Below are 56,512 nucleotides of genomic sequence, written 5' to 3' on the forward strand. Positions count from 1 at the left end.
TTGACGAAGTCGCCTTCCTGAACGTCGATCACGCGGCTCTTGGGGATCAGGTACTCGATCGGATCACCCTCTTCCGGAATGATCGCGATCTTGCGCTTGGCCTTGTAGTCGCGGACGAACTCGATGCGGCCCGAAACCTTGGCGATGATCGAGTTGTCCTTCGGCTTGCGGGCCTCGAACAGCTCGGCCACGCGCGGCAGACCACCGGTGATGTCGCGGGTCTTGGCAGCTTCGCGCGAAGCACGCGCGATGATGTCGCCCGCTTCGATCGTCTGGCCGTCCTCGACCGAGAGCGTGGTGCCCGGTGCCAGCATGTAGCGCGCCGATTCACCCGAAGCGTCGTCGAGAAGGGTGATGCGCGGACGCAGGTCTTCCTTCTTCTTCGAACGGTTCGAACGGTCCTCGGTGACGACACGGCTGGACATGCCGGTAGCATCATCGACATGCTCGGTCAGCGTGCGCTGGTCGATCAGGTCCTGATACTTCACGACACCGGCGGTTTCGGTGATGATCGGCAGGGTGAACGGATCCCACTCTGCCAGGCGTTCGCCTTCCTTCACCTTCGCGCCGTTGGTGTGGAGCAGCACCGTACCGTAAGGCACGCGGCTGATCGCACGCTCGCGACCCTCGACGTCGAACACCACGACTTCGCCGTTGCGGGCGAGCGACAGGCGACGACCGCGCTTGTCGACGATCGTCGGGATGTCGCGGTACTCGACCGTACCGTCGCACAGCGATTCGAGGTGCGAGGTTTCGTTGAGCTGCGCCGCACCACCGATGTGGAAGGTACGCATGGTCAGCTGGGTGCCCGGCTCACCGATCGACTGCGCGGCGATGACGCCGACAGCTTCACCGATGTTCACCGGCGTACCGCGGGCAAGGTCACGGCCGTAGCACTTGCCACAGACGCCCTGGGTCGCTTCGCAGACCAGCGGCGAGCGGATGCGGGCAGCCTGTGCGCCGGTCGCCTCGATCGCGGCCACGGCGGCCTCGTCGAGGAGCTGACCCTTGGCGGCGACGACGCTGCCGTCCTTGGCCAGCATGTCCTCGGCCAGGGTGCGGCCCAGAATACGCTCGCCCAGCGAGGCGATCACCGAACCGCCCTGCACGATCGAGCGCATTTCCAGCGCGCGTTCGGTGCCGCAGTCCTCGATCACGACGACGCAGTCCTGCGACACGTCGACCAGACGGCGGGTCAGGTAACCCGAGTTTGCCGTCTTGAGCGCGGTATCGGCCAGACCCTTACGGGCGCCGTGGGTCGAGTTGAAGTATTCAAGAACGGTCAGACCTTCCTTGAAGTTCGAGATGATCGGCGTCTCGATGATCTCGCCCGAAGGCTTGGCCATCAGGCCGCGCATACCGCCCAGCTGCTTCATCTGCGCCGGAGAACCACGCGCACCCGAGTGGCTCATCATGTAGATCGAGTTGATCTGCGCCATGCGGCCCGTTTCGGGGTCGATCGGCTGCGCCTTCAGCTCTTCCATCATGGCGTTCGCCACCTGGTCGCCGCAACGGCTCCAGGCGTCGATCACCTTGTTGTACTTTTCCTGCTGGGTGATCAGACCGTCCTGGTACTGCTGCTCGTAGTCAGCCACCAGCTCCTTGGTCTCGTTGACGAGAGCCACCTTGCTGTCCGGGATGATCATGTCGTCCTTGCCGAACGAGATGCCGGCACGGAACGCGTGGCGGAAGCCCAGCGACATGATGGCGTCCGCGAACAGCACCGTGTCCTTCTGGCCGGTGTGACGATAGACTTGGTCGATGACCTCGCCGATGTCCTTCTTCGTCAGCAGCTTGTTGACGACGTCGAAGGGCACGGTGTGTGACTTGGGCAGGCATTCGCCCAGCAGCATGCGACCCGGCGTGGTCTCGAAGCGCTTCATGTACTGCTCGCCGTTCTCGTCGGTCTGCGGCACGCGCGCCTCGATCTTCGAGTGCAGCGTCACGGCGCCGACGTGCAGCGCCTGATGGACTTCGGCCATGTCGGCGAACTTCATGCCGTCGCCCGGATCGCCGGTGCGGTCCATGGTCAGGTAGTAGAGACCCAGAACCATGTCCTGCGACGGCACGATGATCGGCTTGCCGTTCGCGGGCGAGAGGATGTTGTTGGTCGACATCATCAGCACGCGCGCTTCCAGCTGGGCTTCCAGCGAGAGCGGGACGTGGACGGCCATCTGGTCACCGTCGAAGTCGGCGTTGAAGGCCGAGCAGACGAGCGGGTGCAGCTGGATCGCCTTACCTTCGATCAGGACCGGCTCGAACGCCTGGATGCCCAGACGGTGAAGCGTGGGCGCGCGGTTCAGCATGACCGGGTGCTCGCGGATCACCTCGTCGAGGATGTCCCAGACTTCCTTGCGCTCCTTCTCGACCCACTTCTTGGCCTGCTTCAGGGTCATCGACAGACCCTTGGCGTCCAGACGGGCGTAGATGAACGGCTTGAACAGTTCGAGCGCCATCTTCTTGGGAAGACCGCACTGGTGCAGCTTCAGCTCAGGGCCGGTCACGATGACCGAACGGCCCGAATAGTCGACGCGCTTGCCCAGAAGGTTCTGGCGGAAGCGGCCCTGCTTGCCCTTGAGCATGTCGGACAGCGACTTGAGCGGACGCTTGTTGGCACCGGTGATCACGCGGCCACGGCGACCGTTGTCGAACAGCGCGTCGACCGCTTCCTGCAGCATGCGCTTTTCGTTGCGCACGATGATGTCGGGCGCGCGCAGCTCCATCAGGCGCTTGAGGCGGTTGTTGCGGTTGATGACGCGGCGGTACAGGTCGTTGAGGTCCGAGGTCGCGAAGCGGCCACCGTCCAGCGGCACCAGCGGGCGCAGCTCGGGCGGGATGACCGGCACGACTTCGAGGATCATCCATTCCGGACGGTTGCCCGAATCGATGAACGATTCGACGACCTTCAGGCGCTTGATGATCTTCTTCGGCTTCAGTTCCGACTTGGTGGTCTCAAGCTCCTGCAGGAGGTCAGCGCGCTCCTGCTCGAGGTCGAGGTTCATCAGCATGTGCTTGACGGCCTCGGCGCCGATCCCGGCGGAGAACGCGTCTTCACCGTACTCGTCCTGCGCGTCGAGAAGCTCGTCCTCGGTCAGCAGCTGGTACTTTTCGAGCGGGGTCAGGCCCGGCTCGGTGACGATGTACGATTCGAAGTACAGCACGCGCTCAAGCAGCTTGAGCTGCATGTCGAGCAGCAGGCCGATGCGCGAAGGCAGCGACTTGAGGAACCAGATGTGTGCAACCGGCGCGGCCAGTTCGATGTGGCCCATGCGCTCGCGGCGCACCTTGGTCACGGTCACTTCTACGCCGCACTTTTCGCAGACGACGCCCTTGTACTTCATGCGCTTGTACTTGCCGCACAGGCACTCGTAGTCCTTCACGGGGCCGAAGATGCGCGCGCAGAACAGGCCGTCACGCTCGGGCTTGAACGTGCGGTAGTTGATGGTTTCCGGCTTCTTGATCTCGCCGAAGGACCAGGAGCGGATACGCTCGGGGCTCGCCAGACCGATCTGGATCTGGTCGAAGGTTTCCGGCTTCGCCATCTGGTTGGTGAACTTGGTCAGGTCGTTCATAGTTCAGTCCCTCTGGGGGTGAATTCTTTCATGCGGCGTGAAGGAGCGCTGTCTTCGGGAGACAGCGCTCCGAAGTTCACTCCGCCGCCAGGGCGACGCCGTCGTCGTCCTCGTTGTCGTCGTGGCTGGTGAGCTCGACGTTGAGGCCCAGCGAGCGCATTTCCTTGACGAGAACGTTGAAGCTCTCGGGAATGCCGGCCTCGAAGGTGTCGTCGCCCTTGACGATCGCTTCGTAGACCTTGGTGCGGCCGACCACGTCGTCCGACTTCACCGTCAGCATTTCCTGCAGGGTATACGCCGCGCCGTAGGCCTGGAGTGCCCAGACCTCCATCTCACCGAAGCGCTGGCCACCGAACTGCGCCTTACCGCCCAGCGGCTGCTGGGTGACGAGCGAGTAGGGCCCGATCGAACGCGCGTGGATCTTGTCGTCGACAAGGTGGTGCAGCTTGAGCACGTACTTCATGCCCACCGTGACCTTGCGGTCGAAGCAGTCACCGGTGCGTCCGTCGTACAGGTTCACCTGGCCCGACTCGTCGAGACCGGCGAGCTTGAGCATGTCGGTCACGTCCTTCTCGATCGCGCCGTCGAACACCGGCGAGCCCATCGGCACGCCCTTGCGGACGGACTCGGCGAACTCGACGATCTGCTCGTCATCGCGCGAGGCGATGTCGGCAGCGTAGTTGTCGCCGTAGATCTCGGTGAGCATCTCGCGCACCGCTTCCGGCGGCTGGCCGGCAACGGGGTTCGGGTTGGCTGCACGCCAGGCGTCCAGCGCGTCACCGATGCGCTTGCCAAGGCCGCGGGCGGCCCAGCCAAGGTGCGTCTCGAAGATCTGACCCACGTTCATGCGCGAAGGCACACCCAGCGGGTTCATCACGAAGTCGACAGGCGTACCGTCTTCCAGGAAGGGCATGTCCTCCAGCGGCAGGATGCGGCTGATGATACCCTTGTTGCCGTGACGGCCGGCCATCTTGTCGCCCGGCTGCAGCTTGCGCTTCACCGCGACGAAGACCTTGACCATCTTGAGCACACCCGGAGCCAGCTCATCGCCGCGCTCCAGCTTCTCCTTGCGATCCTCGAACTTCTCCTGGATCGCCTTGACGGTCGCGTCGTACTGGGTCTTCACCGCTTCGAGCTGCGACTGCATGTGGTCGTCGGCAACGCCGAACTTCCACCACTCGTGACGCTCGGCCTCGGCGAGCACCTCGTCGGTGATCTCCACGCCCTTCTTGACGCCCTTGGGCGCCGCCGTGGCGGTCTGGCCCAGCAGCATGTCGCGCAGGCGGTTGTAGGTGGCGCGGTTGAGGATCGCACGCTCGTCCTCGCGGTCCTTGGCGAGGCGTTCGATTTCCTCGTTCTGGATCGCACGGGTACGGTCGTCGACCTCGATACCGTGACGGTTGAACACGCGCACGTCGACGATCGTGCCCGAAACGCCCGGCGGCAGACGCAGCGAGGTGTCACGCACGTCCGAGGCCTTTTCACCGAAGATGGCGCGCAGGAGCTTTTCTTCCGGCGTCATCGGGCTTTCGCCCTTCGGGGTGATCTTGCCGACCAGGATGTCGCCCGGATGCACTTCGGCACCAACGTAGACGATGCCCGCTTCGTCGAGGTTGCGCAGGGCTTCCTCGCCGACGTTCGGGATGTCGCGGGTGATGTCCTCGGGCCCCAGCTTGGTGTCGCGGGCCATGACCTCGAACTCGTCGATGTGGATCGACGTGAACACGTCGTCCTTTACGATGCGCTCGGAGATCAAGATCGAGTCTTCGTAGTTGTAGCCGTTCCAGGGCATGAACGCGACGAGCACGTTGCGGCCCAGCGCCAGCTCGCCGAACTCGGTCGACGGGCCATCGGCGATGATGGTGCCGGCCTGAACCATCTCGCCCACCTTCACCAGCGGACGCTGGTTGATGCAGGTCGACTGGTTCGAACGCTCGAACTTCTGCAGACGGTAGATGTCGACGCCCGACTTGCCGGCCTCGATGTCACCGCTGACGCGGATGACGATACGGGTGGCGTCGACCTGATCGACCACGCCCGCGCGGGAAGCCGCGATCGCAGCGCCCGAATCGCGCGCCACGGTCTCTTCCATGCCGGTGCCGACGTAAGGCGCATCGGCCTTGACGAGCGGCACGGCCTGACGCTGCATGTTCGAGCCCATGAGCGCGCGGTTGGCGTCGTCGTTTTCCAGGAACGGAATGAGCGAGGCGGCGACCGAGACGAGCTGCTTGGGCGAAACGTCCATCAGCGTGACCTGATCGCGCGGGCTCATCACGAATTCGCCGTTCTGGCGAGCCGAGACGAGTTCCTCGACGAACGAGCCGTCAGCGCTGAGTTCGGCCGAAGCCTGCGCGACGGTGTGCTTCTGCTCTTCCATCGCCGAGAGGTAGACGACATCGCCGCTGACCTTGCCGTCCAGCACCTTGCGGTACGGCGTCTCGATGAAGCCGTACTTGTTGACGCGCGCGAAGGTCGAGAGCGAGTTGATCAGACCGATGTTCGGGCCTTCCGGCGTTTCAATCGGGCAGATACGACCGTAGTGGGTCGGGTGAACGTCGCGGACTTCGAAGCCGGCGCGCTCACGGGTGAGACCACCCGGCCCGAGCGCCGAAACGCGGCGCTTGTGGGTGACTTCCGAGAGCGGGTTGGTCTGGTCCATGAACTGCGAGAGCTGGCTGGAACCGAAGAACTCGCGCACGGCGGCCACGGCGGGCTTGGCGTTGATGAGGTCGTTCGGCATGACCGTCGACACGTCCACCGACGACATGCGCTCCTTCACGGCGCGCTCCATGCGCAGCAGGCCGACGCGGTACTGGTTTTCCAGCAGCTCGCCCACCGAACGCACGCGGCGGTTGCCGAGGTTGTCGATGTCGTCGATCTCGCCCTTGCCGTCCTTCAGGCCGACAAGCTCCTTCACCACGGCCAGGATGTCCTCGACGCGCAGCGTGGTCACGGTGTCCTCGGCATCGAGGCCGAGGCGCATGTTCATCTTGACGCGGCCCACGGCCGAGAGGTCGTAGCGGTCGGCGTCGAAGAACAGGCCGCCGAACAGCGCCTCTGCGGTTTCCTTCGTCGGCGGCTCGCCCGGACGCATGACCTTGTAGATCGCTTCCAGACCCATGTCACGATTCTCGGCCTTGTCGGCCTTCATCGTGTTGCGGATCCAGGGACCGGTATTGACGTCGTCGATGTCGAGCAGGGCGATCTGGTCGATGCCCGCCTGATCCAGCGCTTCGAGGTTCTCGGGCGACACTTCGTCACCGGCCTCGATGTAGATGCGGCCGGTCGACTCGTTGATGAGGTCGACAGCCGAGTAGCGACCGAAGATTTCCTCGGTCGGGATCAGCAGCTCTTCGAGGCCGTCCTTCTGCGCCTTGTTGGCAGCGCGCGGGGAGATCTTGGTGCCGGCGGCGAACACGACTTCGCCCGACTTCGCATCGACGATGTCGAAGGTCGGCTTCGCACCGCGCCAGGCTTCGGGCGAGTAGGGCAGGCGCCAGCCGCCTTCACCGCGCTTCCAGGTGACGGTCTGGTAGAAGTGATCGAGGATCGCTTCGGAATCGAGGCCCAGCGAGTAGAGCAGCGAGGTGACCGGCAGCTTGCGCTTGCGGTCGATACGCACGTTCACGATGTCCTTGGCGTCGAACTCGAAGTCCAGCCACGAACCGCGGTACGGGATCACGCGGGCCGCGAAGAGGTACTTGCCCGAAGCGTGGGTCTTGCCGCGATCGTGGTCGAACAGGACGCCCGGCGAGCGGTGCATCTGCGAGACGATCACGCGCTCGGTGCCGTTGATGAAGAAGGTGCCGTTCTCCGTCATCAGGGGCATGTCGCCCATGTAGACGTCCTGCTCCTTGATATCGAGGACCGAGCGGGTTTCCGTCTCGGCATCGACTTCAAACACGATCAGGCGCAGCGTGACCTTCATCGGTGCTGCATAGGTAATGCCGCGCTGGCGGCACTCGGTCACGTCGAACTTGGGCTCTTCCAGCTCGTAGTGGACGAAGTCCAGCTCGCTGGTGCCGGCGAAGTCGCGGATCGGGAAGACCGAGCGCAGCGTCTTTTCGAGACCCGAGACGTAGCCCGTCTCAGGGTTCGAGCGCAGGAACTGCTCGTAGCTTTCGCGCTGAACCTCGATGAGGTTGGGCATCTGCACGACTTCGTGGATGTCCCCGAAGATCTTGCGGATGCGCTTCTTGGCGGAACGCACCGCAGTATCGATAGGCTTGGTGGCCATGAGAAGGTCTTGCCTCTTCGCTTTTGAGACGCGCGACAGGCTGATTCGCCGGGCACGCGCCATCGTGAATTTCGTCTTGCGAGGACGTCGCTCCACCCGAAGAATGGAACGTCACCGAAACGCCTAAAGGCCGCACGGCACGGCGGTTTTCACGGGTTTCCCCGTGCCGCGGCCTGCAGCCTTTCGCGTCAGATGAATGCCGTGAGATCGCTTCCTTTCGGAGCAGGTCCCCGCGCATGGACCTGCCTTGCTCGAAGCGTCGGGCTCCCGCGATATAGGAAAAGGCGCGGGATCTGTCAAAGGGGTGGCCTGCGGATTTCTGCGGTGCGGGACTCGTTTCGGTGGAGCGTACTTATCGAATTTCGATATTATCGATTGACGATATGGCGACTCGATATTATTGAAATTCGATATGAGCCATATCGGAGAACGGAACATGCGTGTTCGTATCCCTGCTTCTGACATCACGACGCTGCCCCTCTGGGCGGCGGTGCTGCTGCTGGCCGCCGCGCTCGGCGGAACGTTCGTTTCGGCCCACGCTTTCGGGCGCGGGTCGGTCGCGTTGCCCGGCATCGCGGTTCCGCTCTACTGATCCGTGCGAAGGAATTTGACGATGAGAGCCATTCCCCGCGACCCGCTGCTCGCCATTGCGCGAGGGCTGTTGTGGTTCCTGATGGGTGTGTTCGCGCTGGCGGGCGCGGCCTGTCTGATCGCGGTGCCGCCGGTCCTGATCTTTCGCGGTGACATCGCGGCCGGTCTTGCCGTCGATGCGCCGGACGTATCGTCGGGGAACCTGATGATCGCCCTCGTCGGCCTGCTGCTTGTCACCGCGCTGATGATGGGGCTGCTGCTGCGGATGCTCTACCATCTCAAGCGGATCGTCGACACGGTGGGCGAGGGCGATCCCTTTGTGCCTGAGAACGCAAAGCGGCTGACCGGAATGGCCTGGCTTTCGCTCGACGTGCAGCTGCTCGGTATCCCGCTGGCGGGGCTGGGGCAGTGGCTTGCGCATATGGCCAGGGCCAGCGGGGCGATGCATCTAGATTTCAGCGACGGCAATGTGTCGGGTAACGGCCTGCTGCTGATGCTGGTGCTGTTCATCCTCGCGCGGGTGTTCCGCAAGGGCGCGGAAATGCGTGCCGAACTGGCGGAGACGGTGTGATGGCGAACACGGTCTGGAAGCTCCTCACAACCGATCGCCCGTCGAAGGAGAATGCCCGCCGCATCTTCGAGGATCCGCTGCTGGCGGCCGCGACGATCGTGCTGGTCGTGGCATTGGTCGGGGTCACGGTATCGCAGGTGGTGGCGGTCTTGGGGCTGATCTCCACTCTGGTCGCCGGCCACCCCTTCGGGCACGGGTTGCTGGACCCGGTATGGGCTCCTGTCGGCTCGCTGTTGCTGGCGATCGGCGCGCTGTCGGTGATCGGGAGGGCCATCGGCAAGGTGCTGGCGATCATTGCCACCGTGGCGGAAAAGCGCCCGTTCGAGCCCGCCAATGCAGGCCGTATCGAAGGTCTGGCGATGTGCGTGATCGAGCTGGCCGCAATCCAGTTCTTCGCAGGCCTGGTCGGCCTGCCGATCGGCGGGACGGTGGCGGGCTTTGCCGTGTCGGTGGACTTCGGCGGCGGCAACACGCTGGCCTTCGCGCTGGTGCTGTTCGTCCTCGCCCGTGTCTTTCGCCATGGTCATGCGCTGGAGCAGGACGTAGAGGGCACCGTCTGATGCCCCCGCTCACCGACCCTTCCGATGCCGCCCCCTCCGATGCTGCCGCCACCGACGCCACCCGCATCGTCGTTCGCCTCGACGACCTGCTCTATGAGCGGCGAATGACGCTGACCCAGCTGGCCGAGCGGATCGGGATCACGCTGGCGAATCTCTCGATCCTCAAGACCGGCAAGGCCAAAGCGATCCGCTTCTCGACGCTGGAGGCGATCTGTCGCGAACTGGAATGTCAGCCGGGCGATCTGCTAGGCTATGCGCCGGAAGGCGGGGATGGCGAGGGTCGGCCCGGCTGACCTCGGTGTCGGTTTAAGTTGACTCTGCCCCCGCTTTGCGCGAAAGGCGCCGCCGAACCGCATGGGTTTCGACTCATGGTTCATCCGTCCGAGACAGTTGGTGCTCCCGTTTGGGGGCTTAATTTCCAGCCTAGGCGGGGAACAGGATAAATTCCGGCCCTTCGCTCCTTTAAAAGAGTGTGGTGCCCGCTTCGTGATCCAGTCCTCAGGGACAGGCACAGGCACTCCTTCCCCTTCGAAACGGACTCGCCCGGCAGGCCTTGCGCCCGCCGGACAATACGTAGCCGGCTGTCGGGGGCTCGCCCCTTGCAGCCATTGTGAAGGAGTAAGGCATGGATCGTTCGCAGAAAGCCGATTCGGTCGCCCAGCTCAACGCGGCGTTCAACGAAGTTGGTGTGGCAGTCGTCACGCGCAACCTCGGCATGTCGGTGGCGCAGTCCACCGATCTGCGCAACCGGATCCGCGCAGCTGGCGCAACCTATAAGGTCGCGAAGAACAGTCTTGCCAAGATCGCCATCGACGGCACCGACTATGTCGGTCTCGGCGACTTCCTGACCGGCCCGACGGCCATCGCCACTTCGGTGGACCCCGTCGCAGCCGCCAAGGCAGTGGTCGACTTCGCCAAGACGACCGACAAGATCGAGATCGTCGGCGGATCGATGGGGTCGCAGGTTCTGAACGCGGACGGCGTCAAGGCTCTCGCCTCGATGCCCTCGCTCGACGAACTGCGCGCCAAGCTCATCGGCCTCGTCCAGGCTCCCGCGACGAAGATCGCCCAGCTCTCGACCGCTCCGGCGGCCAAGCTGGCCCGCGTCTTCGCAGCGTACGCCGAAAAGGATGCTGCCTGAGTTTCGCCTCGGCAATTCGAATCGAAGAAACGATTTATCCCGGCTGCGGCATGAGGCCCTGCCGGGACCACAGATCAGGAGTGTATTATCATGGCTGACATCGCCAAGCTTGTTGAAGAACTGTCGCAGCTGACCGTCCTCGAGGCCGCTGACCTCGCCAAGGCCCTCGAAGAAGCATGGGGCGTTTCGGCTGCCGCTGCTGTTGCCGTTGCCGCTCCGGCTGCCGGTGGCGACGCTGGCGCCGCTGCTGAAGAGAAGACCGAGTTCGACGTGATCCTCACCGGCGACGGTGGCAAGAAGATCAACGTCATCAAGGAAGTCCGCGCCATCACCGGTCTGGGCCTGGCTGAAGCCAAGGCTCTCGTCGAAGGCGCTCCGAAGGCCCTCAAGGAAGGCGCTTCGAAGGCTGAAGCCGAAGAGATCAAGAAGAAGATCGAAGAAGCCGGCGGCACCGTCGAGCTCAAGTAATCTTCTTTCCGGGGTTTCCCGGACAGGATTTCAGGGAAAGGGCGGTGCCGCAAGGCGCCGCCCTTTTTCTTTGGGCGCGACAGATTGGAATGAAGGGCCTCACTCGACCGGGCGATACGCACCTGTCTCGAAATCGCGCATGAAGTCGCTGCCCACCGGCGCATCGATCAGAGGCAGCCAACTGTCGTCACGATTGAGCACAAGCGCCAGCGCAACATAGGAAAACTTGCGCGCTTCCATTCCCGCATCGTCAAGCGAGCCCTGCCGTCCGCGAAGGCGCCAGCCGCTGTCGGGGTAGGCATCGCCTTCTTGCGCCATGTCTGGTTCCTCGCGATAGAGGTATTCGACAGGTTCATCGCCATCGGTGACGCAATCATCGACAAGGCAGCGTGCCCAGTATTCGCGAACGGCCGAAGCGGGCGGAGCATTTTCCGGCGTTTGCCAACTGACATCGATGATGTGATCGAGCCGCACGACGATAGTGTCGCCGCACGTCACCGGCGCCTTGGGTTCGCTGGGCTCGTTGTCGAGTACGCCGACGATCCCTTCCTGCGTGCGCTCCGTCACGCGGACCCACATCCGTTCGACCCAGTATTTCTCGACATCTTCAACCTGGTACTGGAAGATCGCCTTGACCCAGTCGCCCGGCGCGATGGCAGCGAGCCATGCGGAGGAGGGAAGGAAGAAGGTATAAGGTATAAGGAGCCTGCGCCGCGATCGGGCGCGGGTCTTCGATGTAATAGGCGATGTTTTCGGTCATGGAAGGCAGGCTAGCAGCCATTCCGGGCGGATGCGATGGGGCGTTGTACTCTGTCATCCGGGGTTCAGGTTGCGACAGGCAGCTTTCCTGTCATCGCAACAGAATCTTGAAGGAGTGACATCCCCATGCGTCTGCCTGCCATGCGCCTGCCTCAGCGCAAATATCTGATCGGTGCTGCCGTGCTGGCACTGCTCGCGGCCGGAGCCGCCGAGGCGGCGACTGCCAAGCTCCACACCATGAACGTCAAGACGCCCGACGGGTCGGTGGTCGAGGTCCACTATGCCGGAGACGTGGCGCCCCAGGTGCAGTTCGTCCCGGCCACGCAGATGGACCCGGCGGCTTACGAGCAAGCGGCGATGGACGATCCCTTCGCGCAAATGGACCGCGTCTCGGCGATGATGGACGCCCAGATGCACATGATGATGCAGCGCGCAGCAGTCATGCAGCAGCAGGCCACGCAGATGCAGCAGCACATGGTGGCAGCCTCGGCGAACGGGCAGGACGGTGCTCCGGGCTTCACCGTTGTCGGCGACATGCCCAAGGGCAGTCACTTCAGCTACGTGTCGAGCACGACCGATGCCAACGGCTGCACGCGCACGGTCTCCTATAGCTCCGATGGCCGAAATGCGGATGGCCGGCAGCAGGGGCAGGACGGCAAGCCGCAACTGACGAAGGTGTCGTCCGATTCCTGCGAGGCGGCAGGTTCGGGCGCCGCGGCGAGGGCTGTTCCCGTGAAGGCCGAAGCGCCCGTCCAGCAGGATGCGCCGACGCCCGGCCAGAAGGTCTGAGGGCTACAGGTCTGAACCCGTCCCGCAAGGGTCGCGCCTGGAAGGGCGGTCTGCGTGTCAGACCGCCCTTTCGTCTATTTACTTCAGCGTCTTGAGATACGCGATCACGGCCTTGCGACGTGCCGGGTCGGAGACCGAGATCACCATCTTGGTGCCCGGAACCATCTGCATCGGTCCTTGCAGCCAGGTGTCGAGCGACTTCTCGTCCCAGACGATGCCCGAGTTCGCCAAGGCCGCGCTGAAGCTGTAGCCCGGCACCGCGCCCGCCTTGCTGCCGTAGATCCCGGCAAGCGACGGTCCGACGCTGTTCACCCCTGCCTGCACTGAATGGCAGGACTGGCACACGGCAAACCCGGCAGGCGCACCGGCTGCGGCGACGGACGCGGGAGCGGTACCCTGTGCCGCATCGTCCTCGGCATCCTGCGAAGAGGAGGCGCTTGTGCCGCCGCAACCTGCCAGCAGGGCAAGGGCGGCCAGCGGGGCCAGCGCAGGGCGCAAGAGCTTGAGAGTCATGGCAAAGTGTCCCGTTGGCGGGCACTGGGCATGCCCCGGCGGGGGACTAGCGCAGCGAGGCGGCGATGAAAAGGCGGCATAAGGCCCTATCGCAAGGCTTTGCCGCGCCCTATCGCCGTTGTCATGACTACGCTTGAGAGGACATCGACGTTCCGCGCCGAACTGGTGGCGACGGCCCGGCTGGCAGCGCCGCTGGCGATCGCCAACCTGTTGCAGATGGCGGTCTATGCCAGCGACGTGATGTTCATCTCGCGCCTCGGCGCCAAGCAACTGGCGGCGTCCAGTCTGGCCGTCGCGATCATTGCCCTGTTGATGATGGGGCTCAACGGGCTGACCGGCGCTGTCGCCCCGCTGATCGCCGCCGAACTGGGCCGCCGCCGCCACGCCGTTCGCGAGGTTCGCCGGTCGACCCGCATGGCGATGTGGCTGGCGGTGGGGCTGGGCGTGGTCTGCATGGGGGTATGCCTGATGGGCGGCTCGATCATGCGCGCGACGGGGCAGGATCCGCAGGTGGTCGCGCTGTCCTCGCGCTTTCTGGCGGTGCTGTCGATCTCGGTGATTCCGATGGCGATCGGCAATGTCCTGCGCACGTTCGTGTCGGCGCTGGGGCGACCGGTCTTTGCCACGGTCATCACCGGGCTGGAGATCCTGACCAACGTCATCGGCAACTATGCCCTCGTGTTCGGCCATTTCGGCCTGCCTGCGCTGGGGCTGGACGGGGCTGCTGCCTCCAGCATCTCCACCGCCATCGTCACCGTGTTCGCCTATGCGCTGGCGATCCGTATGGACCGGCGCCTGCACCGCTACCGTATTTTTGGACGCTGGTGGCGGCCCGAATGGGCGCGCGCGCGCCAGATGCTCGCGCTCGGCCTGCCGATTGCTGCGACGCTGATGGCGGAGGGCGGCCTGTTCAGCGCTGCTGCCTTCCTGATGGGCCGCATCGGCGAGATGCAACTTGCCGCGCACGCCATCGCGCTGCAGATCGCCTCGTTCGCCTTCATGGTGCCGTTCGGTGTGGGGCAGGCGGCGACGATTCGCGTCGGTTTCAGCTATGGCGCGGGCGACCGGGCAGGCGTGGCGCGCGCGGGCTGGGCCTCGATTGCGATCGGCATGGTGTTCATGGTCCTGACATCCTCGCTGATGCTGCTGGCGCCCGGTGCGATCGTATCGCTCTATCTCGACCCGCATCAGGCGAAGAATGCCGTGCTGGTGGGCTTTGCGCTCGAATTCCTGTTCGTTGCCGCGATCTTCCAGCTGACCGACGGGTTGCAGGCCGTGGTCGCGGGCGTGCTGCGCGGCATTCAGGATACCCGCGTGCCGTTCCTGATCGCCCTGCTGGGCTACTGGGTGGCAGGATTCGGCACCTCGGCAGCGCTGGCGTTCTGGACGCCGCTGGGCGGGCTGGGGGTGTGGATAGGCCTTGCGGTCGGCCTGACGGTGGCCGCGATCCTGCTGCTGGCGCGCTGGATGCGCCGCGATGCGATCATGGTGGGCCACCCGGACATGACGGAGGCCCCGATGCCCGTGCCCGCGCCGGAGTTCAGTCCTGCGTGACTGTGGCCTGCCTGACCTTGGCCCGCCTGATCTTGGCCTGACGATCTCTGCCGCCCCACGGCCCGTCGCAGCTGACACCACCCGGTCATTTTTTTCTGCCACCTGCCGCTTGACGACCTCTGGGGGCGGGACCATATCCGGCGCCGTTGGCACTCTCGATGGGTGAGTGCCAAGTACAGTTTTACCTGTTTTCAGGATCAAGAGGGAGACACCCCAATGACTTTCCGTCCGCTGCACGACCGTGTTCTCGTGCGCCGCGTCGAGGCCGAGGAAAAGACGGCCGGTGGCATCATCATCCCCGACAGCGCCAAGGAAAAGCCGGCTGAGGGCGAAATCGTCGCGGCCGGCAACGGCGCCGTCGTCGACGGCAAGATCGTCGCGCTCGACGTCAAGGTCGGTGATCGCGTGCTGTTCGGCAAGTGGTCGGGCACCGAAGTCAAGGTTGGCGGCGAAGACCTGCTGATCATGAAGGAATCGGACATCCTGGGCGTGATCGGCTGAGCCGAACCGCCAAGTCTGCTTTCAACTCTTCTGATTTCATAAAAGGAATTCAACATGGCTGCCAAGGACGTCAAGTTCGGCCGCGATGCGCGCGAGCGCATTCTCTCGGGCGTCGACACGCTCGCCAACGCCGTCAAGGTGACGCTAGGCCCCAAGGGCCGCAACGTCGTGATCGACAAGAGCTTCGGTGCGCCCCGTATCACCAAGGACGGTGTATCGGTCGCCAAGGAAATCGAGCTCAAGGACAAGTTCGAGAACATGGGCGCGCAGATGCTGCGCGAAGTGGCCTCGAAGGCCAACGACAAGGCCGGTGACGGCACCACCACCGCGACCGTTCTTGCTCAGGCGATCGTTCGCGAGGGCATGAAGTCGGTTGCCGCCGGCATGAACCCGATGGACCTCAAGCGCGGTATCGACCTCGCTGTCGGTAAGGTCGTCGAGAACCTCGCCGCGCGTTCGACGCCGGTTGCAGGGTCTTCGGAAATCGCTCAGGTCGGCATCATCTCGGCCAACGACGACAAGGAAGTCGGCCAGAAGATCGCCGAGGCGATGGAGAAGGTCGGCAAGGAAGGCGTGATCACCGTCGAGGAGGCCAAGGGTCTCGAATTCGAACTCGACGTCGTCGAGGGCATGCAGTTCGACCGTGGCTACCTCTCGCCCTACTTCGTCACCAACCCCGAGAAGATGACGGTCGAGCTTGAGAACCCGTACATCCTCATCCACGAGAAGAAGCTGTCGTCGCTCCAGGCGCTGCTGCCGATCCTCGAAGCCGTGGTGCAGTCGGGCCGTCCGCTCCTCATCATCGCCGAGGACATCGAGGGTGAGGCATTGGCCACGCTCGTCGTCAACAAGCTGCGTGGCGGCCTGAAGATCGCTGCCGTCAAGGCGCCGGGCTTCGGCGATCGTCGCAAGGCGATGCTGGGTGATATCGCCACGCTGACCGCTGGCGAGATGATCTCGGAAGACCTCGGCATCAAGCTTGAGAGCGTTACGCTCGGCATGCTGGGCCAGGCCAAGAAGGTCACCATCGACAAGGACAACACCACGATCGTCGACGGTTCGGGTTCGGCCGACGACATCAAGGGCCGCGTCGAGCAGATCCGTGCGCAGATCGAAGTCACCACTTCGGACTACGACCGCGAGAAGCTGCAGGAGCGTCTGGCAAAGCTGGCTGGCGGCGTGGCCGTCATCAAGGTCGGCGGCGCTTCGGAAGTCGAAGTGAAGGAGCGCAAGGACCGCGTCGACGACGCTCTCCACGCGACCCGCGCGGCGGTCGAGGAAGGCATCGTTTCGGGCGGCGGTACGGCTCTGCTGTACGCCACCAAGGCTCTCGAAGGCCTGACCGGCCTGAACGACGACCAGACCCGTGGTATCGACATCGTCCGCAAGGCGATTGCCGCACCGATCAAGCAGATCGCCGAGAACGCAGGCATCGACGGTGCCGTCGTCGCCGGCAAGCTGCTCGACCAGTCGGACGAGACGCTGGGCTTCAACGCCGCGACCGAGACCTATGAGAACCTCAAGGCCGCTGGCGTCATTGACCCGACCAAGGTCGTTCGCAGCGCGCTGCAGAATGCGGCATCGGTCGCCGGTCTGCTGATCACCACCGAAGCGGCGATCAGCGAGAAGCCCGACGACAAGCCCGCCCCGGCGATGCCCGACATGGGCGGCATGGGCGGCATGGGCGGCTTCTGATCGGATAATACCGACCGGAGCCGGTTCTACCGGACAAAATGACGAGGCCGGGATGCAACCGCATCCCGGCCTTTTCGTTTATCAGGCTGTTGCGACGCATTCTCGGGCAAAGGGGAAAGCGCCGCGCGACTGTCGGGGACGGAACGACAGGAGCCTGAAAAGGATATGAAGCACGAAGTCATTCGCGTGCCGAACGGCGCAAGTGAGCCTGTTATACCGACCGTTCCGGCCAATGCTGTCGCGGTCCCGACGGTACTCCCTTCCGGCAATGGGCCTGCACACGAGGCGCCCGCCAGCGAAGAGCGGTTCGAGCGCACCAAGCCGACCCGCGCGGTCAAGCTGGGCAAGCGGCTCAGGAAGCCGCTGAACCGTCTGCTGGCGCGCTTTTCGACCATCGCCACCACCCCGATCATCGACCCGACGCAGGTGCCCGGTATCGACCTGCTGCGCGCCAACTGGCAGACGATCGCAGCCGAGGCCCGCGCCGTGCTGGCCGAACGCGATGCCGTTCCCGCCTTTGCCAAGATCAGCCCCGACCATCGCCGCATCGCGCCCAGCGCCAAGTGGAAGAGCTTCTTCTTCAAGGGCTATGGCTACGATTCCCCGGTGAACCGCGCGAAGTGTCCGCAGACCGCTGCCCTTGTCGATCGTATTCCGAACGTCGTCGTCGCGTTCTATTCGGTGTTCGAGCCGGGCACCGATGTTCCTTCGCACCATGGCGTCACCAAGGCGATGCTTAACGTTCACCTCGGCCTTGCCGTGCCGGGTGAGGGCGACGTCTGCGGGATCAAGGTCGATGGTGAGGATCATGGCTGGCGCGAAGGCGAACTTTTCGTATTCGACGAAACCTACGAGCACGAGGCCTGGAACCATACAGACCGGGCACGGGTGATCCTGTTCCTGCAGGTGATGCGGCCCATGCGCTGGCCCGGTCGATTGTTGGGAAAGCTGTTCCTCGCAGGCGTGAAGCGCACCAGTTATGTGCAGGACGCGCGCAAGGCGATTGGCGCATGATTCGCACATATTAGCTGCCGTTTCCGTCGTTCCGGCGACAGAAAGCATCGTCTTTCGGCAATGGCCGCAAGCCAAATGCAGTTCGTCGCGCGTCAGTGGCGGTCTGTCGATGAACTGTTAAGCATCCTGAAACTGGTTTTCACCCAGAATGGGATCGCAATGACATTGGCGGGCAAGACTTGGGTGCGCAGCGCACGGGCTGCAATGACGGCCGTACAGGCCCTGGATGTCGATGCTCTGCACGAGCGTGCTCGGGATCTGCTGAAGCAGGCCTGGATCAAGCGTCGCACGCTTGGACTTGCCGCAGCAGCGCTTGCCGCGCTGGCACCGGTGGGCAGCGGTGTGCAGGCAGGCGAACTGGGTCAGGTCCAGGACGCTTTCGACACCATGTTCGGGACGGAGTTCCGCTCGACCCCGACCTATGACACCGCGTTCGAGAAGCAGCTCGCTTCGGTCGCCAATTCGGCACAGGGGCGCATCGGCGTGGCGGCGATGGATCTCGTCACCGGGCAGAGCGTCAGCGTGCTGGGCGACCAGCGCTTCCCGATGGCCAGCACCAGCAAGGTCGCGATTGCCGCAACCTTCCTGCAGGGGGTGGACGAGGGCAAGTGGAGCCTCGATACTGTCTATCCGATGATGATGCCGGTGCGTTCGGCCCCGTTCTCCAGCGCGGTTGCCCCGGCGCGTCCCGGCCCGCGCATGACTGCCCGCGCGCTGCTCGAAGCCAGCCTCATCCACTCGAACAACATGGCGACCGATGGCATCCTCAAGGTCGTGGGCGGCCCTGCGGCGGTCAACGCCTTCATGCACCGCGCCGGGATCGAGGATTTCCGCCTCGATCGCGATATCCTGACCCTGGTGCGTGACGATGGCGCGATCGATCCGGCCTCGGTGATCGACAAGCGCGACAGCGCGACGCCGCTGGCCATGGTCCGCTTCCTGAGCGGCCTCTACGAAGGCCGCTGGCTGAGCGATAACAGCCGCAAGACGCTGTTCTCGATCATGGATCGCTGCGTCACCGGTCGTCGTCGCATCACCGCGGGCCTGCCAGCAGGTGTCGATCTGGCGCACAAGACCGGCACGCTGCACAACGTGTCGAGCGACATCGGCGTGATCTCCTCGCCGGAAGGTCATCCGATTGCCGTGGCGATCTATGTGACTGGGCATGGTACGCATCAGGGGCGCGACAGCCGGATCGCAGAGATCGCCCGCACGATCTACGAAGGGTATCAGAATCAGGCGCGCAACGGATACCAGAGCGCCTCGCGCTGATCTGATATTTGCTGCCGAGCCAATGAAAAGGGGCGCGCCGGACTGACCGGCGCGCCCCTTTTTCCGTTTCCTGCAGGGACGATCAGTTGCTGCCGTCGGCCTTGCCATCGTCCTTGTGCATGTCGGCATTGAGCGCCGCTTCGGCGTCCTTGGCAGCCTGTGCGGCATCCGAGGCAGTGTCGCTGGTGGCATCGGCTGCGTCGGACGCGGCATCCTTTGTCGCATCGACGGTCTGGTCGGCGGCCTGCGAAACCTTCTGGCCGGCGTCGCTGATGGCATCGCCTGCGGCTGAGGCGTTGTCCGTGATGTCGTCAGCAGCCGAAGAGGCGGCTTCCGAGGCCGTGTCCTGCGTCTTTTGCGAGCAGGCGGCCAGCGAGAGCGCGCCCAGGGCGAGCGTGGCGGCAATGACAGTCTTGCGCATCTTCCAGTTATCCCTCTTTCATACCGATACGATGGCTCTTCGGGAGCATTCTGCGAACCCGCAAAGCCGTATTCCGGCCCCTCAGGTACGCTTCCCCACCCCGAGGTTCAAGCATCGGCGGTAAACGCCCGTCGCATCGCAACGTTCCCTGACGGGGGACAGCGGGGAAGGGAGCGGCATTGGATGGCTGACGGCGCCCGCATGCGCTGCTAGGGCTGTGGCCATGGATTCCAAGCAGCACCTCTACCTCGTCGATGGCTCGGCCTATATCTTCCGCGCCTATCACCGTCTGCCGCCGCTGACGAACCCGGAAGGCACGCCGGTCGGTGCGGTCTACGGCTATACGACGATGCTGTGGAAGCTGGCCGAAGATCTGAACAAGGCTGACGGGCCAACCCATCTGGCGGTTATCCTCGATGCCAGCAGCAAGTCGTTCCGCAACGATATCTACGCCGATTACAAGGCCAACCGCCCGCCGCCGCCCGAGGATCTGGTGCCCCAGTTCCCGCTGATCCGGGAGGCGACGCGCGCCTTCTCGCTGCCGTGCATCGAGGAGATCGGCTATGAGGCGGACGACCTGATCGCCTCCTACGCCCGCGCGGCGACGGCGCAGGGGTGGGACGTGACGATCGTCTCGTCCGACAAGGATCTGATGCAGCTGGTCGGCAAATGCGGGATCGGCGGGGGCTGCGTTGACATGCTCGACACGATGAAGAACCAGCGCATCGACATTCCCGAAGTGGTCGAGAAGTTCGGTGTGCCGCCGGAAAAGGTCGGCGACGTCCTCGCGCTGATGGGCGATGCGGTGGACAATGTGCCGGGCGTTTACGGCGTCGGTCCCAAGACCGCGACCAAGCTGATCCAGGACTACGGCGATCTCGAATCCGCGCTGGCTGCCGCGCCGTCGATGAAGAAGTCCAAGTTGCAGGAACGCCTGATCGAGCAGGCCGATCAGGCACGGCTCTCCAAGGTGCTGGTGACGCTGAAGGAAGACTGCGCGCTGCCGCTGGCGCTCGACGCGCTGAAGCTCGATGCGATCCCGCCCGATCCGCTGGCGGCGTTCCTGGGCTTCCACGGCTTTACCAGTCTGCTGAAGCGCCTCGGTGCCGGATCGGGCAGCCCCGAGCGCGCGACCCAGTTGCACCCGGCCAAGCCGGTCACGGCAGGTGCGGCGCCCGAGAAGGCCGGGCTGGTCCGCCAGTCGCTGCCCGCATGGCCGGCGGTGGATTATGCCGCCTACGAATGCGTCCAGAGCGTCGAGGCGCTGGAGCGCTGGGTGGCCGATGCTTTCGCGGCGCGGCTGGTGGCGGTCGATACCGAGACCTCGGCGCTCGATGCGTTGCGGGCCGATCTTGCGGGCGTGAGCCTCGCCATCGGCCCGAACAAGGCCTGCTACATTCCGCTCGGCCATGGCGGTTCGGACATGTTCGCCGAGAAGCCCACGCAAGTGCCGCTGGCCGATGCGCAGCGCTTGTTGAAGCCGCTGCTCGAAAGCGATGCGGTGCTGAAAGTCGGCCAGAACATCAAGTACGACCTCAACGTGCTGGCGCGCCACGACATTCACGTTGCGCCCATCGACGATACGATGATCGAGAGTTTCTGCCTCGATGCCGGGCGCCAGATCGAGGGGATCGGCGGTGGCCACGGCATGGACGAACTGGCCGAGCGGCATCTTTCGCACAAGACCATGGCGTTCAAGGACGTGTGCGGCACCGGCAAAAAGGCGATCCCGTTCAGCGAAGTCCCGCTCGACCGCGCGACGCCCTATGCGGCGGAAGATGCCGATGTCACCTGGCGCCTGCACCAGATGCTGCGCCCACGCCTGTCGTTCGAGGGCGGCACGCGCATCTACGAGCGGGTCGACCGTCCGCTGATCCCGGTCGTCGCGCAGATGGAGCGCCACGGCATCAAGGTTGATCGTGACCGTCTTGCGGGCCTCTCCAGCCAGTTTGCCGAGGCGATCGGCACGCTGGAGAAGGACATCTTCGCGGATGTGGGCCAGGAATTCACCATCGGCAGCCCCAAGCAGCTGGGCGACATCCTGTTCGACAAGCTGGGCTACAAGGGCGGCAAGAAGGGCAAGAGTGGCCAGTACTCCACCGACCAGTCGGTGCTCGAAGGCCTTGCCGCGCAAGGTGCGTCAGTCGCGACCAAGGTGCTGGAGTGGCGCCAGCTTTCCAAGCTGCGCTCGACCTATACCGAAGCGTTGCAAGCGGCGATCAACCCGGCGACGGGGCGTGTCCACACCAGCTACAGCCTTGTCGGCGCGCAGACCGGGCGTCTTTCGTCCACCGATCCCAACCTCCAGAACATCCCGGTCCGCACCGAGATCGGTCGCCAGATTCGCGACTGCTTCGTGCCCGAGGCGGGCAACGTCCTGCTCTCGGCGGACTATTCGCAGATCGAGCTGCGCCTTGCCGCGCATATGGCCGACGTGCCGAGCCTGAAGGAAGCCTTCGCCAACGGCGAGGACATTCACGCGCGCACGGCGATGGAGATGTTCGGCACCGTCGATCGCGACACGCGCGGGCGCGCCAAGACGATCAACTTCGCGATCCTCTACGGCATCTCGCGCTGGGGCCTTGCGGGGCGTCTGGGCGTCGAGGCGGATGAGGCGCAGGCGATGATCGACCGCTATTTCGAGCGTTTCCCCGGCATCCAGCGCTATATCCACGAAACGCTGGAGCAGGTGCGCGAGCGCGGCTATTCGGAAACGCTGTTCGGCCGCAAGACGTGGTTCCCGCGCATCACCTCGAAGAACGGGACCGAGCGGCAGGGCAGCGAGCGCGCCGCGATCAACGCACCGATCCAGGGCACCAGCGCCGACATCATCAAGCGCGCGATGGCCCGGATGAACCCGGCGCTGGCGGAGGCGGGTCTCGGCCACGTCCGCATGCTCCTGCAGGTCCACGACGAACTGGTGTTCGAGCTGCCCGAGGGCGATGTCGAGGCGGCGTCGCCCGTCATCCGGCAGGTCATGGCCGAAGCCGCGCAACCGGCGGTTACGCTGGACGTGCCGCTGGGTGTCGAGATCGGTCACGGCTCCAGCTGGGGCGCAGCGCACTAAAGCCTTCGTTCAGGCCCGGCCCTGCCATGGACCGGGCTTGAAGCGCGCCGGATCGTCCGGTCCGGATCGGGACAAACCTTGCAACTGTTGCGCTGCAACATAGTTTGCAAGGCATGACCCGCCTTATCGAACGCCAGATCCACGGCGTCCCCGACTGGGCCGCACAGGTTCTGGTCGCGCTGATCGCCGCCGCGCTCGGAGCGCTGCTCGCCATGGTGCTCCACGCGGTGCTGTTCCGCATCCTGACGCGCATCTCCAAGGCCAGCCGCAGCGAGACCGACGACATTCTCGTCCATCGCCTTGCCCGGCCGACCCGCTGGGCCTTCGTGGCGATGGGCATGGTGCTGGCCGCGCGCCAGACCCCGGCGTTGAGCGACTTCTGGGATCATGTCTCGGGCTTCGTGATGCCGCTGCTGATCGGCTGGATCGCGCTGGCCATCCTCCATTCTTTCGTCGAGGCGATGTCGCTGCGCGCCGACATCACCGTGGAGGACAACCGCAATGCGCGGCGGCGGCGCACGCGTCTGGCGATCCTCAGCCGCATCGCCAGCTTCCTGATCATCTTCCTCACCGTCTCGCTGATGCTGTTCTCGATTCCCGGCGTCATGAAGATCGGTGCGACGCTGATGGCGTCTGCAGGGCTCGCCGCGCTGGCGGTGGGCGCGGCGGCGCAGCCTGCGCTCAAGGCGCTGATAGCCGGGTTCCAGATGGCGCTGACCGAGCCGATCTCGATCGACGACGTGGTCGTGCTTGATGGCGAATGGGGCCGGATCGAGGATATCCGCACGACGTATGTGGTGGTGCGCGTGTGGGACGACCGGCGACTGGTGGTGCCGACCACACGGTTCCTTGAGGACACCTTTGCGAACTGGACCAAGTCCACCTCGCAACTGCTCGGCTTCGTGATGATCTACCTCGATCCCATGGCGCAGATCGCCCCGATCCGCGAGGAATATACCCGCGCCATCACCGGACATCGCCTGTGGGACAAGCGCGCGCAGATATTGCAGGTGACGGATCACAGTGCGCAGGCAATGGAGGTACGCCTGCTGTTGTCGGCCAAGGATGGCGCCACGCTGTTCGACCTGCGTTGCGAAATCCGTGAGCACATGCTCGACTGGATCGCCCGCAACCAGCCGCAGGCGCTTGTGCGTCAGCGCCAGTTGCCGGTGGGCGCGCTGGAACTTGCCGCCGCTCCGGAGACGGTGCGGGTACTGGGCGATCTGGCCGGGCCTTCCGGCGAACTGAGCGCGCGTAAAGCATGATGGGGCTTGCAGGCGGGCTGCGCTTGCGTCACCCCGTCAGCCATGATCGTCTCGTTCTTGTCGGCGCGCCGCGCCGTGGCCTCTGTTCTGGCGCTTGGTTCCGCTCTGGTGAGCCTTTCGGCCTGCGCCGCTCCCGTCAAAGAGGCCACCGCAGCCCCGGTCTGTACCTACCGCGTGGTCAAGACCTTCCCGCACGATCCCACCGCCTTCACTGAAGGGCTGTTCTATCAGGACGGCGCACTGTTCGAGAGTACGGGCCAGCCGGGCGATTCGTGGATCACGAAGCGCAGCCTCGACAGCTCGACGCCCACCCAGCAGACGCGCATCGATCCCACCTATTTCGGCGAGGGCATCGTCGCCTGGGGCGACCAGATCATCAGCCTGACCTGGCGTGATGGCGTGGGCTATCGCTGGGACAAGCGCACGTTCCAGCCGCTCGGCTTCTTCCACTATGCGGGCGAGGGCTGGGGGATGACCATCCACGACGGCACCGTCTATCAGAGCGACGGTTCGGCCAGCCTGCGCCTGCGCGATCCCAAGACGATGGAGCAGACCGGCTCTCTGGAAGTGACCGATCAGGGCCGCCCGATCCGCAACCTCAACGAGCTGGAATGGATCGACGGCGAAATCTGGGCCAACGTGTGGATGACCGACCGCATCGCCCGGATCGATCCTGCGACCGGCCATGTGAAGGAATGGATGGACATGTCCGGCCTGCGCACTAAGGCGGGCACCGACGATCCAGACGCCGTGCTAAACGGCATCGCCTACGACGCGGCGGGCAAGCGGATTTTCGTAACCGGCAAGTACTGGAGCACGCTGTTCCAGATCGAGCCGCAGTGTCGGTGAGGGAGATTTCGGGTGGTCAGCAAACGCCCCCGAGCGGACATTAAAATCCTGTCGTCATCCCAGCGAAAGCTGGGATCGCTTTCGGCATTATGTAACGATAGCGGGATGGGAGGCTGGACTTGCATTCCTGCGTCGCGGATGATGCAGCACCGCGCCGGAAGTCGAAAAGCACAATCCCGGATGGTGCGATCTGTTCGACCGTCTCGTTTGACCGAGAGCGATCCCAGCTTTCGCTGGGATGACGGCATTATGAGAACGACCGCTCCCCACCCAAAACAGACGTTCAATCAAGTCCACGGCGCTCCCACAACCGGGGACAGGCGTTTCCACACTCATCCCCGGCAGCGCGGTCAGTGCTTGCTCTCGCGGGTGGAGGAGACCATGCCGGGGGCGAGGAAGCCGATGGGGTTCACGTCCATCGCGCGTTTCTTCAACTCGCCCTTCATCGCCTCGTATTCGGCCTCCATTTCTTCGGTGACGGTGGCGCGGCTGTCGGCCAGCGCGTCGTCGAAGTCGGCCATGGTGACGGCCTCCACGCCTGCGCCGCGCTTGCGGATCGCGGTGAGACCGGCGCGGCGCACCACGTCCTCCAGATCGGCGCCGGTGAAGCGCGCGGTGCGGTCGGCGATCTCGCCCAGCAGCACGTCTTCGGCCAGTGGCATCTTGGCGGTGTGGATGCCCAGGATATGCTCGCGCCCGGCCCGGTCGGGGGTGCCGACATAGACCAGTTCGTCGAAGCGGCCGGGGCGCAGCAGCGCGGGGTCCACCAGTGCCGGACGGTTGGTGGCGCCGATCAGCACGACCGACTGGAGTTCTTCCATCCCGTCCATTTCGGCGAGGATCGTGTTGACCACGCGCCCCGTTACCTGCGGCTCGCCCCCGCCACCGCCCATGCCGCGCGCGGGAACGAGGCTGTCGATCTCGTCGATGAAGATCACGCAAGGGGCGACCTGCCGGGCACGGGCGAACAGCCGGGCGATCTGCTGCTCGCTCTCGCCGTACCATTTGGAGAGCAGGTCTGACGACTTGATCGAGATGAAGTTCGCCTCGGCCTCCTTGGCGACGGCCTTGGCCAGCAGCGTCTTGCCGGTGCCGGGCGGGCCGTAGAGCAGGAAGCCCTTGGCCGAGCGGATGCCCAGCTTGCGGAAGGCCTCCGGGTTCTTCAGCGGTAGCTCGACGCCTTCCTTCAGCTTCATCTGCGCCTCGCCCAGGCCACCGATGTCGGACCAGCCGATGTTCGGCACCTGCACCATGACCTCGCGCATGGCCGAGGGCTGGACGCGCTTGAGCGCCGCGATGAAATCGTCGCGCTCGACCGACAGCGATTCGAGCACTTCGGCAGGGATCGTGCGCGCTTCCAGATCGAGCCGGGGCATGATCCGGCGCACCGCCTCGATCGCCGCCTCGCGGGTGAGCGCGGCAAGGTCGGCACCGACGAAGCCGTGGGTGGTGCGCGACAGTTCCTTGAGGTCCACCCCGTCGCCCAGCGGCATGCCGCGGGTGTGGATGCCCAGGATTTCGCGGCGACCGGCCTCGTCCGGCACGCCGATCACGATCTCGCGGTCGAACCTGCCGGGGCGGCGCAGCGCCTCGTCGATGGCATCGGGGCGATTGGTGGCGGCGATGACGACGACGTGGGCGCGGCTGTTGAGGCCGTCCATCAGCGTGAGCAGTTGTGCGACAAGGCGCTTCTCCGCCTCGCCGTGGACCTGATCGCGTTTGGGGGCGATCGAATCGATCTCATCGATGAAGACGATGGCGGGTGCGGCCTTGGTCGCTTCCTCGAACACCTCGCGCAGGTGCTTTTCGCTCTCGCCATAGCCCGATCCCATGATCTCGGGGCCGTTGATCGAGAAGAAGCTGGCCTCGCTCTCGTTGGCGACGGCCTGCGCAAGGCGCGTCTTGCCGGTTCCCGGCGGGCCGTGGAGCAGCACGCCCTTGGGCGGGGCGACGCCGAGGCGGGTGAACAGTTCGGGATAGCGCAGCGGCAGTTCCACCATCTCGCGCAGCTGGCGGATGGTATCGCCCATGCCGCCGACATCGTCGTAATTGACGTCGCCGCGACCGTCGTGGGCTTCCTCGAAGGTCTCGCGCAGTTCGACTTCGGTGTCCTCGTCGATATGGACGATGCCGCGCGGCGTGGTCGAGACGACATTGAGGCGGATCTGCGTCAGCGCATAGGCCGGTGCGTTGAACATCCGGCGCAGCTGCGGGGGAATGTCGGCGACCTGCTGCTGCCCTGCCGTGGCGACCAGATCGCCCTGCACCAGCGGACGCTGGAAGAAGTTGCGCTTGAGCGCGGCGGACGGTCCCTGCAGGCGCATGTCCTTCTGGGCCGGGGCAAAGACAACGCGCTGTGCCGGGCGCGATTCGGTCTTGCGTACCGTCACCTGATCGCCCGAGCCGACTTCCGCATTGCCGCGCTGGAGGCCGTCGAGGCGAATCACGCTGAGGCCCTCGTCCTCCTCGTACGCGAGCACCGCGCGGGCCACGGTCACGGCCTTGCCGGTGATTTCCAGCACATCGCCTTCCAGCGCGCCAAGCGCCGAAAGCGAGGCGCGCGAAAGGCGGGCGATGCCCTGACCGCTCTCTTCCTGGCGAGCCGCCGCCACCTGCAGCTTGACCACCCGGTCGTCCACCGGCGCCTGAACCTCTGCCATCTGTTTCCTTTCCATGCCGGGCGCTGACGTCTGCTCCCGAGAGAGCATGCACAGACCCATCCGTTGCGGTCGAACTAGGTATCGGCCGGGGCGATTTCAAACTGGGGAAAGAAGGAACGTGCGCATCGCGTTTCAGGTTGCGCGCAAAGGGCCATCGCCGCGCGTGTCGCGAAGACGAAAAAAAGGCCCGGTCGTTTCCGACCAGGCCATGGAAGTTTTGGGAGAGGATGCCTGAAAGGCCCGTCCTGTATGACCCTGAGCCGGCATTTCTGCAAGAGCGAATTGCATGAAAGTTGATTGCAAAATATGCAATTAACCTTGCGGTACATGGAATTGCGATGCAAAAATTCACTTAAATCTATATAAATCAATATATTGATCGTAATGGCGGTCGAGTCGAATAGTATACGGACCGCACGCCGAAATCGACGAGCTGATGCAAACGTTATCATCAGCAACGCGATTTAAAACGCTCATGCCGACCTGTGCAGGTGCAAAAATGCAGCCGTCAGTGAGCCAGAAGCAGGGCAGGCGCCTGCGAATCGGACAGGAAGTGCGCCGTCACGCCACCGAACAGCAACTCGCGCATCCAGCTTTTGCCGTAGGCGCCCATGACCAGCAGATCGGCGCCTGCCTGCGTGACGGCGATGCCCAGCGTCTCCTCGATCGAGCTGCGACGGACATGTTGCTCCAGTTCGGCATGGATGCCGTTGCGCGACAGGTACGAAAGCGCATCGGTCGCGGGATAGCCGCCTGCCTTCTCGGCCACCGTGATGACCGTGACGGCCTCGGCGCTCGCCAGCAGCGGAAGGGCGGCCTTGAGCGCGGCCGTCGCCTGCTCGCCGCCGTCCCAGGCCACGCAGGCCTTCGCAAGGGGCAGGGCGGTTGGGCGATTTTCGGGCAGCACCAGAACCGGCGTGCGGCTGGCGAGCGCGAGATCGCCTGCCAGTGCGCCACCTTCCTTGCGCGAGACGATGGTCAGGTCCGCCAGCAGGGCAGCTTGGGCGAGGGCGCTGACCGGATCGGCCTCGGCGCGCAGGATGTCGAAGGGCACGTCGTCGCGCGCCAGCCGGGCCTCGATGCGGTCGGCAGCCTCGTCATCCTCCAGTCGCGCCTTGGCGAGGGCGTCCGACATCACGTGGCTGCCGCCGAGCGGGTCCATCGCGATATAGCGTGTGACCGGGGTGTCGAGCAGCACCGTGAGGTGGCCATCGCGAACCCGCGCAAGGTCGAGCGCGAACTCGAGTCGGGCATCGGTGCTGGGTGAACGGTCGGCGTTGACAAGAATGGCACGCATGTCGGGTTTCCTCTTCCTGGGTTCTCCTGAACGTTTTTTACCATGCGGCGGTTCGCGGGACATGATCGAAGTCAAAAGGCCGGATCAAAGAATGCGCCGAAGAGCGCAAGATGGCGTCGAAACCGGCTTGTCCTCGCTGCATTGCAGCACCAGATTGTTGTCCAAGCGAAAGACATAAGGGAAGGATTCGGTTCGGCATGAAGAAGCTCTATCCCAGCGCGGAGGCTGCGCTCGACGGCGTGCTGCGCGATGGCCTGCTGATCGCCTCGGGTGGTTTCGGGCTCAGCGGTTTGCCCGAACGCCTGCTGGACGCGGTGCGTGCCTCGGGCGTGAAGGATCTCACGTTTGCCAGCAACAACGCCGGTATCGATAACGAAGGCATCGGTAAGCTGCTGCGCACCCATCAGGTGAAGAAGATGATCTCATCCTACGTGGGGGAGAACAAGGAGTTCGAGCGCCAGTTTCTCTCTGGCGAACTGGAAGTCGAATTCTGTCCGCAGGGCACGCTGGCCGAGCGTATGCGCGCGGGCGGTGCCGGGATTCCGGGCTTCTACACCAGGACCGGCGTCGGCACGCAAGTAGCCGAAGGCAAGGAAGTGAAGAGCTTCGGCGGTCAGGACTATATTCTGGAGCAGGGCATCTTCGCCGATCTCGCGCTGGTGAAGGCGTGGAAGGCGGACGAGAGCGGCAACACGATCTTCCGCAAGACCGCGCGCAACTTCAACGTGCCTGCCGCGATGTGCGGCAAGGTCTGCGTGGTCGAGGTGGAGGAGATCGTGCCGGTGGGCAGCCTCGATCCCGATCACATCCACCTGCCGGGCGTGTTCGTCCAGCGCCTCGTCATGGGCGCGCCTTACGACAAGAAGATCGAGTTCACGACGACTCGCGAAAGGGAGGCCGCCTGATGTCCGAAGCAACCACAACCAAGGGCTGGACCCGCGACCAGATGGCCGCCCGCGCGGCGCAGGAGCTGGAGGACGGGTTCTACGTGAACCTCGGCATCGGCATCCCGACGCTCGTGGCGAACCACGTTCCTGATGGCGTCGAAGTGACGCTGCAAAGCGAGAACGGCATGCTCGGCATCGGCCCGTTCCCCTACCCGGACGAGGTCGATGCGGATCTGATCAACGCGGGCAAGCAGACCGTCAGCGAACTGCCGCAGTCGGCCTATTTCGACAGCGCCACCAGCTTTGCGATGATCCGCGGTGGGCATATCGACCTGGCCGTGCTGGGTGCGATGGAGGTCGACGAGCAGGGCGACATCGCCAACTGGATGATCCCCGGCAAGATGATCAAGGGCATGGGCGGCGCGATGGATCTCGTCGCGGGCGTCAAGAAGATCATCGTGGTGATGGAGCACACCTCCAAGTCCGGCGATCCAAAGTTCATCCCCGAATGCACCTTGCCGCTGACCGGCAAGAACGTGGTCGACATGATCGTCACCGACCTGTGCGTGTTCCAGCGCCCTGATCACGACAGCCTGTTCAAGCTGGTCGAACTGGCGCCCGGCGTCACCGCCGAAGAGGTCGCCGCCAAGACCACCGCGAAATACGTCAGCTGAGGAGCAATACAATGACAGACCTGTCCACGATCCTGCTGACCCGCATCGATGGCACTGCCGACACGCTGGCCGAACATGCCGGCAAGGTGCTGCTGATCGTTAATGTCGCCTCCAAGTGCGGACTGACCCCGCAGTACGAGGGCCTCGAAGCGCTCTACAAGGCCCACAAGGACGAGGGCTTCGAGATCCTCGGCTTTCCCGCCAACGATTTCGGTGCGCAGGAGCCGGGCTCGAACGAGGAGATCGTCGAATTCTGCCAGCTGAACTTCGGCGTCTCGTTTCCGCTTTTCGCCAAGGCCGATGTTACCGGGGCAGGCAAGCAGCCGCTCTATGCGGCGCTGACCGAGGCGCTCCCGACGAAGACCGGCCCGGCTGAGGAATTCCGCGAGAAGCTGCGCGGCTTCGGCAGGACGCCGACCGAAGACCCCGAAGTGCTGTGGAACTTCGAGAAGTTCCTGATCGGTCGCGATGGCAGCGTCGTCACCCGCTTCGCGCCGGGGGTGGCGCCGGACGATGCCGGGCTGGTCGCTGCCGTGGAGGCGGAACTGGCGAAGTGAAGGGTTGAAGGGGGAAGGTTGAACAGCAGGGGGTTATGACCCCCTGCACCCCCGGAACGTCTTCCGACGCTGGTGCTCCGGGTTGGGCAGGCGTCTTGCGTACTCAAGGCGCAGCGCTGATATTCGCGCAGAGCGTTCCTGAGGCGCAAGCTCGCGCCGGAAGACGTAACGGGGTCTGGGGCCAATGGCCCCAGTCTCACCCTTGCTCTTCCCCTCAACCCTCGCCCGTCGTAACAGGCCGTGCAGGATCGGCGATCCACTCGCTCCATGACCCCGGATAGAGTCTGGCGCCGGGAAGACCTGCAATCTCCATCGCCAGGGCATTGTGGCAGGCGGTCACGCCCGAGCCGCACTGGAGGATGGCAGGGGCCTCTCCCAGCAGGGCCGTAAACTCCGAGCGCAACGCATCGGCAGGACGAAAGCGGCCCGACGCATCCAGATTGTCGCGAAAGAAGCGGTTCTTGGCGCCGGGAATATGCCCGGCGACCGGGTCGATCGGGTTGGGATCGCCGCGAAAGCGTGACGGATCGCGCGCATCGAGCACTTGCGCGGCGGGGTTCTCGATATTGGCAAGTACTTCGCCTGCCTCCACCGTTCCGCCGACCAGTGGTGTGCGGGGCGTGAAGTCTCCGACGATCGTTGGTCCGGCCTCGCCCGTTTCAAGTGTGCCGCCCGCCTCGATCCACGCGGGTATTCCGCCGTCGAGCACGGCGACGGCCTCATGCCCCAGCCAGCGCAGCAGCCACCAGGCCCGCGCCGCCCAGGCCCCGCCGCTGGCATCATAAGCAACCACCTGCTGACTCTGCGACAGGCCGAGCACGCGCAGGCGTTGTGCAAGGGTTTCGGCATCGGGCAGCGGATGGCGGCCATTGCTGCCGGATGGCGTCGCGGCGAGATCGTCGTCGAGATGGACGTAGCGCGCGCCGGTGATGTGGCCTGCCAGATAGGCATCGCGGCCCTTGCCGGGCTGGGTCAGCTCGAAGCTGCAGTCGAGCAGCAGGGGTGGCGTCGCGGAGGCGAGCAGGCCCTTGAGATCGTCGGCAGAAAGGATCGTCGTGAAGGCCATGGGCACTGCTCCGTTAGGGAGGGACATCGTGGAGGTAGGCGGATCGCGCAGACATGAAAAGGCCGGGCGCTTCCACTGGGGAAGGCCCGGCCTTTTCAATTGGCGATGATCGCCCGGCTTACGCCAGCGCGGCCTTCAGGTCGTCGGCCAGATCGGTGCGCTCCCAGGGGAACAGGTCGCCCTCGGGCTGGCGGCCGAAGTGGCCATAGGCTGCCGTCGTGCCGTAGATCGGCTTATTCAGGCCGAGGCCGACGCGGATGCCGCGCGGGGTCAGCTTGCCGAGGCGGTCTGCGGCGACCTTGGTCAGCGCGGCTTCCAGCGCTTCTTCTGTCACAGTGCCGGTGCCGTGCAGGTCAACGTAGAGCGAGAGCGGCTGCGACACGCCGATCGCGTAGGACACCTGGATGGTGCAGCGCGTGGCGAGGCCTGCGGCGACCACGTTCTTGGCGAGGTAGCGGGTGACGTAGGCGGCCGAACGGTCGACCTTCGTGGGATCCTTGCCCGAGAACGCGCCACCACCGTGGGGCGAAGCGCCGCCATAGGTGTCGACGATGATCTTGCGGCCGGTCAGGCCTGCGTCGCCGTCAGGGCCGCCGATCTCGAAGCTGCCGGTCGGGTTGATGTGGTAGACAGTCTCGCCCGAGAGCAGCTCTGCGGGCAGAACCTCTGCCACGACCGACTTCACGTAGGCGTGCAGTTCGGCTTCCTTCTCGCCCTCGTCATAGCCCGGCGCATGCTGGGTCGAGACGACGATGGCGGTGGCGGCGGCAGGCTTGCCGTCCTTGTAGCGAAGCGTGACCTGGCTCTTGGCGTCCGGCTCCAGGAACGGGGCCGCGCCCGAGTGGCGGTCGGCCGCCATCTTGTGCAGGATCTTGTGGCTGTAATCGAGCGTCGCGGGCATCAGGTCGGCGGTCTCGTCGCAGGCGAAACCGAACATGATGCCCTGATCGCCTGCGCCTTCGTCCTTGTTGCTGGACGAATCGACGCCCTGCGCGATGTGAGCCGACTGGCCGTGCAGGTTGTTTTCGAAGCGGAAGGTCTGCCAGTGGAAGCCGCTCTGCTCGTAACCGATCTTCTTGACGACACCGCGTACGGTCGCCTCGATCTCTTCCAGCGCGCCGTCTGCCCAGGTGCCGTTCTCGTAGACGCCCTTGCAGCGGATTTCACCGGCGAGCACGACCAGCTGCGTGGTGGTCAGCGTCTCGCAGGCGACGCGTGCCTCGGGGTCTTTCGACAGGAACAGATCGACGATGGCGTCGGAAATCTGGTCCGCAACCTTGTCGGGATGGCCTTCGGAAACGCTCTCGGAAGTGAAGACGAAGTCTTTGCGCATGGAGTGACACCAACCAATATAAAGCTATCTTTATGTCGGCTCTACGCCCTCCGGCGGCGCGGTGCAACCACGCAGGCGGCCAAAATTGCAAGCCATGCGGCGAGCGCCAGCGGCAGCGCGTTTCCAAAGCGGGCAAAAAGCGTCGGGGCGTGGGCGCGCGGGATGAACCCGTCGAGGCGCTTTGCCGTGCGCCACGGGGCGAAGTTTCGCACCACGCCGTCGGCATCGACTACGGCACTGATGCCGGTGGTGGTGGAGCGCAGGACCGGCAGGCCTTCTTCGATCGCGCGCAGGCGCGCTTGCGCCAGATGTTGTGGCGGACCCCAATAGCCGAACCAGCCGTCGTTGGAGGGGTTGAAGATGTAGTCGGGCCGGTCGCGCGGATCGACGACGTGGCCGGAGAAGACGATCTCGTAGCAGATCTGGATACCGGCCTTCCCGTAATCGCCGAAGTCGAACGTGCGCGGACCGGGGCCGGGCAGGAAGTCGATGTCGCCCTCGACCAGACGCGAGAGCCCCAGCGGTTCGAGAATGCTGCGCATCGGCAGATATTCGCCATAAGGCACCAGATGCGCCTTGGAGTATCCGGCCAGGATATCGCCATCGCCATCGAGCGCGGTCACGGAATTGCGCGCGGCGACGGGCATGTCGTTCTTGGCGACCAGATCGACCGCGCCGGTCAGCAGCAGCGACTGCGGGCCGATGACCCGCCCAATCCGCCAGCGGGCGACGGCGGGGTCGTCGGCATACGTGAAGCCGACGTAGAAATAGGGGGGATAGCCGTCGCGCAGGTAGTCCGAAACGCCCGATTCGGGCCAGAGCACCAGCCGCTTGTTATCGACCCCGCTGTTATTGACCCCATTGGGCATCGTCAGCTTGGCGAGCTTGACGAAGCTGGCCTCGAACTGCTGCGGATCGTCGAGCACTTCCTGCCGCAGATCGGGCTGGACCAGCGTGTAGCGGACCTTGCCGGGGTCGGCCGGGGCCCATGTCGCGGGCAGCACCATCAGCGCAGTGAGGGCGGCAAGGCCGATCAGCGGCGGCGCGAGTCGTGCCGCGCGGGCGGTGCCGGTATGGGCGGCGGCGAGGCGCATGAACAGGGCGGGCAGTCCGGCGAGCAGCACCAGTACGCCGGAAAGGCCATATGTCCCGATCCAGCGCGTCAGGATCGCGAGGCCGGGCGTCGAGAACGGGCCAAGCAGCGCGACGCCGAGCGGATTCCAGGGAAAGCCGGTGAACAGCCAGCTACGCACCCATTCGGTGAAGATCCACGCGGCGGGAAAGGCGAGCGTGAGCGCCAGCGCCCAGCGCGGCGGGGTGAGCGGCGCGGCCCGGCGGCTCAGGACGCGCAGGAAAGCCCATGCTATCAGCGTGGCGAAGGCAGGGAACAGTGCGAGGTAGAGGGCCAGCAGGAATACCGCGATCCCGCCCAGCCATGTGGGCATCGCCGCCTGGTAGGTGAAGGCCGTCGCGATCCAGTTGTTGCCGAGCGTGAAATGGCCGAGCCCGAACAGCCAGCCGATCAGGAAGGCGCGGCGGCCTCGCTCCGCGCGCGCGATCAGTTCGATCAGCAGCGCAATGGCAAGCAGCGTCAGCGGCCAGAGTTGCAGCGGCTGGAACCCACAGGCGGCAAGCGCGCCAAGCGCCACCGCAGACACGCGCGGGCGGTCGAGGCAGGCCGTCAGGACGCGGCGGAAAAATGTCGAAAGGGCGGGGCGGGGCGCGGGCATGGTCGCCGCTATGTAAGCCACCGGGACCGTGACGCAAGCGCGCGTGGGCGAGCGTCACGGTCTGGAAGGGTTCGGGCCGGAAGGATCAGGCCCGGAATGTCAGCTGGAGCCGATCAGTCGACCGTTTCGAGCGGGTTGCCGGCCTCGTCGGTCGGGCTGGCCTTGCGGGTCCGGCGACGGCGGGGCTTTTCCTCGGCATCCGCTTCGGCCACGACCGGAGCGGTAGGGGCTTCACCTGCGGCATCGGCCTTGGGCGTGCGCGGACGACGCGTCTTGGGCTTCGGCTTGGCGTCTTCCTCGGCATCGCTCGTCGCGATCGAGGGGGGCAGGGTTGCTGGATCGAAGCTGGGGGCGGCCTCTTCCTGTGCCGTGGCAGAGGCGTCGTCCTCGCCACGCTCGGCACGACGCGGCGCGCGCTGCGGCTTGCCGGTGCGGGGCTGCGCCCCGCGCGGCTGGCGATTGTCGCGCACGAAGGGGTTTTCCGCAGGCTCGTAGATCGAGCGCGAGCCGTCGGCGCCTTCGGCGGCCTCTACGTTTTCCGGCTGGCTGTCACGCGGCTGGCGATCCTGACGCTCGGCCCGATCCTGACGCTGTTCGTAGCGGGGCTCATGACGCTGTTCGTTACGGGGCGCATCGTTACGCTGCGCATCGTTACGCGGCTCATGGCGCGATATCGACGTGACCGGGTGCGGATAGTAATCGTCCGCCGCGTCCTCGATCTCGTCGTTCTGGCCACGCTCGTCGCGTCGCGGCTGGCGCATTTCTTCCTGGCGCTGCTTCTGGTCGGCGATGACGCGGAAATAGTGATCTGCGAACTGGAGGTAGTACTCCTCCGTCACGCGATCGCCATTGAGCATCGCGTCGTGTGCCAGCTTGCGGTACTTCTCCAGAAGCTGCGGGGCATTGCCCCGCGCGCGGCTGTCGATACGGTTGATCTGCTGGCCGCCTTGCTGGCGATTGTTACCGTTGTTGTTACCGCGGCCGCGCCGACGGTTGTTACCACGATTGTTATTCAAGGGTAGTTTTCCTCAAAACCCCGGGAATTCGCCGCATTCTCGCGCGAAAGCCGTATGTCGCGTCATCACGAATCGCCTTGTGCGGTCGTGATCCTGACATCTGCCTCATCGAGGTGGCCGTGACCTGCGACTCCGCGCAAATGCTGGGAACGAACCGGCATGGGAAGTTTCATCCATGGCCCGGCTCATGAAATGTGTAGGCATTCCCAAGCCGGATTCCAAGCAAAAACTTATCTTTTTACCCTGAAAACGCGACTACGCGCGGGCGCCCGGCCAGGTCGTGATGGAGCGCGGGAACGAGGCCTGCCGAAAGGCCGATGGCGCTCACCGTATCGGCCTGGGTGTGGCCGATTTCGACCAGCGCAAGCCCGCCGGGCGCAAGAATATCAACGAGTTGCGGCACCAGAACGCGGTAGTCGTCGAGCCCGTCCGCTCCGGCGAACAGCGCGCTGGCGGGTTCGTAATCTCGCACCGAGGCGTCGAGCACAGCCTCGCTTTCGACATAGGGCGGATTGGCAAGGATCAGGTCGAAGCGGCCCAGCGTGTCGCGCCAGCCCGGCGTCAGCCAGCTGACTTCGCGCATTTCGGCGCGGGTCGCGAGGCCGAGCGCCTCGGCATTGGCCCGTGCGACGGCCAGTGCGGCAGGTGAGGCGTCGATACCGAGGCCTGTCGCTTCGGGCAGGTTCGCCAGTACCGCCAGCAGCAGCGCGCCCGAGCCGGTGCCACAGTCGAGCACGCGGCGCGCTTCGGGGCGGGCGGCAACTGCCGTTTCGACCAGCACTTCGCTGTCGCCGCGCGGGATCAGCACTGCCGGAGAGACCTGAAAGGGCAGGCCGAAGAACTCCTGCGCGCCGGTGATATAGGCGACCGGCTCATGCGCGGAGCGGCGCGCGATCAGTGCCGCAAAAGCCTCGGGTGCGGGGTCGAAGCTGCGGCGCAGCAGCAGGTCCGAGCGCGAGCAGTCCAGCGCATGGGCCATCAGCACTTCGGCATCGAGCCGGGCGGTGTCACTGGTTTCGGCCAGATGCAGCGCGGCGGCGCGCATGGCTTGGGCAACAGTCTGGGCCTGTGCAACGGTTGTGCCCGGCTCCGGGCTCACTGGTCCATCGCCGCGAGACGCTTGGCCTCGTCCTCGGCGATCAGCGCATCGACCAGTTCGCCAAGGCCTGTGCCTTCGAGAACTTCGGGCAGGCGGTGGAGCGTCAGGTTGATCCGGTGGTCGGTCACGCGCCCTTGCGGGAAATTGTAGGTGCGGATGCGCTCCGAACGGTCGCCCGAGCCGACCATGGCGCGGCGCGCCTCTGCCTCGGCGCCCTGTGCCTCGTCGCGCATCTTTTCGTAGATGCGGGCGCGCAGCACCTGCATGGCCTTGGCCTTGTTCTTGTGCTGGCTGCGCTCGTCCTGACAGGTGACGACGATGCCGGTGGGCAAGTGGGTGATGCGCACCGCCGAATCGGTGGTGTTGACGTGCTGACCACCGGCACCGCTGGCCCGGTAGATGTCGATCTTGAGGTCCTTGTCCTCGATCTGGACATCGACTTCGCTCGGTTCGGGCAGCACCGCCACGGTCGCGGCGGAAGTGTGGATGCGCCCGCCGCTTTCGGTCACGGGTACGCGCTGCACGCGGTGAACGCCGCTCTCGAACTTGAGGCGCGCGAACACGCCGGAGCCCGTCACGTTGGCGACCACTTCCTTGAAGCCGCCGACATCGCTGGCATTGGCCGAGACCATCTCCACCCGCCAGCCCTGTTCGGCGGCATAGCGTTCGTACATGCGATAGAGATCGCCGGCGAACAGCGCGGCCTCGTCGCCCCCCGTTCCGGCGCGGATTTCGAGCATCGCCGGGCGCACGTCCGCCGCATCGCGCGGCAGCATGGCCAGCGCCAGCCGGCGTTCGACCTCGGGCAGTTCGCCCTTCAGGCGCAGCACTTCCTCTTCGGCGAGCGCGCGCATTTCCGGGTCCGGGTCGGCCAGCGACTGGAGGTCGGCGAGTTCGCCGCGCATCGCGCGGATATCGGCGGCAAGATGCGCGACGCGCTCCAGTTCGGCATAGTCGCGACTGGCCGCCACGAAAGCCTCGCCTTCGAGCGTGCCCGAGGCAAGGCGGGCTTCCAGTTCGGCAAAGCGAGCGCCGATCTGGCCCAGTCGCTCGTCGGAAATGCTCACGGCCGGCCCATTCACGGCTGAATCGACTGGAGCACCTGCTCGACCGCGAGCGAGGCCGTGGTCGTCTCGGTGGTCCGCAGGTTCGCCACGGGCGCGTCGTCGGTCATGCCGAACGAGACGAGCACGCGCGCGCCGAGCTTCACCGCCTTGTCGTAGCGCTTGCGGGCGCTGCCGCTGGCGACGATCTCGACGTCGAGGCCCTGATAGCGCAGGCCCGACATGACCTTGAGCGCGTAGGACAGCGCCGCATCGTCCTCGACCGCCAGTGCGACGGTAAGCTGTGCCGTCGGCACCGCCCCGGCATCGGCGACCAGCATCGAGAGCCGCTCGATTCCCGCCGCCCAGCCGACTGCCGGAGTGACGGGGCCGCCAAGGCTCTCCATCAGCCCGTCATAGCGTCCGCCACCCAGCACCGTGCCCTGCGCGCCGAGGCGCGAGGTGACGAACTCGAACGCGGTGTGGCGATAGTAGTCCAGCCCGCGCACCAGCGTCGGCGCGCGCTCGTAGGCGACGCCAGCGGCATCGAGCCCGGCGGTGACGGCGCCGAAGAAGTCCTGCGCCTCGCCCGAAAGGAAGGTGTCGATCTTGGGCGCATCGGCGACGAAGGCCTTGTCGCGCGCGTCCTTGGAATCGAGGATACGCAGTGGGTTGCGCTCCAGCCGGTCCTGCGAATCTTCGGAAAGCTCGGTCTTGTGGGCACGGAAGTACTCGACCAGCGCTGCACGCCACGCCTCGCGGCTGGCGACATCGCCCAGCGTGTTGAGCTGGAGCGTCACGCCGTCCGAGATAGCCAGTTCCTTGAGCAGGTGATCGGCCATCACCAGCAGTTCGACATCGGCGAGCGGCTCGGCGGCGCCCAGCACTTCGGCGTCGATCTGGTGGAACTGGCGATAGCGGCCCTTCTGCGGGCGCTCGTAGCGGAACAGCGGGCCGTGCGTCGCGACCTTGAGCGGGGCGTACTGCTTCCAGCCGTCGGTGAGCCAGGCGCGGGCGATCCCGGCGGTGAATTCGGGGCGCAGGGTCAGCGATTCGCCGCCGCGATCCTCGAACGAATACATTTCCTTGGAGACGACATCGGTGGTCTCGCCGATCGAGCGCGAGAACACTTCGGTCTTCTCGAAGACCGGCATCTCGACGCGGCGGAAACGGTAGAGCTTGCGGACGCGCTCGAAGGTCTCGACGACATGCGCGAAGCTGTCCGCATCGGCGCCGAAGATGTCCTGGGTTCCGCGAATGGCCTGGGGCGTGGTGTTCATGGTTCGCGCGCTTAGCGGGAATGTGCCGTCAGGGAAAGTGGCGGGCGTATGCGCTCGCACGGTGTTTCCGCAGCCTTTCGGGGTGTCGCAAGTGCCGGTTCGCCCGTCGCGAGGGGCTTGCATGGTCCGGCGCATAAAAGCGAAATTGGATGGTTGCTCCTGTTGCGATGCTCGGCAATAACCTGCGCCCATGCTGAAACATATCGCGCTCGCAACCTCGCTCTCTGTTCTCGCGCTTTCCACCGCTGCGGTGGCGCAGGACGATCCCACCCGTTCGAAGCCGATGGCACCCGCGCTGCCGGAGCCGGTTCCCGTCGCCAAGGACGTGCCCTATGCCGGTACGATCGGCCTGGACATTGATGCCACCGACCTCGATCGCGGTCTCTACCATGTGACAGAGACGATCCCGGTCGCCGCAGGCACCGGCGAGATCGTGCTGCTGGAGCCGAGCTGGCTGCCGGGCCATCACTCGCCCACGAACCCGGTCGCGCTGTTCTCGGACATCCACTTCCAGGTCGATGGCAAGGACGTGCCGTGGGTGCGCGATACCGTTTCGGTGAACGCTTTCCATGTGAAGCTGCCTGCCGGTGCCACCGCCGTCACCGTCAAGTTCGTCCACACCTCGCCGCTGACCAGCCGTGAGGGCCGCATCACGATGACGCAGGAAATGCTCAACCTGCAGTGGGACAAGATGAGCATGTACCCGGCGGGCTATTATACCCGCGGGATCACTTTCAAGCCGACCGTCAAGTTCCCCACCGGCTGGACCGTTTACACCGCGCTCGACGGTTTCGCGCGCACCGGCGACACGGTGACCTGGAGCCCGATCGACTACGAGCGTCTGGTCGATTCGCCGATCTTCGCAGGCAAGTACGCCAAGAGCTTCGATCTGGGCCACGGCGTGAAGATGAACGCCGTCGCCGACGAGGCGAAGGATCTCGAAATCTCGCCCGAGAACATGCAGAAGTATCGCAACCTGTCGAACGAGGCGGTCAGCCTGTTCGGTGCGCGTCACTTCGACCACTACGACTTCCTGCTCGGCCTGACCGACGAGATGGGCGGCATCGGGCTTGAGCATCACCGCTCCAGCGAGAACCAGATGGAGCCCAAGGCCTGGACCGATTGGGACAAGATGGACTGGGATCACAACGTGATCGCGCACGAGTTCACCCATAGCTGGGACGGTAAGTTCCGCCGCGGTTTCGACCTGTGGACGCCGGACTACCAGCAGCCGATGCAGGACAGCCTGCTGTGGGTCTACGAAGGCCAGACCCAGTTCTGGGGCTATATCCTGGCCGCGCGTTCGGGCGTGCAGAGCAAGCAGACCGTGCTCGACATGTGGGCCTCGGCCGCCGCGCTCTATTCCGAGGGCGAGCCGGGCCGCGCGTGGCGCTCGGTGGTGGATACCACCAACGATCCGATCATCGCCCAGCGCGCGCCGCATCCGTATCGCTCGCTGGAACGCTCGGAAGACTACTATGTCGAGGGCGCGCTCACCTGGCTGGAAGCGGACCAGATCATCCGCGCCGGCACCAAGGGCAAGAAGGGCCTCGACGATTTCGCCAAGGCCTTCTTCGGCGTGCGCGATGGCGACTGGGGCGAGCTGACCTACAACTTCGACGACGTGGTCAAGACCCTGAACGGCGTCTACGCCTATGACTGGGCGACCTTCCTGCACAACCACATCTACGAGCCGAACCAACCCGCCCCGATCAAGGGCATCGAGATGGCCGGGTACAAGCTGGTGTGGAAGGACAAGCCCAATTCCTACCAGAAGGGCGCGAACGACTATCGTCATTCGATCGACCTGACCTATTCGCTGGGTATGGCCGTGGGCAAGGACGGCACCATCAGTTCGGCACTGTGGAACGGTCCGGCGTTCAAGGCGGGCCTCGTCAACGGCGTGCAGATCATCGCGGTGAACGGCAAGGCCTATAGCGGCGACGTGCTGGAAGACGCGGTGACGGCGGCCAAGGGCGGCTCCACGCCGATCCAGCTGCTGATCAAGCGCGAGGATGCCTATACCACGGTGCCGGTCGCCTATTACGGTGGTCTGCGCTATCCGTGGCTGGAAAGCACCACGCCCGGCAAGGAAAACGGTTTCGACCGTCTGCTGGCCGCGCACGCCAAGTAATACCTGTTCGTGTTGCACTGCGATCCGGGCCCGGATCGCGGACGGCACGAGACGTTTCGGGGGTGGGACGGTCTTCGTTCCACCCCTTATTACTATGTTGCGATGCAGGTGCAGCACGGCTAAGCCCGGCCGGTTCAAATTCTTTCACGCTTTTACGTAAATCAACTTACGTGATGCGGCGCATCAAATGAGGTTTCACATGCGTATCGACATGATCCCCGTCGGCAAGAACCCGCCGGAGAGCCTGAACGTCATCATCGAGGTTCCCGCCGGTGGCGAACCCGTCAAGTACGAGTTCGACAAGGCTTCGGGCGCGCTGTTCGTCGACCGTATCCTGCACACGCCGATGCGTTACCCCGCGAACTACGGCTTCGTGCCGCACACGCTCTCGCCCGATGGCGATCCGCTCGACGCGCTGGTCGTTGCCCGCTCGCCCTTCGTTCCGGGCAGCGTCGTGCGCGTGCGCCCGATCGCAGTGCTGAACCTGGAAGACGAGCACGGCGGCGACGAGAAGCTGGTCTGCGTGCCCGACACATCGACGTTTCCGTACTACAGCGACGTCAAGGAAAAGGACGATCTGCCCGAGATCGTCTTCGCCCAGATCGAGCACTTCTTCACCCACTACAAGGATCTGGAGAAGGAAAAGTGGGTCCGCGTCGGCACCTGGGGCGATGCCGCAGAAGCCCGCAAGATCGTCGTCGAGGCGATCGAGCGCTACGAAGCGGATGCCAAGACGGAAGCCTGATCGCTTCTGTCAGCGCTGGAATACCAAAGGCCCGGTGGAGCGATCCGCCGGGCCTTTTGCTTTGGGGGGAAGAGAATATTGCTGCTCTTCAGTGTTTTATAGCCGACTTTGAGTCCCCCAAGCTCGGCCTGTCATGAGATTACAGCGATAGGGAATGCCGGTGAGGATTTGTCACGGGATGATGGCCTGCCGCTCGAAGCTTCTCAATCAAAGCGAATGATCCATCTCGCTTCGCGTATGTTAGTTCGTCGTCTGTTATGCCGGTGAAGCCAATTAAGATGACCTCGCCAGACGGCAGCGAGAAACCTTGAGGACCATCTTCCCTTTCGACAAGCACTAGGTTCCTTACCTCGCAGCTTGGCTCACCGTTAAGCGGTGCACGTAATGGAATGCGATCGTGTAATGATAGACGGTCGCCCCCGGGGAATCGGCCAGCTCCGAGAAGCAGGTCAAAGGCAAGCATGTGCTGCAAAGTTTGGATTGCCCAGTCGCCTTGCTCTGAAACCGCAAAGGTGAACTCTACTCCCGCGCCTGACTCGCCCTCAGGATTGTATTCGCACGGCTGCTGTTCCCACGGATTTGAGTAACCGGATGTGACATAAAGCCATGATTGACGCGCGGCGGTGGGAGCAAATTCGAAAACGCCGTGGAACAGCCAACGGGGATCTACGTCATCCTGACCAAAGCGAGTTTTGAACAGTTTTTGGGTCAGGGGGAAAATGCCACGGCTGACAGGACCGAACAGGGTTGGATAAACCTCCTCCTCACGATACTTCCATACGTCTTCAAGGCTCACCGAAGTCACTCCGCTTTCCAGTATATTAGTGGAATGTCTGGCATCGGTGCCATGAACTCAAGAGCTGCCCAGTCGTTTCCCGCCCATCTGTCGTCTCTCACCCCGCGCTGATGCCCATGCACAGGTACTTGATCTCCATATAGTCCTCCAGCCCGTGGCGGGAGCCTTCGCGACCGAGGCCCGATTGCTTGACGCCGCCGAACGGGGCGACTTCGGTAGAGATGAGGCCGGTGTTGATGCCGACCATGCCCGCCTCCAGCGCTTCGGCCACGCGCCACACGCGGCTGAGGTCGCGCGCGTAGAAATAGCTGGCGAGGCCGAACTCGGTGTCGTTCGCCAGCCGGACGCCCTCGGCCTCCTCGGTGAAGCGGATCAGGCCTGCCAGCGGGCCGAAGGTCTCCTCGCGCGCGAGCTTCATCTGCGGGGTTACGTCGCTGACGACGGTGGGCGTGAAGTAGCTGCCGCCCAGCGGACTGCGCGTCCCGCCCGCCAGCACCTTGGCGCCGCCGGAGGTCGCATCGGCAAGGTGTTCCTCCACCTTTTCGACTGCCTTGGCGTCGATCAGCGGGCCGATCTCGCTGCCCTGCTCCAGCGCGTAGCCGACCTTGAGCGCCTTCACCCGCGCGGCCAGCTTCCGGGCGAACTCGTCGTAGACGCCGTCCTGCACGTAGAACCGGTTGGTGCACACGCAGGTCTGCCCGGCATTGCGGAACTTAGAGATCATCGCGCCTTCGACGGCGGCGTCCACATCGGCATCGTCGAACACCAGGAACGGCGCGTTGCCGCCCAGTTCCATCGAGCATTTCTTGATCGTCTGGGCAGATTGGGCGAGTAATTCCCGGCCGATCTCGGTCGACCCGGTGAAGGTGATCTTGGCGACCTTGGGGTTGCCGGTCAGTTCCCCGCCGATCGCGCCTGCGCTGCCGGTAACGACATTGACGACGCCCGCTGGAATCCCAGCCTCCTCGCACAGCGCGGCGATGGCGAGCGCGGAGAAGGGCGTTGCCGAGGCGGGCTTGATGACGATGGTGCAGCCTGCCGCCAGCGCGGGACCGAGCTTGCGCGCGATCATCGCATTGGGGAAATTCCACGGCGTGATCGCGCCGACCACGCCCACGCCCTGTCGCAGCGTGACGATACGCCGGTCTGCGGCATGACCGGGGATCACCTCGCCATAGGCGCGCTTGCCCTCTTCGGCGAACCATTCGATGAAGCTGGCGCCATAGGCGATCTCGCCCTTGCCTTCGGCCAGCGGCTTGCCCTGTTCGCGACTGAGCAACTCGCCCAGATCGTCCTGCGCGGCGATCATCAGGTCGAACAGGCGGCGCATCAGCTTCGCGCGTTCGCCCGCCGTCTTCGCGCGCCAGCCGGGGAGGGCGGCCTCGGCGGCATCGATGGCGCGGCGGGTTTCCTCGGCGCCCATCTTCGGGACGGTGCCGATCACGTCGCCGCTGCCGGGATCGGTGACGTCGAGCGTGGCGCCGCCGTCCGCATCGCACCACGCACCGTCAATGTAGCCCTGTTGGCGCAGGTAGCGGGTATAGGCCATCTCGGTCATCCTTCTCGTTTCTTTTCGCGGCTGTCAGGCCCTATCTGGGGCCGGTCTGCACAGGGGCAAGCCTTTGGCTGACCGGCACGCGGAGAGTCGTGACCTTTGCTGGAACTTCAGCGGGGTAACGCACGGGGCCTTGGCAAGTGCCCTGCAAAGTGCTTACCTTGCTGGATAACAAGCCGTCACGGTAAAGACATGAATGGGAAGAGGGTCTTGCTGAAAGTTGCCCTTCAGAAGAGTGGCCGCGTATGAGTGCGCCGGTCATCCCCACGCGCTACGACCCCGCCTCGCCCGAGGCGCTGGCGCGCGCCGCACACAATCGCGCGCTGGCGCAGGACTTGCGTGACAAAGTGGCCAAAGTCGCGCTCGGAGGCAGCGAAGGGGCCCGCCAGCGCCATGTCGCGCGCGGCAAACTGCTGCCGCGCCAGCGGGTGGAGCGGCTGCTCGATGCCGGATCGCCGTTTCTGGAGATCGCGCAACTCGCTGCGGGCGGCCTCTATGACGACGAAGTGCCCGGCGCCGGGGTGATCGGCGGGATCGGGCGCGTCTCGGGCCGAACCTGCATGATCCTCGCCAACGATGCGACGGTGAAGGGCGGCACCTACTTCCCGATGACGGTGAAGAAGCACCTGCGCGCGCAGGCCATCGCGCAGGAAAACCGTCTGCCGTGCCTCTATCTCGTCGATTCGGGCGGCGCGAATCTGCCGCATCAGGCCGAGGTGTTCCCGGATCGCGATCACTTCGGGCGGATTTTCTTCAACCAGGCGCAGATGAGCGCACAGGGCATTCCCCAGATCGCCTGCGTCATGGGCAGTTGCACGGCGGGCGGGGCTTACGTGCCGGCAATGAGCGACGAGACGGTGATCGTGCGCGAGCAGGGCACGATCTTTCTGGCGGGGCCGCCGCTGGTGAAAGCCGCGACCGGTGAGGAGATCAGCGCCGAGGATCTGGGCGGCGGCGATCTCCATGCGCGCAAGTCCGGTGTCGCCGATCACCTTGCCGAGAACGATGCCCATGCGATCAGCATCTTGCGCGATATCGCCAGCCATCTGCCGCCCGATCCTGCGCCGGCGGTGGAAAGCATCCCGGCGCGCGAGCCGCTCTACCCGGCGGATGACCTCTACGGCCTGATCCCCGAGGACGTGCGCGCGCCCTACGATGTGCGCGAGGTGATCGCCCGGCTGGTTGATGGCTCGCAATTCCACGAGTTCAAGGCGCTGTACGGTGCGACGCTGGTCTGCGGCTTTGCGCATATCCACGGGCGCCCGGTGGCGATCCTGGCGAACAACGGCGTGCTGTTTTCCGAGAGCGCCACCAAGGGCGCGCATTTCATCGAGCTGGCCTGCCAGCGCCGGGTGCCGCTGCTGTTCCTGCAGAACGTCTCGGGCTTCATGGTCGGCGGGAAATACGAGGCCGAGGGGATCGCCCGGCACGGCGCCAAGCTGGTCACAGCAGTGGCGACCGCGAGCGTGCCCAAGATTACCTTGGTGATCGGCGGCAGCTTCGGCGCGGGCAACTATGGCATGTGCGGGCGGGCTTACGATCCGCGCTTCATGTTCACCTGGCCCAATGCGCGGATTTCGGTGATGGGCGGCGAGCAGGCGGCCTCGGTCCTCGCCACTGTCCACCGCGATGCCGAGAACTGGACGCCTGCCGAAGCCGAAGCGTTCAAGGCGCCGATCCGCGCGAAGTACGAAACCGAGGGCAGCCCGTACTACGCGACGGCGCGGCTTTGGGATGACGGCGTGATCGATCCGGTGCAGAGCCGCGATGTGCTCGGCCTCGCGCTCGCCACCTGCCTGCGCGCGCCGGTGCCCGAACACCCCCGCTTCGGCCTGTTCAGGATGTGACTTCGATGACTGCTACGCCTCACGATACCCTTTTCGTCCTCGATACCGACTGGGCCGATCCGGAATTTGCCTCACCCGAAACAGGACGCGATCGCCGCTTCTACTGCAAGGACTGCGTGACGGTGGAGGGCCTGCTGGCACTGTTCCCCGAGCGGGCAGCGAATATCGAGGTGGTGCGCGTTGGCTGGCCGCGCCCGCGCGCGGCGGTGGTCGAGCGCTTGGGCGAGGCGAACCAGAACCTGCCTGCGCTGGCCTTTGCCGAGGGCGGCTTTGCCAACGATATCGAGGCGGTGCTGAAGGCGCTGCACACCCGGCACCATTTCCCGGAACGCCATCCATGATATCCAGCCTTCTTCCCACGCTGCTTATCGCCAATCGCGGCGAGATTGCCTGCCGGGTGATCCGCACCGCGCGACGCCTCGGCATCCGCACGGTGGCGGTCTATTCCGATGCCGACGCGCAGAGCCTGCATGTGCGCGAGGCGGACATGGCGCTGCGCATCGGTCCGGCACCGGTGCGCGAATCGTACCTGAACGTTGCGGCGATTCTGGCGGCGGCGAAAGAGAGTGGGACCACGGCGATCCATCCGGGCTACGGGTTCCTTTCGGAGAATGCCGATTTCGCCCGCGCCGTCACGGCGGCAGGGCTGGTCTGGGTGGGCGCGCCGCCCCACGCGATCGAGGCGATGGGTCTGAAGGACGAAGCCAAGCGCCGCATGGCCGAAGCCGGGGTGCCGGTGACGCCGGGCTACGCCGGAGAGGGCCAGAGCGAGGCACGCTTGGCGCAAGCGGCGGCAGAGGTCGGCTATCCGGTGCTGATCAAGGCGGTGGCAGGCGGCGGCGGCAAGGGCATGCGCCGCGTCGATGCAGCGGAGGACTTTGCGCAAGCGCTGGTCTCGTGCCGCCGCGAGGCCGCTGCCGCCTTCGGCAACGACAAGGTACTGATCGAGAAATACGTCGCCAGCCCGCGCCATATCGAGGTGCAGGTCTTCGGCGATACGCAGGGTAATGTGGTCCACCTGTTCGAGCGGGACTGCTCGCTCCAGCGCCGCCACCAGAAGGTGATCGAGGAAGCCCCGGCTCCCGGCATGGACGCGGCCACGCGCGAGGCGCTCTGCGCAGCGGCGGTGCGCGCGGCCAAGGCGGTCGACTATGTCGGCGCGGGCACCATCGAGTTTATCGCCGATGGCTCCGAAGGCCTGCGCGCGGATCGCATCTGGTTTATGGAAATGAACACCCGGCTTCAGGTGGAGCACCCGGTGACAGAGGCGATCACCGGCGTCGATCTGGTCGAATGGCAGCTGCGCGTTGCGGCGGGAGAGGCGCTGCCGAAGAAGCAGGAGCAACTCTCCATCAACGGCTGGGCGATGGAAGCGCGGCTCTACGCCGAAGATCCGGTGCGCGGGTTTCTTCCCGCTACCGGGCGGCTGGAAGCCCTCGATTTCGGGGAGGATCTGCGCGTCGAAACGGGGGTAGAGGAAGGCGATACAGTCTCGCCGTTCTATGACCCGATGATCGCCAAGCTGATCGCATGGGGTGAGGATCGCGAGGCAGCGCGGGCGGCATTGCGCGATGGCGTGGCCGAGACAGTGGTCTGGCCGGTGCGCAACAACGCAGGCTTCCTCGTCCGGGTGCTGGACCACGCCGATTTCCGTGGAGGGACGGTAGATACCGGTCTGTTGACGCGCGAGGGGGAAAGTCTGTGCGTGCCGGGGCGCCCTTCCGATGAAGCTCTGTCCGTCGCAGCCGCAGCACTGCTTCCGCCGGGGCCGCTGGCCGGATTTCGCCTCAACGCACCGAAAGCCGACAAGGCGCTGTTCCTGCTGGAAGGCGAGCCTGTCGAAATCACGGCACAGGGCGATGGCGAAGCGACGCTCGACGCCGTGCTGTTGAGCGAGGAGGGCTACACATGGCGCCTGTCGCCCTGGCGCCATGATGCGAGTGGCGCCGCCTCTGCGGGATCGGGCGCAGTGCTGGCGCCGATGCCGGGCAAGGTCGTTGCCGTCGCGGTCGAAGCGGGGCAAGGCGTCGTGGCGGGGCAGGCCCTGCTGACGCTGGAGGCGATGAAGATGGAACATGTCCTGACGGCCCCGTTCGACGGAACGGTCGAGGAACTGACGGTCACGGTGGGCGCGCAGGTGCAGGTCGAGGCGCTGCTTGCGCGGGTGGCTCCGGCATGAGCGCTCTGGGCATGAGCGAGCTTGTCATGCGGGCTGCGCGCGAGGCGGACCTTCCCGGCATCGTCGCGATGCTCTCCGAAGACCAGATGGCCAGCCATCGCGAGGCACCGGAACTGCCGCTCGACGCTGCCTATCTCGATGCCTTCCGCGTGCTCGATGCCGCGCCCGACCAGATGCTGGCAGTGGCCGAGATCGACGGGCGGCTGGTCGGCACGATGCAGATCAGCTTCCTGCCGGGCCTTGCCATGCGTGGCGCCTGGCGTGGCCAGATCGAGGCGGTGCGAATCGATTCGAGCGTGCGGGGGCAGGGGCTCGGCTCCCGCATGATCGAATGGGCGGTGGAGCGCTGCCGCGAGCGCGGGTGCCTGTTGGTGCAGCTCACCTCGAACCTGGCGCGCACCGATGCCCACCGTTTCTACGAGAAGATGGGGTGGGAAAAGAGCCACGCCGGTTTCAAGCTGATGCTGGCCTGAGGAAAGAAGGGGAGCGGGGCGATGGCAGGTCGGTATTTCGACGAGTGGCAGGTGGGCGACCGCGTGGTCCATGCGCCCTCGCGGACCGTCACCGAGACGGACAACCTGCTGATCTCCTCGCTCACCCATAACCTCCAGCCGCTTCATCTGGATGCTGAGGCGGCAGGCGCCAGCGAGTTCGGGCGCATCCTCGTCAATTCGTGCTTCACCTTCAGTCTGGCGGTGGGGCTGTCGGTGGCGGACACGACGCTGGGCACGCTGGTGGCTAATCTGGGCTTCGACGAAGTGCGCACGCCCGCGCCGGTTTTCGTTGGCGATACGCTGACCTGTTCGAGCGAGGTGGTCAGCCTGCGCCCCTCGAAATCGCGGCCCGGTCAGGGAATCGTGGTGTTCCGGCATGAGATGACGAACCAGAACGGCATCTGCGTGCTTTTCTGCCTGCGCTCTGTCCTCCTCAAGGCGCACGGTTGAGCGATGAAATTATGGTAATGAACGATTTGTTGACGATGATTCCCTAAGGGTCGGCGCAGGATCAGGGACGGGGCCAGCCCAAATGCATGTCGATGCCAAAACCATGATGCTGCTGACGGACGCCATCGCGTTCGTTGCAGCGGTGTTCCTGATACTGGAATGGCGCGTATTGCGTGAGCGCTTTCTCCTTGAATTTTCTCTGGGTTTTTCCTGCATCGCGGTGGGTTGCACGATCGCGCCGATGCGAGAAGGTGTCTCGTTCCTGGTCGGTATCTGGTTCGCCAACACCATGGTCCCGCTGGCGCATTATTTCTTTCTGCGCGGCGCGGCTTCGTTCGCTTCACGTCCGATCTCGCGCTTATGGCTGACAATGCTGTGGCTCTGTGCGGCCGGACTTCTGCTCGTTCCGGCATCGGATTATCGCGATCAGGTCTATTCGCTCGTCAATGCCGGGCTCGTCTCGATCTTCTGTCTGGCCGCAGCCCGGCTGCTCCTGACACCGGCTGCGAATCGCGAGCGCCGCATGCTGGGCGCTACCTTGGCGGCTCACGGCGGGTTCTATGCGATCAAGGCCGTGTGCGCCTTTGTGCCGGGCGCTTTTGTCGATCTGGCGCGTTATCAGGGCGTTATGGTGACTCTTTCGCTGTTCGAAGGGGTGTTCGTTGCGGTCGCACTGGCCATGTCGATCGCTGGCGTGCTGCGACAGCGCCGCGAATCGCAGGCGATGGAACTGGCGGAGATCGATTCGCTGACCGGCCTGTTCAACCGTAGAGGTTTCCGTCTCAGGGCAAGTCTGGCCTTGCGTCGGGAAGGCGGCTGCGGCGCGCTTTTGATTCTCGATGTCGATCATTTCAAATCGATCAACGATCGCTTCGGGCACCTTGCCGGAGACCAGCATCTGGCCCGTCTTGGTGGTTTCCTGCGCCGCCGCGCGCCCGTTGGCGCTATCGTTGCCCGGCTGGGAGGCGATGAATTTGCGATGCTCGTACCGGGAATGGACGAGATCGAGGCGGCGCGTTTCGCCCGCGAGCTGTGCGAAGGCTTTGTCGCCCACACTGAATCCGGCAATAGCGGTACGCTGAGCATCGGCTGTGCGGCTTATGATGAGAAGGTGGAGATTGATCGGTTGCTGCGCGATGCCGATGTCAGTCTCTATCAGGCCAAGCGTAACGGCCGTAATCAATCATGGTCGAACGGCGAGAGCGATATGCCGTCCGAAACCGTCGTGTCTTTCGCGGCTATCGCCTGAGAGACGACGCAGAAAACGTGTTTCGTCGACTGGGATCGCACCTGCGTCGATCCAGACTGGGTATTTTCGGCGCTGTGCGGGAAGCGGCTGTGTCACTTGGAAAAATGGTGGGCGATGACGGGCTCGAACCGCCGACCCTCTCGGTGTAAACGAGATGCTCTACCAACTGAGCTAATCGCCCGGAGCCTGTGAAGGCAAACCGTGAGGTCGGGCTATTGGTGGAATTCTTCGCTGTCGTCAATGCCTCCCGGCGCATCAATCTTCATTGTGGTTCCGCACAGGTTCGGTGCGCGAGCCGAGTTATCAAGGCTGAGGGAATAGGCTACAAGCGCTCGGGACGATGAAAAGCCTGTTTCCTTTCCGCTCCCGACGATCCCCGGCCGAGGCTCAGCCCCAGAGCGAGGCTCAAGCCCCGCTGCCGCCGGGTGGTGTGGCTCCTGTCGCGACCGCAGCGATGCAGCCGAACGGCGGCGTCGCGGCGACGCCTGCGCCGCGTCCTTCGCGCTGGCGCCGGGTATGGCGCTGGACGCCACGCATTCTGGCAGGACTGCTGGCGGTGTTCATCGTGCTGGTTGGTTGGCTGGCAATCACCGCGCCCTTGTCGAAATCGCTGCAACCGATCACGCCGCCGCGCATCACCCTGCTGGCGGCGGATGGTACGCCGATCGCGCGCAACGGCGCCGACGTGGCCGCGCCGGTCGAGATCGCCAAGCTGCCCAAGATCGTGCCCGAGGCTTTCGTGGCGATCGAGGACCGGCGCTTCTATTCGCACTGGGGGATCGATCCGCGCGGCATCGCGCGCGCCTCGTTCAACAACCTGATCGGCCGCTCGACGCAGGGCGGCAGCACGATCACCCAGCAGCTTGCCAAGTTCACGTTCCTCTCGCCGCGCCGCAGTCTGGTGCGCAAGGGGCAGGAAGTGCTGATCGCGTTCTGGCTGGAGGCCTGGCTCACCAAGGACCAGATCCTCGAACGCTACATGTCGAACGCCTACTTCGGTGACAACACCTATGGTCTGCGCGCGGCGGCGATGCACTATTTCCACCGCCGCCCAGAGAACCTGACGCTGGGACAGGCGGCGATGCTGGCCGGACTGATGAAGGCGCCGTCCTCGCTGGCACCGTCGAGCCACTACGATCTGGCGGAAAAGCGCATGCGGCTGGTGCTGCAGGCGATGGCCGACAATGGCTATGTGACGCAAGGCGCGGCCCATGCGGTGCGCGATCCCAAGCTCGACGTGCGCATGGCGAGCAATCTGCCGACTGGTACCTACTTTGCCGACTGGGCGCTGCCGCAGGCGCGCAAGCTCGATCCGGGCACTTATGCCGAGCAGAACTACACCACCACGCTCGATGCGCGGCTGCAGATCGCTGCGCGCGATGCCATCGCCAGTGCCGGGCTCGGCAAGGCGCAGGTCGCGCTGGTGGCGATGCATCCCAATGGCGAGGTCGTGGCGATGGTCGGCGGCAAGGATTATGCCGACAGCCCGTTCAACCGCGCCACGCAGGCGCGCCGCCAGCCGGGATCGACCTTCAAGCTGTTCGTCTACCTTGCCGCGCTGCGCAAGGGCTGGACGCCCGAGGACACGATCGACAACACCGCCTTCACCACCGGCAGCTACCGTCCGCAGAACGCCAGTGGCCACTATTCCAGGACGATCACGCTGGCCGATGCTTTCGCGCGATCGAGCAATGTCGCGGCGGTGCGGCTGTTCCAGAACGTCGGCGACGATGCGGTGATCGGCATGGCCCGCGAACTGGGTGTGACCTCGCCTTTGCCCAGCGGCGATCCCAGCATTGCGCTGGGCACGGCTTCGATGACGCTGCTGGAACTGACCTCGGCCTATGCGGGTGTGGCGGGCAATCATTTCCCAGTGACGCCCACGGCGTTCCCGGTGCCACCGTCGCACTGGTACGACTGGTTCCTCGACCGACGGCACAGCCTGTCGGACAAAGTCCATGCCAATATGGAGCAACTGCTGCGCGGGGCGATCAACCACGGCACCGGGCGCGCGGCGATGCTGCACGCGGCCAACTTCGGCAAGACCGGCACCAGTCAGGATAACCGAGATGCGCTGTTCGTGGGCTATTCGGGCGATCTGGTGGTGGGCGTGTGGGTCGGCAACGACGACAACTCCTCGCTCAAGGGCATCCATGGCGGCAGTGCGCCTGCGCAGATCTGGGGCCACTTCATGCGCCAGGCTCTGGGCGAGCAGGCCGCACCCAGGCCGCGCCCGAACCCCGGAGGCCCTGTCCAGCCGCTCGACGTGCCTGATCTGGGCGATGTGCCGGTGGAGGTGGGCAACCTCCATATCGACAACGGTAGCGCCTCGATGTCTGGCTCGATCAACGGGGTGCCGCTGGACGTGCGGATCGACAAAAACGGGGTGAACCTGAACGGCCAGCCGCTGGTCAACCCCAGCGGTCTGCCGAGCCCGGCGCCGACCTCCGGCAAGCCGCCCGCCACACCTGCGCCTGCGCAGGATGCACAGGCGCAGGGGGACTGACGATTGTTTGGAAATTCGCGGAATGCGAATTTCGCGGCACTGGCCCACGCCCCACCCTACCACCCAACGGTAGTATCCTGCGGGTGGTAGGGTGGGGGCGTGGGCCAGTGCCGCATACGGAAATGCTCGCTCGGGCATTTCCCAAGCAGACTCTCAACAGTCCCACCAGCGGCGACGGCGCACGATGGGCGCTGCGTCGTACGTAACGTGCGTAACCGGCTGGGCATGGGGATGCGTTGCCTCGGCCCGCGCGGCGCGCAGTTCCGCTTCGTGGGCGCGCAACTCGGCATCGTGCGTCGCCAGATCCTCGCGGCGGGCTTCGCGCAGGGCGTAGTAGTGGTGCCACATGTGGCTGTGCGCAAAGGCCAGCATCAAGCCGCCGATCAGCGCAAGATCACGTAGCGCCGCGCTGACCTGCATCGGGTCGTCGATGCGGTGGTGGAAGAACAGGATCGTTGCGGCGCAGAACAGGCCCAGCAGCACTGAAACGGCCCGCACGGCGAACCCGAAAGCGAGGCATAGGCCCAAGATCAACTGGAACAGTCCGGCGATCAGCGTGAAGCTGACAGGCAGGCCCGCCCCCAGCAGCGCCAGCTTCGCTTCGCCGGGGGTGAGCAGCATCCGTGCTCCGGCGACCACGAAAATCAGCGCCAGTAGAATCCGTCCGAGAATGGCAATGGGTTTCGACATCGACTCTCTCCCATGGGTTTTTACCCGATGTGGAGAGAGAAGCGTCCGGAGTGTCGTCAGGTTCCGGACGCGGAAAAGTCGGTGCTGTCGCTTAAAGGCGGGGGAGCGTCACGCCGCGCTGGCCCATGTATTTGCCCGCGCGGTCGGCATAGCTGACCTCGCACGGCTCGTTGCCTTTCAGGAACAGGAACTGGCAGGCGCCCTCGTTGGCATAGATCTTGGCGGGCAGCGGCGTGGTGTTCGAGAACTCCAGCGTGACGTGGCCTTCCCAGCCGGGCTCCAGCGGGGTGACGTTCACGATGATCCCGCAGCGCGCATACGTGCTCTTGCCGAGGCAGATCACCAGAACGTCGCGCGGCACACGGAAGTATTCCACGGTGCGGGCGAGGGCGAAGGAGTTGGGCGGGATCACGCAGACGTCGGTCTTGCGATCGACGAACGAGTTGCTGGCGAAGTCCTTGGGGTCGACCACTGCCGAATCGACATTGGTGAAGATCTTGAACTCGTCCGCCACGCGCGCATCGTAGCCATAGGACGAAAGACCGTAGGAGATGCAGCCGTCACGGCGCTGGCCTTCCACGAACGGCTCGATCATGCCGGTTTCGAGGGCCTGCGTGCGGATCCACTTGTCGCTGAGGATAGACATATTCGCTGCTTTGCCGATGCGCGGGAGTTTGTCCACTCCCCCCGCCAGCGTGCGCGGGCTTTATTCCAAGCTTAACACAAGGATGGTACGCCTTGGCGCCATGACCAGCCCTGCCTGCACACCTGCCCGCATTCTCGTCGTCTTCGGCACCCGCCCGGAAGCCATCAAGATGTTCCCGCTGATCCACGCCCTGAAGGCAGATGAACGCTTCGAATGCGTGGTCTGCGTTTCGGCGCAGCATCGCCAGATGCTCGATCAGGTGATGGAGATCGCCGGGATCGTGCCCGACCATGACCTTGACGTGATGCAGCCGGGCCAGACGCTTGACGGGCTGACGGCGACGCTGCTCACCGGCCTCGGACAGGTGATGGATGCGGTCTCGCCCGACCGGGTGGTGGTGCAGGGCGATACGGCGACGGCGATGGCAGGGGCGCTTGCGGCCTACTATCGCAAGATCCCGGTCGATCACGTCGAGGCGGGCCTGCGCAGCCACAATATCTATCACCCCTGGCCCGAGGAGGTGAACCGCAAGATCATCGGCGCGATGGCCAGCCTGCATTTCGCGCCGACCGCCACTGCTGCCGCCGCGCTCATCAACGAGAATATCGACCCTGCGCGCGTCCATGTGACCGGTAATACCGTGATCGACGCGCTTCACTGGGTGAGCGGCGAGATCGGCAAGCGCCCCGAGCTGGCGGGCGACCTCGCGGCGCTGGAGCAGCGCTTCGCAGGTAAGCGCATCATCGGCGTCACCAGCCATCGGCGCGAGAATTTCGGCGAGGGGATGGAGCAGATCGCGCAGGCGATTCGCCAGATCGCCGAGCGGCCCGATGTGGCGGTGATCTTCCCGGTGCATCTCAATCCCAACGTCCGCCATGTCATGAACGAGCGTCTGGCCGGGCTGGACAACGTCGCGCTGATCGAGCCGCTCGACTATCCGCACTTCGCCAGGCTATTGAATATCGCGGACATCATGCTGACCGACTCGGGCGGCGTGCAGGAAGAGGCCCCGGCGCTCGGTCGCCCGGTCCTGGTCATGCGCGAGACGACCGAGCGGCCGGAAGGCGTCGAGGCAGGCACCGCGAAACTGGTCGGGACCGATGCAGCGCGCATCGTTTCCGAAATTTCAACCCTGCTCGACGATAAGGATGCCTACGAGGCCATGGCCCGCGCTCACAATCCGTTCGGTGACGGAGACAGCGCGCGCCGTATCGTGGAGCTGCTGGCGAATGAAATCGGATAACAAGCCTGACGTCTGTGTCGTGGGGCTGGGCTATATCGGCCTCCCCACGGCGGCGGTGATCGCCCGTGCAGGCTGCAAGGTGCTGGGGCTGGACGTGTCGCAACGCGTAGTCGACACGATCAATCGCGGCGAGATCCATATCGAGGAAGTCGATCTGGATGGGCTGGTGCAGGGCGTGGTCTCGCGGGGACTGCTTTCGGCCTCGATCGAGGTCGCACCCGCAGACGTTTTCGTGATCGCGGTGCCGACCCCGTTTGACGAGAACCACGCGCCTGACATTTCCTATGTGCTTTCGGCGGCGCGCACGATCGCGCCGGTGCTCAAGGCAGGCGACGTGGTGATCCTCGAATCAACCTCGCCCGTCGGCACGACCGAGCAGATGCGCGACATGATCGCCGAGATGCGACCCGATCTGAAGATACCGGGCCTGACGCGCGAGATTCCCGACATCTCGATCGCCTATTGCCCCGAGCGCGTGCTGCCGGGCCGCATTCTGG

48 protein-coding genes and 1 tRNA gene (2 of these 49 only partly in view) are annotated in these 56,512 nt (G+C 64.9%); 29 read left to right on the forward strand and 20 right to left on the reverse strand.

Features of this window, described 5'->3' with window-relative positions; translation table 11 throughout:
• Window positions 1–3,572: the 5' portion of a DNA-directed RNA polymerase subunit beta' gene (rpoC, locus tag AC3EC3_RS10260; RefSeq protein ID WP_488489518.1), read on the reverse strand. 718 nt of this gene lie to the left of the window's left edge; the window shows 3,572 of its 4,290 coding nt (coding positions 1–3,572); the start codon lies at window positions 3,570–3,572; the stop codon falls past the left edge of the window.
• Window positions 3,573–3,648: 76 nt separating this feature from the next.
• Window positions 3,649–7,809 carry a DNA-directed RNA polymerase subunit beta gene (gene rpoB, locus AC3EC3_RS10265; RefSeq protein ID WP_488489519.1) on the reverse strand — a complete coding sequence of 1,387 codons (4,161 nt, stop codon included), beginning with the start codon at window positions 7,807–7,809 and terminating at the stop codon, window positions 3,649–3,651.
• 436 nt (window positions 7,810–8,245) lie between these two features.
• On the opposite strand from rpoB, the gene AC3EC3_RS10270 reads away from it, so the two are divergent.
• The 6 genes from AC3EC3_RS10270 to rplL all read left to right on the forward strand — a co-directional run bounded on the left by AC3EC3_RS10270 (window position 8,246) and on the right by rplL (window position 11,140).
• The gene (locus tag AC3EC3_RS10270; protein ID WP_488489520.1) at window positions 8,246–8,401 is read left to right on the forward strand and encodes a hypothetical protein; all 156 of its coding nucleotides are present in this window, start codon (window positions 8,246–8,248) and stop codon (window positions 8,399–8,401) included.
• Window positions 8,402–8,422: 21 nt separating this feature from the next.
• Entirely contained in the window at window positions 8,423–8,971 is a 549-nt protein-coding gene (locus AC3EC3_RS10275; RefSeq protein ID WP_488489521.1) for a DUF2975 domain-containing protein, read from the forward strand.
• On the forward strand, window positions 8,971–9,531 hold the full coding sequence (locus tag AC3EC3_RS10280; protein WP_488489522.1) for a DUF2975 domain-containing protein: 561 nt from the start codon (window positions 8,971–8,973) through the stop codon (window positions 9,529–9,531). The genes AC3EC3_RS10275 and AC3EC3_RS10280 overlap by 1 nt, the downstream gene beginning before the upstream one ends.
• A complete protein-coding gene (locus AC3EC3_RS10285) occupies window positions 9,531–9,824 on the forward strand; it encodes a helix-turn-helix domain-containing protein (RefSeq protein WP_488489523.1) in 294 nt (97 codons plus the stop codon). Before AC3EC3_RS10280 ends, AC3EC3_RS10285 begins: the two co-directional genes overlap by 1 nt.
• 332 nt (window positions 9,825–10,156) lie before the next feature.
• Entirely contained in the window at window positions 10,157–10,672 is a 516-nt protein-coding gene (gene rplJ / locus AC3EC3_RS10290) for a 50S ribosomal protein L10 (RefSeq protein WP_488489524.1), read from the forward strand.
• Between the two features lie 90 nt (window positions 10,673–10,762).
• Window positions 10,763–11,140, forward strand: a complete 378-nt coding sequence (gene rplL / locus AC3EC3_RS10295; RefSeq protein ID WP_260925550.1) for a 50S ribosomal protein L7/L12 — start codon at window positions 10,763–10,765, stop codon at window positions 11,138–11,140.
• Between the two features lie 99 nt (window positions 11,141–11,239).
• Here rplL and AC3EC3_RS10300 read toward each other — a convergent pair whose 3' ends face one another.
• Together AC3EC3_RS10300 and AC3EC3_RS10305 are read right to left on the reverse strand one after the other, a co-directional pair.
• A complete protein-coding gene (locus AC3EC3_RS10300; protein ID WP_488489525.1) occupies window positions 11,240–11,719 on the reverse strand; it encodes an immunity protein Imm33 domain-containing protein in 480 nt (159 codons plus the stop codon).
• Between the two features lie 28 nt (window positions 11,720–11,747).
• Complete coding sequence (locus AC3EC3_RS10305) at window positions 11,748–11,900, reverse strand: hypothetical protein (protein WP_488489526.1); 153 nt, start codon at window positions 11,898–11,900, stop codon at window positions 11,748–11,750.
• Between the two features lie 125 nt (window positions 11,901–12,025).
• Between AC3EC3_RS10305 and AC3EC3_RS10310 the strand changes: the two genes are divergently transcribed.
• Window positions 12,026–12,688, forward strand: coding sequence for a hypothetical protein (locus tag AC3EC3_RS10310; RefSeq protein ID WP_488489527.1), 663 nt, complete (start codon window positions 12,026–12,028; stop codon window positions 12,686–12,688).
• A gap of 78 nt (window positions 12,689–12,766) precedes the next feature.
• Here the strand turns inward: AC3EC3_RS10310 and AC3EC3_RS10315 are convergent, their stop codons facing one another.
• Window positions 12,767–13,201, reverse strand: coding sequence for a c-type cytochrome (locus AC3EC3_RS10315; RefSeq protein ID WP_488489528.1), 435 nt, complete (start codon window positions 13,199–13,201; stop codon window positions 12,767–12,769).
• A 123-nt stretch (window positions 13,202–13,324) separates the two neighbouring features.
• Here AC3EC3_RS10315 and AC3EC3_RS10320 point away from each other — a divergent pair, with 123 nt between their 5' ends.
• The 5 genes from AC3EC3_RS10320 to bla all read left to right on the forward strand — a co-directional run bounded on the left by AC3EC3_RS10320 (window position 13,325) and on the right by bla (window position 19,237).
• Window positions 13,325–14,755 (forward strand): MATE family efflux transporter, encoded by a 1,431-nt coding sequence (locus AC3EC3_RS10320; RefSeq protein ID WP_488489529.1) that lies wholly within the window; start codon window positions 13,325–13,327, stop codon window positions 14,753–14,755.
• A 216-nt stretch (window positions 14,756–14,971) separates the two neighbouring features.
• The gene (locus AC3EC3_RS10325; RefSeq protein ID WP_260925543.1) at window positions 14,972–15,256 is read left to right on the forward strand and encodes a co-chaperone GroES; all 285 of its coding nucleotides are present in this window, start codon (window positions 14,972–14,974) and stop codon (window positions 15,254–15,256) included.
• 54 nt (window positions 15,257–15,310) lie between these two features.
• Entirely contained in the window at window positions 15,311–16,951 is a 1,641-nt protein-coding gene (gene groL, locus AC3EC3_RS10330) for a chaperonin GroEL (protein WP_488489530.1), read from the forward strand.
• Window positions 16,952–17,116: 165 nt separating this feature from the next.
• A complete protein-coding gene (locus AC3EC3_RS10335; RefSeq protein WP_488489531.1) occupies window positions 17,117–17,965 on the forward strand; it encodes an aspartyl/asparaginyl beta-hydroxylase domain-containing protein in 849 nt (282 codons plus the stop codon).
• A gap of 204 nt (window positions 17,966–18,169) precedes the next feature.
• Window positions 18,170–19,237 (forward strand): class A beta-lactamase, encoded by a 1,068-nt coding sequence (gene bla / locus AC3EC3_RS10340; RefSeq protein ID WP_488489532.1) that lies wholly within the window; start codon window positions 18,170–18,172, stop codon window positions 19,235–19,237.
• An 82-nt stretch (window positions 19,238–19,319) separates the two neighbouring features.
• Here the strand turns inward: bla and AC3EC3_RS10345 are convergent, their stop codons facing one another.
• A complete protein-coding gene (locus tag AC3EC3_RS10345; protein WP_488489533.1) occupies window positions 19,320–19,658 on the reverse strand; it encodes a hypothetical protein in 339 nt (112 codons plus the stop codon).
• Window positions 19,659–19,881: 223 nt separating this feature from the next.
• Here AC3EC3_RS10345 and polA point away from each other — a divergent pair, with 223 nt between their 5' ends.
• The 3 genes from polA to AC3EC3_RS10360 all read left to right on the forward strand — a co-directional run bounded on the left by polA (window position 19,882) and on the right by AC3EC3_RS10360 (window position 24,839).
• Window positions 19,882–22,725: a DNA polymerase I gene (polA, locus tag AC3EC3_RS10350; protein WP_488489534.1), complete on the forward strand. Its 2,844-nt coding sequence runs from the start codon at window positions 19,882–19,884 to the stop codon at window positions 22,723–22,725.
• 113 nt (window positions 22,726–22,838) lie between these two features.
• Window positions 22,839–23,990, forward strand: a complete 1,152-nt coding sequence (locus tag AC3EC3_RS10355) for a mechanosensitive ion channel family protein (RefSeq protein WP_488489535.1) — start codon at window positions 22,839–22,841, stop codon at window positions 23,988–23,990.
• Window positions 23,991–24,032: 42 nt separating this feature from the next.
• Complete coding sequence (locus AC3EC3_RS10360) at window positions 24,033–24,839, forward strand: glutaminyl-peptide cyclotransferase (RefSeq protein WP_488489536.1); 807 nt, start codon at window positions 24,033–24,035, stop codon at window positions 24,837–24,839.
• A gap of 350 nt (window positions 24,840–25,189) precedes the next feature.
• Here AC3EC3_RS10360 and AC3EC3_RS10365 read toward each other — a convergent pair whose 3' ends face one another.
• Window positions 25,190–27,499, reverse strand: coding sequence for a CDC48 family AAA ATPase (locus AC3EC3_RS10365; protein ID WP_488489537.1), 2,310 nt, complete (start codon window positions 27,497–27,499; stop codon window positions 25,190–25,192).
• Window positions 27,500–28,007: 508 nt separating this feature from the next.
• The gene (locus AC3EC3_RS10370) at window positions 28,008–28,796 is read right to left on the reverse strand and encodes a universal stress protein (RefSeq protein ID WP_488489538.1); all 789 of its coding nucleotides are present in this window, start codon (window positions 28,794–28,796) and stop codon (window positions 28,008–28,010) included.
• 197 nt (window positions 28,797–28,993) lie between these two features.
• On the opposite strand from AC3EC3_RS10370, the gene AC3EC3_RS10375 reads away from it, so the two are divergent.
• Genes AC3EC3_RS10375 through AC3EC3_RS10385 form a run of 3 tightly spaced genes read left to right on the forward strand, consistent with a single transcriptional unit; the run spans window position 28,994 to window position 30,914 of the window.
• Window positions 28,994–29,701, forward strand: coding sequence for a CoA transferase subunit A (locus AC3EC3_RS10375; protein ID WP_488489539.1), 708 nt, complete (start codon window positions 28,994–28,996; stop codon window positions 29,699–29,701).
• Complete coding sequence (locus tag AC3EC3_RS10380; RefSeq protein WP_488489540.1) at window positions 29,701–30,357, forward strand: CoA transferase subunit B; 657 nt, start codon at window positions 29,701–29,703, stop codon at window positions 30,355–30,357. The genes AC3EC3_RS10375 and AC3EC3_RS10380 overlap by 1 nt, the downstream gene beginning before the upstream one ends.
• Window positions 30,358–30,368: 11 nt before the next feature.
• Window positions 30,369–30,914 carry a glutathione peroxidase gene (locus AC3EC3_RS10385; protein ID WP_488489541.1) on the forward strand — a complete coding sequence of 182 codons (546 nt, stop codon included), beginning with the start codon at window positions 30,369–30,371 and terminating at the stop codon, window positions 30,912–30,914.
• A gap of 214 nt (window positions 30,915–31,128) precedes the next feature.
• On the opposite strand, the gene AC3EC3_RS10390 is transcribed toward AC3EC3_RS10385, so the two are convergent.
• The 7 genes from AC3EC3_RS10390 to hisS form a co-directional block, all read right to left on the reverse strand.
• Window positions 31,129–31,980, reverse strand: coding sequence for a sulfurtransferase (locus AC3EC3_RS10390; RefSeq protein WP_488489542.1), 852 nt, complete (start codon window positions 31,978–31,980; stop codon window positions 31,129–31,131).
• 118 nt (window positions 31,981–32,098) lie between these two features.
• On the reverse strand, window positions 32,099–33,313 hold the full coding sequence (gene metK / locus AC3EC3_RS10395; RefSeq protein ID WP_488489543.1) for a methionine adenosyltransferase: 1,215 nt from the start codon (window positions 33,311–33,313) through the stop codon (window positions 32,099–32,101).
• 41 nt (window positions 33,314–33,354) lie between these two features.
• A complete protein-coding gene (lnt, locus tag AC3EC3_RS10400; RefSeq protein WP_488489544.1) occupies window positions 33,355–35,043 on the reverse strand; it encodes an apolipoprotein N-acyltransferase in 1,689 nt (562 codons plus the stop codon).
• Window positions 35,044–35,156: 113 nt separating this feature from the next.
• A complete protein-coding gene (locus tag AC3EC3_RS10405; RefSeq protein WP_488489545.1) occupies window positions 35,157–36,059 on the reverse strand; it encodes a DUF4167 domain-containing protein in 903 nt (300 codons plus the stop codon).
• A gap of 238 nt (window positions 36,060–36,297) precedes the next feature.
• Window positions 36,298–37,158 carry a peptide chain release factor N(5)-glutamine methyltransferase gene (prmC, locus tag AC3EC3_RS10410; RefSeq protein WP_488489546.1) on the reverse strand — a complete coding sequence of 287 codons (861 nt, stop codon included), beginning with the start codon at window positions 37,156–37,158 and terminating at the stop codon, window positions 36,298–36,300.
• Entirely contained in the window at window positions 37,155–38,225 is a 1,071-nt protein-coding gene (prfA, locus tag AC3EC3_RS10415; RefSeq protein ID WP_488489547.1) for a peptide chain release factor 1, read from the reverse strand. The genes prmC and prfA overlap by 4 nt, the downstream gene beginning before the upstream one ends.
• Before the next feature lie 11 nt (window positions 38,226–38,236).
• The gene (hisS, locus tag AC3EC3_RS10420) at window positions 38,237–39,481 is read right to left on the reverse strand and encodes a histidine--tRNA ligase (RefSeq protein WP_488489548.1); all 1,245 of its coding nucleotides are present in this window, start codon (window positions 39,479–39,481) and stop codon (window positions 38,237–38,239) included.
• 190 nt (window positions 39,482–39,671) lie between these two features.
• Between hisS and AC3EC3_RS10425 the strand changes: the two genes are divergently transcribed.
• Window positions 39,672–41,615 carry a M61 family metallopeptidase gene (locus AC3EC3_RS10425; RefSeq protein WP_488489549.1) on the forward strand — a complete coding sequence of 648 codons (1,944 nt, stop codon included), beginning with the start codon at window positions 39,672–39,674 and terminating at the stop codon, window positions 41,613–41,615.
• A 199-nt stretch (window positions 41,616–41,814) separates the two neighbouring features.
• Window positions 41,815–42,360, forward strand: coding sequence for an inorganic diphosphatase (gene ppa, locus AC3EC3_RS10430; RefSeq protein ID WP_488489550.1), 546 nt, complete (start codon window positions 41,815–41,817; stop codon window positions 42,358–42,360).
• Window positions 42,361–42,499: 139 nt separating this feature from the next.
• On the opposite strand, the gene AC3EC3_RS10435 is transcribed toward ppa, so the two are convergent.
• Both AC3EC3_RS10435 and AC3EC3_RS10440 read right to left on the reverse strand, forming a co-directional pair.
• Window positions 42,500–43,156, reverse strand: coding sequence for a suppressor of fused domain protein (locus tag AC3EC3_RS10435; protein ID WP_488489551.1), 657 nt, complete (start codon window positions 43,154–43,156; stop codon window positions 42,500–42,502).
• 97 nt (window positions 43,157–43,253) lie between these two features.
• On the reverse strand, window positions 43,254–44,705 hold the full coding sequence (locus AC3EC3_RS10440; protein ID WP_488489552.1) for an NAD-dependent succinate-semialdehyde dehydrogenase: 1,452 nt from the start codon (window positions 44,703–44,705) through the stop codon (window positions 43,254–43,256).
• Window positions 44,706–44,956: 251 nt separating this feature from the next.
• Here AC3EC3_RS10440 and AC3EC3_RS10445 point away from each other — a divergent pair, with 251 nt between their 5' ends.
• The 6 genes from AC3EC3_RS10445 to AC3EC3_RS10470 all read left to right on the forward strand — a co-directional run bounded on the left by AC3EC3_RS10445 (window position 44,957) and on the right by AC3EC3_RS10470 (window position 50,930).
• On the forward strand, window positions 44,957–46,558 hold the full coding sequence (locus AC3EC3_RS10445) for a carboxyl transferase domain-containing protein (protein ID WP_488489553.1): 1,602 nt from the start codon (window positions 44,957–44,959) through the stop codon (window positions 46,556–46,558).
• Between the two features lie 5 nt (window positions 46,559–46,563).
• On the forward strand, window positions 46,564–46,899 hold the full coding sequence (locus tag AC3EC3_RS10450; RefSeq protein ID WP_488489554.1) for a DUF3088 family protein: 336 nt from the start codon (window positions 46,564–46,566) through the stop codon (window positions 46,897–46,899).
• Window positions 46,896–48,737, forward strand: a complete 1,842-nt coding sequence (locus AC3EC3_RS10455) for an acetyl/propionyl/methylcrotonyl-CoA carboxylase subunit alpha (protein ID WP_488489555.1) — start codon at window positions 46,896–46,898, stop codon at window positions 48,735–48,737. The genes AC3EC3_RS10450 and AC3EC3_RS10455 overlap by 4 nt, the downstream gene beginning before the upstream one ends.
• The gene (locus AC3EC3_RS10460) at window positions 48,734–49,210 is read left to right on the forward strand and encodes a GNAT family N-acetyltransferase (protein ID WP_488489556.1); all 477 of its coding nucleotides are present in this window, start codon (window positions 48,734–48,736) and stop codon (window positions 49,208–49,210) included. Before AC3EC3_RS10455 ends, AC3EC3_RS10460 begins: the two co-directional genes overlap by 4 nt.
• A 21-nt stretch (window positions 49,211–49,231) precedes the next feature.
• On the forward strand, window positions 49,232–49,681 hold the full coding sequence (locus AC3EC3_RS10465; RefSeq protein WP_488489557.1) for a MaoC family dehydratase: 450 nt from the start codon (window positions 49,232–49,234) through the stop codon (window positions 49,679–49,681).
• A 103-nt stretch (window positions 49,682–49,784) separates the two neighbouring features.
• Window positions 49,785–50,930 carry a GGDEF domain-containing protein gene (locus tag AC3EC3_RS10470; RefSeq protein ID WP_488489558.1) on the forward strand — a complete coding sequence of 382 codons (1,146 nt, stop codon included), beginning with the start codon at window positions 49,785–49,787 and terminating at the stop codon, window positions 50,928–50,930.
• A gap of 105 nt (window positions 50,931–51,035) precedes the next feature.
• On the opposite strand, the gene AC3EC3_RS10475 is transcribed toward AC3EC3_RS10470, so the two are convergent.
• Window positions 51,036–51,111, reverse strand: a tRNA-Val gene (locus AC3EC3_RS10475).
• Window positions 51,112–51,270: 159 nt separating this feature from the next.
• Here AC3EC3_RS10475 and AC3EC3_RS10480 point away from each other — a divergent pair.
• Entirely contained in the window at window positions 51,271–53,436 is a 2,166-nt protein-coding gene (locus tag AC3EC3_RS10480) for a transglycosylase domain-containing protein (protein ID WP_488489559.1), read from the forward strand.
• 153 nt (window positions 53,437–53,589) lie between these two features.
• Here the strand turns inward: AC3EC3_RS10480 and AC3EC3_RS10485 are convergent, their stop codons facing one another.
• Complete coding sequence (locus tag AC3EC3_RS10485; protein ID WP_488489560.1) at window positions 53,590–54,126, reverse strand: DoxX family protein; 537 nt, start codon at window positions 54,124–54,126, stop codon at window positions 53,590–53,592.
• Between the two features lie 91 nt (window positions 54,127–54,217).
• On the reverse strand, window positions 54,218–54,772 hold the full coding sequence (gene dcd / locus AC3EC3_RS10490; protein WP_260925346.1) for a dCTP deaminase: 555 nt from the start codon (window positions 54,770–54,772) through the stop codon (window positions 54,218–54,220).
• Window positions 54,773–54,872: 100 nt separating this feature from the next.
• Between dcd and wecB the strand changes: the two genes are divergently transcribed.
• Together wecB and wecC are read left to right on the forward strand one after the other, a co-directional pair.
• Entirely contained in the window at window positions 54,873–56,015 is a 1,143-nt protein-coding gene (gene wecB, locus AC3EC3_RS10495) for a non-hydrolyzing UDP-N-acetylglucosamine 2-epimerase (RefSeq protein WP_488489561.1), read from the forward strand.
• On the forward strand, window positions 56,002–56,512 hold the 5' end (the start) of the coding sequence (gene wecC / locus AC3EC3_RS10500) for a UDP-N-acetyl-D-mannosamine dehydrogenase (protein ID WP_488489562.1). The gene runs 791 nt beyond the window's last position; 511 of the gene's 1,302 nt are visible here — the first part of the coding sequence; its start codon is at window positions 56,002–56,004; the stop codon falls past the right edge of the window. Before wecB ends, wecC begins: the two co-directional genes overlap by 14 nt.

It is taken from the genome of Novosphingobium sp. BAM6 (genome assembly GCF_057784955.1).

What these genes read in the sequence shown, in the direction of transcription:
- polA (WP_488489534.1), top strand. Translation starts at nt 19,882, where the DNA reads ATGGATTCCAAGCAGCACCTCTACCTCGTCGATGGCTCGGCCTATATC.
- AC3EC3_RS10275 (WP_488489521.1), top strand. Translation starts at nt 8,423, where the DNA reads ATGAGAGCCATTCCCCGCGACCCGCTGCTCGCCATTGCGCGAGGGCTG.
- ppa (WP_488489550.1), top strand. Translation starts at nt 41,815, where the DNA reads ATGCGTATCGACATGATCCCCGTCGGCAAGAACCCGCCGGAGAGCCTG.
- AC3EC3_RS10305 (WP_488489526.1), bottom strand. Translation starts at nt 11,900, where the DNA reads ATGACCGAAAACATCGCCTATTACATCGAAGACCCGCGCCCGATCGCG.
- AC3EC3_RS10310 (WP_488489527.1), top strand. Translation starts at nt 12,026, where the DNA reads ATGCGTCTGCCTGCCATGCGCCTGCCTCAGCGCAAATATCTGATCGGT.
- AC3EC3_RS10425 (WP_488489549.1), top strand. Translation starts at nt 39,672, where the DNA reads ATGCTGAAACATATCGCGCTCGCAACCTCGCTCTCTGTTCTCGCGCTT.
- lnt (WP_488489544.1), bottom strand. Translation starts at nt 35,043, where the DNA reads ATGCCCGCGCCCCGCCCCGCCCTTTCGACATTTTTCCGCCGCGTCCTG.
- AC3EC3_RS10320 (WP_488489529.1), top strand. Translation starts at nt 13,325, where the DNA reads ATGACTACGCTTGAGAGGACATCGACGTTCCGCGCCGAACTGGTGGCG.
- AC3EC3_RS10285 (WP_488489523.1), top strand. Translation starts at nt 9,531, where the DNA reads ATGCCCCCGCTCACCGACCCTTCCGATGCCGCCCCCTCCGATGCTGCC.
- AC3EC3_RS10300 (WP_488489525.1), bottom strand. Translation starts at nt 11,719, where the DNA reads ATGTGGGTCCGCGTGACGGAGCGCACGCAGGAAGGGATCGTCGGCGTA.
- AC3EC3_RS10325 (WP_260925543.1), top strand. Translation starts at nt 14,972, where the DNA reads ATGACTTTCCGTCCGCTGCACGACCGTGTTCTCGTGCGCCGCGTCGAG.
- AC3EC3_RS10480 (WP_488489559.1), top strand. Translation starts at nt 51,271, where the DNA reads ATGAAAAGCCTGTTTCCTTTCCGCTCCCGACGATCCCCGGCCGAGGCT.
- AC3EC3_RS10280 (WP_488489522.1), top strand. Translation starts at nt 8,971, where the DNA reads ATGGCGAACACGGTCTGGAAGCTCCTCACAACCGATCGCCCGTCGAAG.
- bla (WP_488489532.1), top strand. Translation starts at nt 18,170, where the DNA reads ATGACGGCCGTACAGGCCCTGGATGTCGATGCTCTGCACGAGCGTGCT.
- AC3EC3_RS10445 (WP_488489553.1), top strand. Translation starts at nt 44,957, where the DNA reads ATGAGTGCGCCGGTCATCCCCACGCGCTACGACCCCGCCTCGCCCGAG.
- rplJ (WP_488489524.1), top strand. Translation starts at nt 10,157, where the DNA reads ATGGATCGTTCGCAGAAAGCCGATTCGGTCGCCCAGCTCAACGCGGCG.
- AC3EC3_RS10440 (WP_488489552.1), bottom strand. Translation starts at nt 44,705, where the DNA reads ATGGCCTATACCCGCTACCTGCGCCAACAGGGCTACATTGACGGTGCG.
- AC3EC3_RS10360 (WP_488489536.1), top strand. Translation starts at nt 24,033, where the DNA reads ATGATCGTCTCGTTCTTGTCGGCGCGCCGCGCCGTGGCCTCTGTTCTG.
- metK (WP_488489543.1), bottom strand. Translation starts at nt 33,313, where the DNA reads ATGCGCAAAGACTTCGTCTTCACTTCCGAGAGCGTTTCCGAAGGCCAT.
- AC3EC3_RS10460 (WP_488489556.1), top strand. Translation starts at nt 48,734, where the DNA reads ATGAGCGCTCTGGGCATGAGCGAGCTTGTCATGCGGGCTGCGCGCGAG.
- AC3EC3_RS10375 (WP_488489539.1), top strand. Translation starts at nt 28,994, where the DNA reads ATGAAGAAGCTCTATCCCAGCGCGGAGGCTGCGCTCGACGGCGTGCTG.
- AC3EC3_RS10270 (WP_488489520.1), top strand. Translation starts at nt 8,246, where the DNA reads ATGCGTGTTCGTATCCCTGCTTCTGACATCACGACGCTGCCCCTCTGG.
- AC3EC3_RS10370 (WP_488489538.1), bottom strand. Translation starts at nt 28,796, where the DNA reads ATGCGTGCCATTCTTGTCAACGCCGACCGTTCACCCAGCACCGATGCC.
- AC3EC3_RS10365 (WP_488489537.1), bottom strand. Translation starts at nt 27,499, where the DNA reads ATGGCAGAGGTTCAGGCGCCGGTGGACGACCGGGTGGTCAAGCTGCAG.
- rpoB (WP_488489519.1), bottom strand. Translation starts at nt 7,809, where the DNA reads ATGGCCACCAAGCCTATCGATACTGCGGTGCGTTCCGCCAAGAAGCGC.
- AC3EC3_RS10380 (WP_488489540.1), top strand. Translation starts at nt 29,701, where the DNA reads ATGTCCGAAGCAACCACAACCAAGGGCTGGACCCGCGACCAGATGGCC.
- wecB (WP_488489561.1), top strand. Translation starts at nt 54,873, where the DNA reads ATGACCAGCCCTGCCTGCACACCTGCCCGCATTCTCGTCGTCTTCGGC.
- AC3EC3_RS10455 (WP_488489555.1), top strand. Translation starts at nt 46,896, where the DNA reads ATGATATCCAGCCTTCTTCCCACGCTGCTTATCGCCAATCGCGGCGAG.
- AC3EC3_RS10315 (WP_488489528.1), bottom strand. Translation starts at nt 13,201, where the DNA reads ATGACTCTCAAGCTCTTGCGCCCTGCGCTGGCCCCGCTGGCCGCCCTT.
- hisS (WP_488489548.1), bottom strand. Translation starts at nt 39,481, where the DNA reads ATGAACACCACGCCCCAGGCCATTCGCGGAACCCAGGACATCTTCGGC.
- AC3EC3_RS10355 (WP_488489535.1), top strand. Translation starts at nt 22,839, where the DNA reads ATGACCCGCCTTATCGAACGCCAGATCCACGGCGTCCCCGACTGGGCC.
- groL (WP_488489530.1), top strand. Translation starts at nt 15,311, where the DNA reads ATGGCTGCCAAGGACGTCAAGTTCGGCCGCGATGCGCGCGAGCGCATT.
- AC3EC3_RS10335 (WP_488489531.1), top strand. Translation starts at nt 17,117, where the DNA reads ATGAAGCACGAAGTCATTCGCGTGCCGAACGGCGCAAGTGAGCCTGTT.
- AC3EC3_RS10385 (WP_488489541.1), top strand. Translation starts at nt 30,369, where the DNA reads ATGACAGACCTGTCCACGATCCTGCTGACCCGCATCGATGGCACTGCC.
- AC3EC3_RS10390 (WP_488489542.1), bottom strand. Translation starts at nt 31,980, where the DNA reads ATGGCCTTCACGACGATCCTTTCTGCCGACGATCTCAAGGGCCTGCTC.
- rplL (WP_260925550.1), top strand. Translation starts at nt 10,763, where the DNA reads ATGGCTGACATCGCCAAGCTTGTTGAAGAACTGTCGCAGCTGACCGTC.
- AC3EC3_RS10450 (WP_488489554.1), top strand. Translation starts at nt 46,564, where the DNA reads ATGACTGCTACGCCTCACGATACCCTTTTCGTCCTCGATACCGACTGG.
- AC3EC3_RS10345 (WP_488489533.1), bottom strand. Translation starts at nt 19,658, where the DNA reads ATGCGCAAGACTGTCATTGCCGCCACGCTCGCCCTGGGCGCGCTCTCG.
- AC3EC3_RS10470 (WP_488489558.1), top strand. Translation starts at nt 49,785, where the DNA reads ATGATGCTGCTGACGGACGCCATCGCGTTCGTTGCAGCGGTGTTCCTG.
- AC3EC3_RS10465 (WP_488489557.1), top strand. Translation starts at nt 49,232, where the DNA reads ATGGCAGGTCGGTATTTCGACGAGTGGCAGGTGGGCGACCGCGTGGTC.
- dcd (WP_260925346.1), bottom strand. Translation starts at nt 54,772, where the DNA reads ATGTCTATCCTCAGCGACAAGTGGATCCGCACGCAGGCCCTCGAAACC.
- AC3EC3_RS10485 (WP_488489560.1), bottom strand. Translation starts at nt 54,126, where the DNA reads ATGTCGAAACCCATTGCCATTCTCGGACGGATTCTACTGGCGCTGATT.